Below are 57,671 nucleotides of genomic sequence, written 5' to 3'. Positions count from 1 at the left end.
TCTGCGCTAAAATATTGATATGCGCTTCAGCAAACAGACGGTTGATCTGTGACAATACGCCTGGGACGTTTTTGTGGATATGCAGCAGACGATGCGTGCCTTCTTTAAACGGTACAGAAACCTCTGGGAAGTTCACCGCAGTTGCGGTATCACCTTGGTCAGAGTAACGAACAAACTTATCGGCAACTTCAAGACCGATATTTGCTTGCGCTTCTTGGGTTGAACCACCGATATGCGGCGTCAAGATAACGTTATCGAATTTACGTAGTGGTGATTCAAACTCTTCATCAGCAGATTTTGGCTCTTTCGGGAACACGTCAATCGCTGCGCCCAAGATTTTACCTGACTCAAGGGCTGCTGCCAAATCATCAATCTCAACACAGGTGCCGCGAGCGGCGTTGATAAAGTAGCTACCATCTTTCATATGCGCAAACTGCTCAGCTTTCATCATGTAGCGCGTGCTTGGCACATCAGGTACATGCAAAGTGACGATATCAGCGGTTGATAATAGCTCTTCTAAGCTACCAACTTGTACAGCGTTACCCAGTGGCAATTTGGTCACAACATCGTGATAGATGACTTTCATACCAAAGCTTTCCGCCAATACCGACAATTGCGAGCCGATAGAGCCGTAACCCACGATACCGATGGTTTTGCCACGCACTTCATGCGAGTTGGTCGCAGACTTGCCCCAACCACCGCGATGGACGGTGGCATTTTTTTCAGGGATACCGCGATATAGCATGATGGCTTCGGCAAGTACCAGCTCAGCGACCGAGCGGGTGTTCGAATATGGCGCGTTAAAGACAGGAATACCCAAATCACGAGCGGCGTCCAAGTCGACTTGGTTGGTACCGATACAAAAACAGCCAATACCGATCAGCTTGTGGGCGTGCTCAAGCACTTCACGCGTCAGCTGCGTGCGCGAGCGAATACCGATAAAGTGAGCATCTTTAATCTTTTCGATCAGCTCATCTTGATCTAGGGCGTGACTGATATTCTCGATGTTATGGTAACCAGCCCCTTCCAATACTTTTAACGCATTGTCATGTAGACCTTCAAGCAATAAAAACCGGATCTTGTCTTTTTGTAGTGATAACGCCATGTGAGAACTGTCCTATAATTGTCTTATAAAAATCATCAGTGGGATAAGTCTGATGGATGAAACGAAAACAGTCTGGATATCTTACACAAAATTTGGCAGCGATGTTAGCAGATTAGATGAATTATTGCTTATCAAGCCTGAAAACTTTTTATGCTATAGTGAATCATGGTATATAAAACTTATAACCAAACCTTATTAAACTGTTTTTTAACGATTTAAGCGAGACAGATGGGCGTATGACAGCATCTCTATCTATCATTGCGCTACGCGCTCGCTTATACTTATCTAAACCTACTTATTTATATAAACACAGTTAGCACCGCTGGGTTATATCCATTTAGCGATATAATAATCCCTTTTATGCATAGCGCTTGCGTTTCTACCGAGATTTGACCATGACTTCTTTAGCTAGCCAAAGCAATACTACCACTCAAAATGATTCTCAAACCACTACCACTGCTATCCAAAATATCTTAAGCAGCTTGCTCGATGTCCATCAGTTTGACCCCAGCCAAATCAAAACTGATAGCGAGAGCCTCGAGCATTGGGGCAAAGACTGGACCAAGCATTTTGCGCCTGCTGCTGCTGCTATCGTCTTTCCGAAGACTACTGAGCAAGTACAAGCGATTGTCCTCCTTGCCAATGAGCACAATGTGGTCTTAACCCCAAGTGGCGGTCGTACCGGTTTGTCAGCTGGTGCCGTCGCCGCCAATGGCGAGATTGTCGTCAGTATGGATAAGATGAATCATATTGGACAGTTTTATCCTGCTGACCGCATGGTTGAGATTGAAGCGGGGGTGGTCACTGAGCAGCTGCAACAATTCGCCGAATCAAAAGAGCTTTACTACCCTGTCGATTTTGCCTCAGCAGGTTCCAGTCAAATTGGCGGTAATATCGGCACCAATGCTGGCGGTATTAAAGTGATTCGTTATGGCATGACCCGTCAATGGATTATGGGATTGACTGTCGTCACTGGAAAAGGTGATATCTTGCAGCTTAATCGCGGTATGGTAAAAAACGCCACCGGTTATGATTTACGCCAATTATTTATCGGTAGCGAAGGTACGCTTGGTCTAGTCACTCATGCCCAAATCAAGCTTGAGCGTCAGCCCCAAGACTTAAACGTCATGGTCTTAGGCATGGACAGCTTTACTGATGTGATGAATGTGCTATCGGCTTTTCAAGCGAAAATTGATTTGACGGCGTTTGAGTTCTTTGACGATGTCGCCATTGATAAGCTTATGGCGCATGGTCAAGTACAAGAGCCTTTTGAATCGCGCACCAAATTTTATACCCTGCTAGAGTTTGAAGCGCCGTATGAGCCTATCATGGACAAAGCCATGGCAATATTCGAGGAGTGCATGGAACAAGGTTGGGTCGTCGATGGGGTGATGAGTCAGAGTCTGGCGCAAGCAGAAGAGCTGTGGAAGCTGCGCGAATATATCTCTGAAACCATCTCAGTATTCACGCCTTATAAGAATGATGTCTCGGTACTTATCAGCTATGTACCTGAATTTATCGCCGAGATTGATCATATCGTCAGTAGCAACTACCCTGACTTTGAGGTCTGTTGGTTCGGTCATATCGGTGATGGTAACTTGCATCTTAATATCTTAAAGCCTGAAAACATGAGTAAAGATGACTTTTTTAGCGAATGTCAAATCGTCAATAAATACGTGTTTGAAACGGTGCAAAAATACGGTGGTTCAGTTTCTGCAGAACATGGCGTTGGTATGACCAAAAAGCCCTATCTGAATTATAGCCGTAGCGAGACTGAGATTGAATATTTACGCGAAGTCAAAAAAGTATTTGATCCCAATAATATTATGAACCGTGGTAAGATTTTTGATATGTAATTGCTTCAATTTATTATTATTGCAATAAGTTTGATGACATAAAAAGTGACGCTAAATATCAAATTTTAGCGTCATTTTTATATTATTGTTTAGCACCATAGCCCAGCTTATAAATATAGCAGCGCCAAACCGATGACCAACAGTACACTTAAAAACCCTTGCACCACTAAAAAAGCTTGATGCGGGGCGGCGATGTGGCGCACCATATTACCAAGCGCGTTATAGGTAATGCCGGCTGCTTTAATATGAGGCGGAGTGTCAAAGGTTTTGATAATTTGCAAAAACTGTTCGGTACGCTCAGCTGACCAACCGTGCGGCGCAAAGGGTAGATACGGCGACAATTGCGCTGCTTGTTTTTTGGTGGCAGGTGACCAAAGCCAACGCTCCAAAAACAGCAAACGCATGCGCCAGTCTGAAAAATCACGCTGTGTAATCACTTGTAATACGAGCACTTGCACGTCTTTATGGCGCTTATCGGCAAAAATGCGCTGCGTCAGCGCCGCCACTTTGGCTTTTTCACCCTCCATACATTGCAAAAAATGCCCATTGCCATAACATAACGTACCTGTGATACCGTGCTGCTCGTTATAATCACGCGCATGAGCTTCTACCTCATCAAATATTGCTGCATTTAACCGTGAAGCAAGCGTCAAGCTACTGACATACACCAACTGTATCAATGCAGTATCTGCTATTTCATCTAATTTGCTAAAGGCATTAGCATGAGTTAGGGGCATAATAAAAATCCTAAAAGGTCACCATTGAAGGCAACCGAAAAAATACGCCATCTAAAATGACGTGTAAAAAAATAAAAATATTACGGATAGTAAAGATGGTGCCTCACGAAAACTGAGCAATAAAATATGGTAATAAGACCTAGTAATAAAATCGGGCAACAAAAACCTAGCAAATAATTACGCCGCTTGTCTGTGATTGTTTATGGGAGTTGCTATCATAACCAGCGCAAAGAGAAACGTGATAATAAGCGTCATTTGCGCCATAAAGGGCTAGGGCATGTCCTCAATTCAATCGATAGTCCTCTAAATGGGCTAAAAATTAAGTTACCCGCAGAGAGTATTTAAAATAAAGACAAAACACAGTGGTAAAATGCACCCTTGCAAACTTGCTAAATCGCCTCATTAAAACAAATAATGACAAAGGCAGAATTTATAACTTTTGCGTATAACTCATTGTAAATGCAAAGATAAATGATTGTAACGTTTAAATAAGCCTATTGATATGCTTTTCTCGACATTATGGTCTAAAAAGTCGTAGAAAAATCTGGGCGCTGGCGTTTATTTTTAGCAATTGCATCTATGCGAAAACACCTTTTACGTGCTTTTCTTACGATTTTTAATAGCCAGTTTTTTATAAAAACCTTATTTATAGCTGCCCTTTTTAGCAAGATTTTTAGCAAAAAAATATTAATATCGATTTATTAAGACCGATTTACAGAGACGACAGACAGGAACATTATGAGCAAAATTGAAAAATTAGATGACTTTCACCTAACCATCGCTGAGATTAAGAAAAAAGACTACCCGCAGCTTAAAGCCTTGATGGATCGCGTTTATGTCAACTTGGGCGGAGCATGGTCAAAAAACACCATTCATGCTTTGATTGATGCCTTTCCCGAAGGGCAGATTGCGCTATTTGACCACGATGAGCTGATTGGCATCGTGCTCTCTATGCGCGTCGATTACAACAAGTTCTCTAACCCGCATACTTATGATGACTTAATCGGTCATAAAGAAATCATCAGAGACAACCCTGAAGGCGACGCGATTTATGGGCTAGATGCATTAATCGACCCTGAATATCGTGGTTACCGCTTAGGTCGTAGGCTCTATGATGCGCGTAAAGAGCTGTGCCGTCAGTTAAACTTCCGCGCTATTTTAGCCGGTGGTCGTATTCCCAATTATCATAATCATCAGGATTTGACCCCGGGCGAGTATATTGAGGCTGTAGAAGCGCGTGAGATTCATGACCCAGCACTGTCGTTTCAGTTATCCAATGGCTTTATTGTTAAACGTATTTTGACCGCGTATTTGCCAGATGATGCGCAGTCAAAAGGCTTTGCGACGTTGCTTGAATGGGCAAATATCTATTATGAGCCGCAAGATTATAAGCCGAATACCCGTAAATCTGAGGTGCGTATCGGCGGTATTCAGTGGCAAATGCGTGAAGTTGAGTCACCTGAAGAGCTGTTGCAACAAGTTGAGTTTTTCGTCGATATCATGGCCGACTACAACTCTGACTTTGCTTGTTTGCCAGAATTCTTTAACGCGCCATTGATGGGACTGTGTGAATCGACTGATCAAAACGTCGCGATTCGCTTTTTGGCCGGTTATACCGAATGGTTTAAAAACGAGATTTCGCATTTGGCAGTCAGTTATAACGTCAATGTCATCACCGGTTCCATGCCGTTTTTGGACGACGATGATACTTTATATAACGTCAGTTATTTGTGCCGCCGTGACGGTACGGTCGAAGAGCAGCGTAAAATCCACATTACCCCGCATGAGCGTAGCGCGTGGGTGATTGAAGGGGGCGATGAGGTCAAAGTATTTGACACTGATGCTGGTCGTATCGGTATCTTGGTTTGCTATGATATTGAGTTCCCAGAGCTTGCGCGTTTGATGGCGCTTGATGACATGGATATTTTGTTCGTCCCATTTTGGACAGATACCCAAAACGGCTACCTGCGCGTACGCCACTGTGCCCAAGCACGGGCGATCGAAAACGAATGTTATGTGATGATTTGCGGTTCGGTCGGTAACTTGCCGCAGGTTGAAAGCTTGGACATTCAATATGCGCAGTCGTCTATTTTCTCACCTTCGGATTTTGCGTTCCCGCATGATGCGATTATGGCAGAAACAACGGCCAATACTGAGATGGTATTTTTCTCTGACGTGAACTTAGACAAGCTTATTCACGTTCGTAATGAAGGCTCGGTACATAATTTACTTGACCGCCGTGATGATTTGTTTAGCTTAAAGTGGAAAAGAAAAGCCAAAGTGCCAGCGAGTAAATTATCAGATGCTGAGCGCCGTGAAAACTCAGGTAGCGTGCTTATCGGTGACCCATTGCAAGACCGCGCGAAAAAACCTTAAGCGCTTATATTAAAAGACAAGCATTAAACATAACAATCTAAAAATTATAATAAGACGGCTGACCATTCAGCCGTTTATTTTTATCTATTAACATTTAAGCGCAAAAAAGCAGCCATTATGACCACTGATTCTAATCTCAATATTACAAAAACCCCTGAGACGCCAAAAAAAACGCCCAAGCAAAAGCTATTGTCTGTTGCTAAAAATTTGCTTATATATGGTTTGGCATTTACGATCATTTATATGGCGATTAACTGGTGGCGCCAACCGGTCATGCCAGCCAATCCGCAATTGCAACTAACCGACTATCAAGGGCAAAGCGTTGATTTGGCAGCGATGAGTCGGGATAAGCCAACGCTGGTATACTTTTGGGGAACGTGGTGTCCGGTTTGTCGGGTAACCTCGCCAACGATAGATAAGCTTGCGGCGGCGAATAATTATCCTGTGGTAACGATTGCGATTAAATCCGGTTCTGACCAAGAGTTGCATAGCTACCTTGCCGAACACAATTACCGCTTTACCACTATCAATGACCAAGAAGGTGAGATATTTGCTGATTGGCAAGGCCAAGTAACGCCGTCTTATGTGGTTTTGAAAGATGGCGAGATGACGCAAGGCTTGACCGGTATTCAGCCGCTTTGGTCGCTCAAATTGCGTTTGTGGTTATCAGAAGTTTTTTAACCCTTGGTCAATAGTATAAAATCTAATAAATGGTCAATTAAGGGGTCTAGACCTATGCTTTAATAGATGGCGCATTGCTGCTATAAGTCATTGCTTTTGGCTAAAAATAGGACGATACCGGCCAGCTCTTTTTACCCTACTCATTTTGTCATATAATAGCTGCCGTACTCCTATTCCCTTTTCTAAGTATTCTGCTAAAAATATTTTTTGTTGCAATCGTCTGATTAGTATTTATGATGGACGTGTCCATTTAAAATCAAGTGATAAGCAACCTATTTTGCGCCATGTTTTTTAAGCAAATTTTTTCAAGTAATAAGTAAAAGACTAGCATCGATCATCCAATATTTAACCCCATATATCTTTAATCTTACGCCTGAATTTAAACACAACCTTTAACCATCATCTTATAAGACACCTTCTATGACTGATAAAAGTACCGACACCCCAAGCCACGATTATAAAGACACCCTAAACCTTGCCGATACGCCATTTGCGATGCGTGCCAACCTTGCCAAACGTGAGCCAGACTGGCTGGCGGCTTGGGAAGCCGACGACGTGTACGGCAAAATTCGTCAGGCGCGGACGGGCGCAACCAAATATATTTTGCATGATGGTCCTCCATACGCCAACGGTCAGATTCACTTAGGTCATGCGGTCAATAAAGTGTTAAAAGACATTATCGTCAAGTCAAAAACCTTGTCAGGCTTTGATGCGCCTTACGTGCCAGGTTGGGACTGTCACGGTTTGCCTATCGAGCAAAAAGTCGAAGCTAAAGTCGGTAAGGTCGGTCAAAAAGTCTCAGCAACTGAATTTCGTGGCCTATGCCGCGAATATGCAAGTACCCAGATTGAGCTACAAAAGGCTGACTTTAAACGTCTGGGCGTGTTTGGTGATTGGGACAATCCTTATTTGACGATGAACTTCCATCAAGAAGCTAATATCGTACGTGCGCTTGCTAAAATTTATGACAACGGCCACGTCACCCGCGGCATGAAGCCAGTCAACTGGTGCTTGGATTGTAGCTCTGCGCTAGCAGAAGCTGAAGTGGAATACCAAGATAAAGTCTCTGATGCTATTTATGTGAGCTTTGACGTCTTAGATACCGACAAGGTTGCAGCATTAAGCGGCATTGAAGGTAACATCGCCGCAATTATCTGGACGACAACCCCTTGGACGTTACCAGCAAACCAAGCCATCTCGGTACACCCTGAGCATGACTATAGCGTGGTCGCAACTGCCAAAGGTAACTTCTTATTAGCCACTGACTTGGTTGAAAGTGCATTAAGCGAGTTTAAACTGACTAACGATGGTATCTTAGCTACCGTTTCAGGACGCGAGCTTGAAGGTCTGCGCGCCCAGCATCCATTGATTAGCGAGCGTCAAGTGCCGCTAATCCTAGGTGAGCACGTAACCACGGATAGCGGTACTGGCCTCGTCCATACCGCACCGGGGCATGGTCTTGACGATTATATCGTTGGCCTGAAATATAACTTGCCGGTTGAAAACCCAGTCAGTGGAACGGGCGTTTATCTAGACAGCGCGGCGGTATTTGCCGGTGAGCATATCTATAAAGCCAATCCGCAAATCATTGCAGCACTGCATGATAACGGCCATTTAATCAACCATACCAAAATCGAGCACAGCTATCCGCATTGCTGGCGTCATAAGTCGCCGATTATTTTCCGCGCCACCCCGCAGTGGTTTATCAGTATGGAAACCAAAGGTCTGCGTGAGCGTGCGCTTGCTGATATTCCTTCTGTCAATTGGACGCCAGCTTGGGGACAAAACCGCATTGAAGCGATGATGACCGGTCGCCCAGATTGGTGTATCTCACGCCAGCGTACGTGGGGCGTGCCGATTACCTTTTTTACTCATAAAGAAACCGGCGAGCTGCATCCTAATACGCTAGAGCTGATGGAAGTGGCCGCGCAAAAAATCGCTGCAGGCGGCGTTGAAGCTTGGTTCGATGCCAGCTGTGAAGACTTTTTAGGGGCGGAAGAGGCAGACTATGATAAAGCAACCGATACGCTAGACGTTTGGTTTGACTCAGGAACGACGCATTTTGCCGTCCTTGAGCAGCGCGATGAGCTGACCAATCCTGCCGATATGTATCTCGAAGGTTCGGATCAGCATCGCGGTTGGTTCCAGACCTCATTACTCACGTCTGAGGCGATGTACCAGCGTCCACCATTTAAACAAGTATTGACCCATGGTTTTGTCGTCGATGAAAACGGGCGCAAGATGAGTAAGTCACTTGGCAACATCATCACGCCGCAAGACGAGATCAATAAAACCGGTGCGGATATGCTACGTTTGTGGATTGCCTCGAGCGACTATCGTTATGAGATGAGCGCGGGTAAAACGGTATTTAAAGGCGCCATCGACATGTATCGCCGTATCCGTAATACCCTACGCTTCTTGCTGGCCAACACCGACGACTTTAATCCTGCGACCAACAGCGTTGATATCAATGAGCTGGTTAGCCTTGATAAATTTATTATTGAGCGTGCGCAAACGGTACAAGCGCAAATCATCAGTGCTTATGATGCGATGGACTTTCACCAAGTCACCCAGCATATCACCGCGTTTTGCTCGCAAGACTTGGGTAGCTTTTATCTCGATATTATCAAAGACCGTCAGTACACTACCCAAACTGATGGACAGCCGCGTCGCTCTGCGCAAACGGCGATTTATCATATCGCTCATGCCTTAATTCGCTGGATTACGCCGATTTTATCATTTACTGCGCAAGAAGCTTGGGAAGTATTGCAAGGTAAAAACGGCACTGACGCAGGCTACGTATTTACCGAAGCATGGTATGAGTTCCCAGCATTTGAGCTTAGCGCCATCAGTAGCGACGACTGGCAACGTATCATGCAAGCAAAAGATATGGTCAATAAACATATCGAAACCGCACGCGGTGAAAAAATCATCAATGCCAACTTGTCTGCGGGCGTTGATTTATATGCTGACGGTGCGATGTATGACAGCTTAGCCAAGCTTGGCGAAGAGCTGCGTTTTGTCCTGATTACCAGTAGCGCAACGTTAAAACCAATGAGCACCGCGCCTGCTGATAAAGCCAGCGCAAAAGCCGATAACAATGAAAATGAAGATGCATCGGGTGATTTAGTGGTTGACGTTAGCGCGGCGACGGGCACCAAATGCGTACGCTGCTGGCACATCCGTGATGATATCGGTACAGACGCGGCGCATCCTGAACTATGCGCACGCTGCGTGACCAACGTCGCAGGCGACGGCGAGGTGCGCCATTATGCCTAACTCACCTAAAAATAAGCAGCCGCAGGTTGAGGCCGATAACTCGCCTACGCCTGCGCATGCGACTACAGGTAGCTCAACCACGCCTAAAGGTCGTCTGAAGAAGACGCCAAAAATGGTCGCTAATGGCAGTCGCGCCTTTATATGGTACTTGCTGGCGCTTGCTGTGCTTATCGTTGACCAGTGGACGAAGTGGTTGGCTGAAACCAATCTCAATTTCCTTGAGCCTGTGCCCGTGATTGAGCCGTTTTTAAATTGGACGCTTGCTTATAACTATGGCGCGGCGTTTAGTTTTTTAGCAGACCAAGCAGGTTGGCAAAAATGGTTTTTTGCCGGACTGGCACTCGTAATGTCGCTATTTTTAATCGTCTATCTCGTCAAAGCACCGCGTAAAGCCAAGCTGTTATCGTTTGGTTTGGCTCTGGTGCTTGGTGGCGCTCTTGGCAACCTGATTGACCGCTTGCTCCATGGTCACGTGATTGATTTTATTCACGTGCATTACGCCGACGTTTGGCATTATCCAATCTTTAATATTGCCGATATTGGTATTTGTATTGGTGTGGCGCTGATTGTTATTGATATGCTGTTTTTAGAAAAGAAACGTGATGCTTAAATGATATAAATACAATGACTTTGCAAATAGGCTACCAAATCGGTAGCCTATTTTTTTGCGCCTTTTTTGAGAGATAGTATATTAAAGATTATTGATAACGTAAGCGATATAGTCGAGTGACGCTAAAAACGCTAAAGTATATTAAGTTCAATATAAAAAGGGTGCTGCCATGTCTAATAACCAAAGGTCTAATAATCAAATAAAACCTATTGCTCAAAAGCAAATTTCTGCTGCTAATGAAAATAATAAGCACACTGTTACTTTGTCAGTGCTGCAAGCCGATATCACCACCTTAAATGTTGATGCGATTGTCAATGCGGCCAATTCAAGCTTGCTTGGTGGCGGCGGTGTCGATGGTGCAATTCATCGGGCAGCGGGACGTGAATTATTGGCGTATTGTCGTACTTTGAATGGTTGCCAGACAGGTGATGCTAAAATCAGTCCAGCGTTTAAGCTACCTTGCCAGTATGTGATTCATACGGTCGGCCCTGTTTGGCATGGTGGCAATCGTCACGAGCCAGAGCTACTCACCAGCTGTTATCGAAACTCGCTGGACTTAGCAGTTCAAAATAATCTAAGCAGCATTGCTTTTCCATCTATCAGTACCGGCGTGTATGGCTATCCAATCGAAAAAGCAGCGCAAATTGCTATGGGTACGGTAAAAGATTATCTACAAAATAGTTTAGGCGAAATGTCTGAGCTTTCAATTCGTGAAGTCATTTTTTGCTGTTTTTCAGCCAGCGATGCAGCGATTTATAAGCAAATGTTAGAGCAGTCTTAAAAGTAAAACATGCTTAGAACAATGCTTTTAATCCCGTTAAGTCGCCACCGTTTACCATAATAAATAACAACCCTGCCAAATTAATAATGACGGTCAAATAATAAACGATACGAAATTCCGGCTTTTGTGACTTATGACGTAAATAGGTTTGAGCGACCAGCGCACCGACCCAACCGCCAAGCGTACTCAACAGATGCAGCGTTGACTCAGGCGTACGCCAGTCGCCATTTTGGGCAGCGGCTTTGTCTTTGGCATACATGCCATAGGTAATGACGCCTAATATCACGTACCAAGCAACCACTAGCCAGCTTAGCTTATTCATGACCGCCAATAAAATTAAAACCCCATAAAATCCAACACCAAGGAACAAGCGTTTCTTTTGCCCTGTTTCAAATTCTGCTTGGGCGCTGCGTTTGTGATTACGCTGCCGGATTTGGTTGTTCTTTTGCGCCATTTTTTGTTGTACAAAGCTGAGTTCTTGTACATCCTTTGCTTGCAGGCGTCCCTGATTGTCTTGCCCTACTGTAAAAACCACTTGCTCGCCAATTTCGGGACGGCGCGGGGCTTTAAACGCGCTAACATGAAAAAACACCGACTCGCCCGCCGCAGTTTCGATAAAACCAAAACCTTTATCGTCTTGCCATTTTTTGATATGACCTTGTTTTCTTATATTTATCTGCTTAGTTTTCATAACTGTATACTTTTTGATTTTAATGATTATTAACGACCATTATATAACCTTCCCGCGCTCATAAAAAAAGCTAAGAGCATTACTCTTAGCTTTTTATTGACCATAAAATATCCTAACAAGACATTAAGGTATTAACGGCATTTTTTCTGTTCATACAAGTTAGTCAAATTGTTGCGGCGCTCTTTTGCAGCATTGATAGCTTCTTCAGTATTAGAATAGGTACCAATTAAGGCTGGCCAAAATAAAATTGCTGCTGCTACGTTCTTACCAGTCGCTTTACGCTCAGCGCGTGCCTTTTGTTCAAAGTCATCAGCTTCTGCTATTTCATTAAGAATTTGCTGACAAGACAAATTAACGTCACTTACTTTTTTAGTTTGTACAACATGTGGAGTTGCACACCCTTGAGCCAATAACGCGAACATTCCAATTACCAAAATAGCTTTTTTCATAATCATCTCAGAAGTTATTTAAATTACAATTATTAATATATATTTACGTTCCTTATATTAACTTTACATTTATATACAATATGAAAAATAATGTCAACTTAATTTCATCAATTAATCATCCCATATGGCAATCAATCTTATATCAGTTTATTAAACTCCTGTATTTATTACTTTTGATGAGATGCATTTAACGATTAATGATGTATCTCCATTATGGAAGTATTGATAAAATAATTCATGTCATACAGGCGACATGAACATGTACAGCAGACGGTTATGCTAAACTCTCTTTTATAATTAATCTTCTAAACCTTACTCTATAAAAGACACTTTGCTATGACCGACTCCCAATTTATCACCCCTAATGAAGACATTCGCATCACCCACGGCAGCCTTGTGAAGCTGCATTTTGAAGTATCGCTCGAAAACGGTACGGTGATTGATTCAACCTTTAACCGCGACGAGCCAGTGACGCTGACCGTTGGCGATGAGAGCTTTTTACCGGGTTTTGAGCAAGTGCTGATGAACCTACGTGCTGGCGATACGCGCACCGCCCACCTTGAGCCTGAGCAAGCGTTTGGCGAGTGGAACCCTGATAACATTCAGCATTTTAGCCGCACCCAATTTGCCTTAGTCGCTGACAATCCTGAAATCGGAATGTTGGTCGAGTTTGAAGATAAAGGCAAAAACACCCTGCCCGGTACCATTAGCGCCATCGATGACGACGAAGTTGAAGTCGACTTTAACCATCCACTTGCTGGTCAATCGGTACTGTTTAAAGTAAAAATATTCCAAGTCACCCCGCCGGGCGTCACAGGTATCAAGATTATGTAGTATGAAAAACGGCTTGAACATAAAACCTTATTGAGAATAAAAACAGGGATAAACAGATGCAATATCAAACACTGCCGCAACTGAATGAAAAAGTCTCAAAAATCTGCTTAGGAACGATGACATGGGGGCAGCAGAATAGCGAAAGCGACGCGCATGCCCAGATGGACATGGCCCTTAGTGCAGGCGTGAATTTTTGGGATACCGCCGAAATGTATCCGTCGCCGCCTGATAAAGACAAGCAAGGCGATACCGAACGCTTTATGGGCACGTGGTTTAATAAAACCAAACAGCGCGACAAGGTCATTCTTGCTAGCAAAATCTCACCGATGGATTTTTTACGCGATGGTCAGACGCGCTTTAATGCGGCGCATATTAGTAGCGCCATCGATAGCAATCTTGAGCGTTTGCAAACCGATTATATTGATATTTATCAGTTGCATTGGCCTGAACGGCAAGCGAACTTTTTTAGCCAGCGCGGTTATAGTGAAGAGATGGCAGCGCAGTCGCTGGATGATTTGACGCCTTTTTTAGAGACCATCCAAGCACTAAATGACGAGATCAAGAAAGGTCGTATTCGTGCTTATGGCTTATCGAACGATACCGCCTGGGGGCTGATGCGTTATCTGTGGGAAGCGGACAAAAATGGTTTAATCGCGCCTATCACGGTGCAAAATCCTTATAGTTTGCTCAATCGTCTATATGAAGTTGGCATGGCAGAGATTGCCCATCGTGAAAATGTTGGTTTACTTGCTTACTCGCCGCTCGGCTTTGGGGTTTTATCTGGCAAATACCTTGATGGTAAACGTCCTGCAGGCGCGCGTCTGACGATGTATGACCGCTTTGCTCGCTATACCAATGACGAAGCAAAAGCCGCCACCGCTCAATACGCCAAAATCGCTGCCGAAGCCGGTTTGGATATGGCGCAAATGGCATTGGCCTTTGTCAATTCGCGCTCGTTTGTCACTAGTAATATCGTTGGCGCAACCACCACTGAGCAGCTGCAATCAAATATCGATAGTATCAATGTCACCTTAAGCGCAGATGTGCTAAAAGCGATTGAGGCGGTACATACCCAGCACCCTAATCCGTCGCCATAACATTACGTGGTCATAGATTGATATTGTTTAGCTTTTAATAAGCTGACGTTCAAGTATTTGCATAGCAAAGAAAAAGGCACCAATCATTAGTATTTATGACTAAGATTGGCGCCTTTTTTATGACTACTTTTCTGCTACTAATTTTTCTATTAAAGCGGTTATCTTTCAAGCAGTTTTGTACTTGCTTAAGGTTTGCCAGCTTTCGTTAAAACCCGCGAATGCAGTTCAGCCAAGCCTTCTTGCATATGCGCTTGTAACAAATCGGTTAGCTGACTTTTGCTCAACCCTTTAGGATCTATCGGCTCAAGCGGTAAGACAAAAGCCGTCACGTCTTTACTATCGAGCACCTTTTTTAGGCTATCTTTCATCGTCATTTTGCCATAATAAGGCAGCGCCTCACTTAACGTGCCATCTTTATTGACATATGCAATCACTAGCGGGCGTACTGGGACGTCAGCATCTATCGCCGCTTGCAGCAAAGTGCCGTGGATACGTTTGATTTTTTTACCATCGGTGGTGGTCGCTTCTGGGAAAAAGATAACCGAAAAACCTTTGGTTAAAAAATTGGCAATTTGGGTGGCAACCGTGCCCGCATCACCGGAACCACGCTCGATAAATACCGTCCCTGCGGCATGCGCAAGCTTACCAAAGATTGGCCAATCGCCAATTTCTGCCTTTGATAAGAAAAAAGCAGGGCTTAGCGTCCCCACTACCGGAATATCCATCCACGATACATGGTTAGCCACCCATAAACCGTGATGCTGCTCTACGCGCTCGACTGCCACCACCTGCACGCCAAACGAGCCTGCCATTTTACGGCAAAACGCTTGAATATAGCGCGGTAGCTTTTCGCGCGGTGGCTGTTTAAAGGCACCGATACGCTGGGCGGCGCGCAATCCACCAGCGATGGTGGTGGTCATGCCAGCGATTTGTTTGCCGCGACCTAATTGCTGTTTGAGTGAAAAGCCTGACTTAGATTGGCTCATCTGTATCCCTCGTGATTAAAAACTTATGGGTTAAAAATGCTTTATTACATCTTAGTGTTAAAAAAGCTTAATGCTTAAAAGAGTGCTGCCTAAAAAACGTATGATTATATCTCGTAAACAAGGGCAATGAGTATAACAAAATTTATTTACTCAGTGATGACTTGTACACTGAATTATGAGTGGCTTTTGTTAATAGTCTCAGCTTAAAATTTTTATAGATAAAAATATCTCCCTATAAACGCTGTAACATAAAGACGTAGCTAATTGCGTACATACGCTTTAATATCAAATGATAAGACCACATATAGAGGGTCATATGAACGCTATATCGATACTCATTGAAGCGGTCATAGCGATTTATCTACTTTAATAATAGGTGATACTCTTTGGAATATTTTGAAAGACATGAAGGTGGCGAGCGCGCCATTATCGTCCATTTAGACATCCGCCAAATTCAAGATCCCGATGATCTAAATGAATTTGAGCTACTTGCAGATTCGGCAGGCGCTGATCGCTTGGCACTGGTTACAGGCTCGCGTGCGCGTCCTGATGCCAAGTATTTCGTTGGTAGCGGTAAAGCACAAGAAATAGCCGAATTGGTGCGCGAATACGACGCTGATATTGTGCTTTTCAATCATAATTTATCGCCATCGCAAGAGCGTAATATCGAAGCTTTGGTACAATGCCGCGTGCTTGACCGCACCGGCTTAATTTTGGATATTTTTGCCCAGCGCGCCCGTACTTACGAAGGTAAGCTACAGGTTGAGCTTGCGCAGTTAAACCACCTATCAACGCGATTGGTGCGTGGTTGGACGCATTTGGAGCGCCAAAAAGGGGGTATTGGTCTACGTGGACCCGGTGAAACTCAGCTAGAAACGGATCGCCGCTTATTACAAGTGCGTGTCAATCAGTTGAAAAATAAACTGGAAAAAGTACGCCAAACCCGTGCCCAAGGTCGAGCGCGTCGGCAAAAATCAGACGTCCCGACCATCTCGCTCGTCGGTTATACTAACGCTGGTAAATCTACCCTATTTAATCGCTTGGTCGATGAAAATATTTATGCCGCCGACCAATTATTTGCCACCCTTGACCCGACCTTGCGCCGTCTTGACTGGCAAGGAGTTGGCCGCGTGGTTTTGGTCGATACCGTGGGATTTGTCCGTCATTTGCCACATGAGTTGGTCGAGTCGTTTCATGCAACCTTAGAAGAGACGCTAGAAGCCGACTTACTACTACATGTCATTGATTCATCGAGCGAAGACATGCACGAGCAAATTCAAGCGGTAAAAAACGTCCTTGCTGAGATTGACAACGATGTGCCCGTGCTGAATGTTTATAATAAAATCGACTTAACCGATGAGCCGGCGCACATTGGCTATGCAAAAGAAGGTCAGCCAAATCGGGTATATGTTTCTTCGCGCCAAAACCTAGGCATGGAAGAGTTGTCGCTTGCTGTACAGCAATTATTGACGGGCAACTTAACTACCTTTGATTTGACCCTACCGTATAACGCCGGTCAATTTAAAAACACCTTGTATGAGCTTGGCGTGATTTTGGAAGAAAGCTATGACGATAACGGTCATGAGCGCCTAACCATTCGCTTGCCAAGCGATAGGCTCAAACAGCTATTGGGACAAGCCAATCTAAAGCCGTTAGATGTATTGCCGTTAGCGCAAGCAACATTGCTAATGCCGATACTTGAAGAGTTTGAGCAAAAAGATGAGAGTATTGATGCAGCTGCCTCTTTAACGGCAGAGGAAGAAGATGCTTTTGCTGAATTTGAAGCGTTAAACTCTGCTACAGAAGCATCTGATTCGCAAAGTTAAATAACGTCGTCAAAAGTTATTTAATCGGAATGAAGTTAAAAAGGACGCTATCAAATGATGGCGTCCTTTTTTATATTTTTGGCATATAAGGGGTAATCGACATTTATTATATAGTCAAAATATCCTAAAAACGCGACGGTATTGCTGATATTAATTTTCTGTAGCCTCTGTCTGCGCAGCCACAGCAAGCAAGAAAAATTGATATCAGCAGTGCGTGATTTATTGATATGACTTTTCACTCACTATACGAGACATTTAACAACAGCTTAATAGCAGCAATTAGCGCTTAGGCTTTATTAGTATGGCTACTGCCTATATAATCAGCTTTTGCTAAAATGCTTTTATTGACATGCTTTTGTTAACACATTGGCATTAAACTCTCTTTTTTAGCATATTTCCCTTTTTATACCCGACTTGGCTAGGATTGCTTATGAGCTCTACCTCTACTTCTAACACGCCTTTGTGGATGGCGCTAATATTGACGCTGATTATGGTCGTGGTGGTTCGTGAGTTAGCAGTCGTTGTCTGCCAATGGGCGGGCATTGAAAAAGCAGCCAATATCGTCGGCCTGTTAACGATGTTTATTATTTTAATTGTTTGGCGAGTGATAAAAGGTTTACCGCATTGGTTAACCCAAGCAAGCAACACCTTACTGGTCGATAGTGGTTTTGCTTTTTTGCCCGTTTCTGCCGGTGCAGGTTTGCTGCTATTTGCGTTAGGTGATGAGTTTTGGGGCGTGATGCTGACTATGATTATCAGTACGCTTATCCCGCTTTGGGGATTGGCTATCCTTGCCAATCGCTCGCTTAATAATAGCGACAATACAGATGGCAGTCATGATGACAATATGAATATGACCAACAAGCACAAGGGACAGCATTAAGCTCTGTTAATAAGGCAACGTTATGAGTTTTGATAGTGTGTTTAGCGCAACCCTTGCTGCGATAGCATTAACCTTGGCCGCCCACGTTATTGCCCGTGTCCTTGCGCGCAAGCTGTCATGGTTGCCGATGGTTATCACCGCTTTGGTCTTAGTACTGCTGTTTTTGTTTATTTTACAATGGGATTACAATCATTATTACAGCGTGGCAAAACCGGTATTTGATCATTTATTAGGCTATGTGACAGTATTATTGGCCGTGCCATTGGCGGCGATGAACTTTAAAGGTTTACCAGTTAAAAAGCTAACCATGATTGTGGCACTGGCGAGCGTGGTTGGCGCCTTGCTCCCCATGTCATTGGCCTATTTATTTTCGCTTAGCCACGAGACCATTTTGGCATTTGCTACCCGCTCAGTGACCACACCAATTGGTCTGAGCGTCGCCGATTTGATTAAAGCACCGCTGGCATTAGCAAACTTAATAATTATCGTTTCAGGTCTAATCGGTGGAACCTTAGCGCGCTTTTTATTTCGCGGTATTGATGACGACCGCGCCAAAGGCCTCGCGCTAGGATTGGCAGCACATGCATTTGGCACCGTAGAAGCATGGCAAATCAGCCATACTGCCGGACGCTATGCCGCCTTTGGCTTAGCGGTCAATGGCTTAGTCACCGCTGTTTGGGTACCTATTTTTATCAGTGCCTTATCGGTTTAAAATGTTTTACCTTCTGTTCAAAACTCTTAAAGCCCATCCTACTTGCTGGGCTTTTTTCGCCTACATTAATTATATTTGCTAGCATTTTTAACGTTATCTATTAATCATTTTTATGACAAAAACAAAGTCTTAAACCTTGCTGCTATAAACTGCTTAACTACCCTCGCTTTATTACTATCTTGATTTTATTCAGCTTTTTTACAAAATAAATGGATTTTTGACGTCGCGTGCACACATTCAGATGTGGCAAAAACTTATTTTGTGTTATAGTAAGCAACTATTATTTTTTGTATCTATTGCAAGTGGTTTTGTTAGACGTGAATTCGTAGATAGCCTATTTGAGCGCTATAAGATCCTACAGACGCGATAACCGCTTTGATGCGCAACCTTACGCGCTTATAGGCAAAGCAATTTGCTCTTACTTAATAAAAAGTGATAAACCTATGATAACTATTGCCCCTTTACTGACGCGCTGCTTGTCACCCCTTTTACTCTCTGCCATTGCTTTATCTAGCTTGCCTATCGCCGCTCAAGCGGGAAACATGTATATTTATAAAGACAAGGGCGGACAAGTTCTGCTTACCAACGTCAATCCTAGCGGTAATTTTGATAAATTTAATAAAAAAGTAAAAACCACCTACTATAAAGACTCAAGCGCCTACAATGCGGGCAGCAGCTATAGCAATGATTACGGTAGCAGCACGGCGAGTAGTAGCGGCAGCCGTAACTCTTATGACAGTTATATCCGCGCCTCGGCTGCCCGTCATGGTATCGATCCTGGCCTTATGAAAGCCATGATGCATACGGAATCGGCGTTTAATCCCAATGCACGCTCACCTGTTGGCGCGCAAGGCTTGATGCAGCTGATGCCGGCAACGGCGCGCCGCTTTAATGTCAGTAATCCGTGGAATCCTGCTGATAATATCGAAGGCTCAGCGAAATATATCGCTTGGCTGATGAAACGTTTTAATAATAACGTTGAGTTTGCGGTGGCAGGTTATAATGCTGGTGAAGGGAACGTCGATAAATACAATGGCATACCCCCGTTTAAAGAAACGCGCAACTATGTCAAAAGCGTCATGAGCCGCTATCATAGCTTATATAAGAACGACTCAGCGCTAGCGGGTAATACCATGAATGCCAAGAACGCTACGGGCACTACCAATGGCGGCGTGCAAAACGTCAGTTACGGTACCAGTAGTAATAGCAACAGCGCCAGCTATGCCAATTCCGCTTATTTAGCACTACGTTAATATTAACCTTTAAAATGCACAGACACAAAAAAGCCCGTTAGATGAATAACGGGCTTTTTGATATCTATACGATGTGCTTTTATGATGTAAAGCTTACTTGTTCGCCGCTTGCGTGGCAGCAACTTCAGCAGCAAAGTCTTCTTGCTTCTTCTCGATGCCTTCACCAACTTCTAAACGTTTGAAACCAAGGACTTTTACGCCTTCAGATTTTAATACGTCACCAACTTTTTTCTCATTGTCCATAACGTATGGTTGACGTAGTAAGGTTACTTCGTCTAGGTATTTGCGCAAACCACCTTCGATCATTTTTTCAACGATATTGTCAGGCTTGCCAGATTCTTTCGCTTTGGCTTCGATGATGTCTTTTTCGCGTGCTAGTACATCAGCATCTACGCTTTCGTCATCTACTGCAACTGGGTTGAAAGCTGCAATGTGCATGGCAAGGTTTTTACCAGTTTCTTCGCTGCCGCCTTCATAAGATACGACCACACCGATACGTAGGCCGTGACGGTATGCAGCAATGTTTGCGCCTTCTAGGACTTCAACGCGGCGAATTTGAATGTTTTCACCGATTTTTTGTACCAAAGATACACGCGCTTCTTCAACGGTTTGCTCATCGCTATAAGACAATTCAGAGATAGCAGCAACGTCAGTGACATTGTTTTCTAGGGCAAGATTGGCCACTTTTTCTGCAAATGCAGTGAAATTTTCATCTTTTGCAACGAAGTCAGTTTGGCAGTTTACTTCTAGCAAGAATGCTTTGTTGTCACCTTGAGCGATGATGATAGCACCGTCAGCTGCGATGTTACCTGCTTTTTTAGCCGCTTTCGCTTGACCAGATTTACGTAGGTTATCAATGGCAACTTCGACATCGCCGTTTGCTTCTTCTAACGCTTTTTTACATTCCATCATGCCAAGACCAGTACGGTCACGCAATTCTTTTACCATTTTGGCAGATATTTTTACTTCTGACATAAGAGTTACCTTTTATGATGTAGGTGAGTATTGTTATGTAAGGGAGTGCACGATATCTAAACGCGCTGACATTCTGGCAATAAGTCAGTGATGCTCGACGCGTTAATAATAAGGCATGACGAGTAAAACTACATCATGCCTATTATAGATTTCCATAAACTTTATGTGATTAATAACCTTATATGACTGCTAATAGCTAAACTATCAAGGCATCCTTACAAAGTTAAACCTTATCGCTTAGCCATTACTCTGCTGGAGTCGCTGCTTCTTCAGTTTTCGCATCAGCTGCAGCTTCAGTAGCAGGAGCTTGCTCAGCGTCTTGTGCTTGGTCAGCTTTACCGCCTGCTTGAGTTTGCGCATATTCTTTACCAGCGATAATCGCATCAGCAATAGAAGTTACATACAAAGTCACAGCACGGATAGCATCATCGTTAGCTGGAATGATGTAATCAACGTTATCTGGGTTTGAGTTGGTATCAACGATACCGATAACTGGGATACCTAGATTTTTAGCTTCTTTGATAGCGATTGCTTCATGGTCAACGTCGACGACGAAGATTGCGTCAGGTAGGCCGCCCATGTCTTTGATACCGCCCAATGAACGCTCAAGTTTTTCCATATCACGAGTACGCTCTAATGCTTCACGCTTAGTCAGCTTAGCAAAAGTACCGTCTTCAGACTGTTTTTCAAGCTCTTTTAGGCGATTGATTGACTGACGTAGGGTTTTCCAGTTAGTCAACATACCACCTAACCAGCGATGGTCAACGTATGGCATGCCAGCACGTTGTGCTTGCTCGCGGATAACGCCGCTTGCTGCGCGTTTAGTACCGACGAATAATACTTTGTTTTTCTTAGCAGCTAGGCCGTTTACGTAAGTCAATGCTTCGTTAAACGCTTTTACGGTGTGCTCTAAGTTGATAATGTGAATCTTGTTACGGGCGCCAAAGATGTATGGACCCATTTTTGGATTCCAAAAACGTGTTTGGTGACCAAAGTGAGCGCCGGCTTGTAATAAGTCGCGCATTTCGATTTTGGTTGGATTGTTTGAAGCCATGTGAAATTCCTATTGGTTGGGTTATGCCTCCACATCACAAAAACTGCCTATCTAGCGACACGCATTTGCTAACGGTTAATGTTTAACGTTTATTGAAACGGCACTAACTTTTTTGCAAATTAATCAAGTCGCCAAACACCCAGCAATTTTTTGCCATGATGTGTGTGTCATTGTTTGATGGGTTGATTTAAAAATAGAGCTATGATTTGAAAGTTCAGAATAATACTGAATGATAAAAATAGCTGGGCTGTATTTTACCATATAACGCTTAGCGACTGCTAGCGCTATTATGCATCGCTACCCTTCAATCACTCCGCAGTGTCCAAATCCAAATCACGGTCTATCTGCCAAATTAAATACGCCCCCAAACTCATGAGTACAAAGAGTGCAATACCAATTTTTAACACAGGATTAAGAGGGAATAAGTTTAATAATAAACCACCAAAAATACCGACCGAAAACATCAACGAGCCTTGCAAAGCACTGGCCATACCCGCACGGCGTTTTTGAAAAGCAAGGGCAATCGCCGAGGCGTTTGGCTGTGTCAGGCCCAAGCCCGCAATACAAAAGAAAATACAAGCTAAAACCAGCGGCAACCATGCATCCGTACCAAAAATAATACCGGTTACAAATAGCGCGGCGGCTGAGGTGACCTGCATCATTGCCCCAAATCGTAGAATACTTAAAATACGAAAACGATTAGTCAGCCATTGATTCAGCTGGGTCAAACCTACGAACCCTGCCGCATTCATCCCAAATAGCCAACCAAAATGCGTGGCCGAGACGCCATAGGTATCCATGATTAATTCAGAAGCTGAGCTGATATAGACAAACATCGCGCCCATTAATAAACCACCGCCTATCGCTGGATAGTTAAAGGTCGGGTCTTTTAATAAATCCCAATATTGACTGAGCACTTCTTTGGCAGGACGCACATTACGGTTTTCTTCAGTCAAGGTTTCAAAGAAGAAAAACTTGGTCAGTAATAAATTTAACGCCCCAAAAGCCGCCAAAAACCAAAAAATAGAATGCCAACTAAAGAACTTTAAAAATAAAGCACCAAGCGATGGTGCTAATATCGGCGCTAAGCCCATGACCAATATCATAATAGAAAAAGCTTTGGCGGTTTGTTTGGCAGTCAGGCGGTCACGTATTGCCGCACGCGTCACAACCGCTCCCACGCACGCGCCGAGCGCCTGAAAGGTTCGACCGACAAACAATACGTATTCATTATCGGTCGTCGCACAGACAATCGAGGCAATCACATATAAAATCATGCCCATATATAACGGTTTGACGCGACCGACGCGATCACTAAAGGGGCCATAAAACAGCTGACCAAATACTAAACCAAGAAAATAGGCTGGCACAGAGTTGGCCATAAAGGCGGTCGATACGCCAAAATCCTCTGCCATAGATGGCAATGCTGGCAAATACATATCAATCGATAATGGCCCGACTGCCACGATAAGCCCAAGCATCATAATCCATGCAACGGGCAAATCAGCAGAGCGCACTCGGTCAGCAGCATTGGGTTTATTGGGCAGGGAGGGTTTTGGAGCAGACATAATGAGACCATATGATAGAGGAAGGATTATTTTATTATTGATACGTGGTTTGTTGGGTAATTTTAATCGACTTTTATTGCAAAACAAGCCTTTTAAAAATACCGTCTATAAACAAGCAGCAACGCAAACACAGCAACGTAAACAGATAAAAAAACAGATAGTGCTATATTGCACTATCTGCTTGTAATTCAATAGATGCTTGATGTGAATAAAATAGACCTATCTCACTCAAATACAGTGGCCAAATATGGCTGATTTTTTAACGAAATTGACGTTTGCCAAAAGCGGTACTGGCTTGTTTGGCTTTTCTAAGCGCCAGTTTACGGTTGCGACCAAACATCATTTTTAACTGCCAAAATTTTTCTTTATATAGCGTTGTAGCTGGCTGCTGGAACATCGCATTGATAACGCGCTTGCTTGCCAGCACTGCATCGGGTGAGCGCTCAGCAAACTCGGTGGCAAGCTTTTGCGCCTGCTCAAGCGGCGTCTCACTACAATGGCTGACCAAGCCAAGTGCTTGGGCTTCCTCGGCATTGACGGTACGCGCGGTCATTGCCAGCTCCTTTAAGACATCAGCGCGTACGACGCCAAACCCTGATTGCGTTAAGCCCATGTCAGGTACGAGCCCCCACTTAGCTTCCATAATAGACAATTTACACTCAGGATGGCTGATACGCACATCACAAGCTAGCGCCAGTTGTAAGCCCGCGCCAATACAATAGCCTTCTAAAACAGCAATCACTGGTACAGGCACTTCACGCCAAACCAAGCAGACGCGTTGAAAGAGACTTTGCCAAGGTTTAACCAGCTCCCATAGCGCAAACGCTTGGTTTTTAGGATGGTTTAAATCGCCCAAATCGATACCAGCACAAAAAGTGCCTTCCGCGCCGTCAAGAATCACCGCGCGTACCGCTTTATCTTTACTGATGCGCCCTGCGACCGCAATCAACTCTTGCACCACTTTAAAACTCATAGCGTTCTTTTTTTCCGGTCGATTAATAGTCACCGTTATTATATTGTCGGTGGCGCTGACTTGTAATGTCTCATACTGGTAAGTGGCAATAGCGTGCATAGTCATCCTTAATAATAAATAAAACAACTGGAATGTTGGTACTCAGATTAATATTAACAGCCTTGCACTCGCCCTTCCTTATCAATAACTGACTACTAGGGTATCGTTTATACTCAGTGGTTTTATGATTATCAGCTTTAAATCATTTTCCACGTCATATCATTTTCACTTAGACGATGATAATTAAGCTGCGGATACGCCGATAAATCCAGTGTTTGTAGATTGTTTAACGCCGTCAATAACGCTTCATAATAAGGCTCTAACATCGCAAACTGAGCCGGCGTGGTATGTTGAATATTTAATAAGCATTTATCTTCTAAGTCTTGGCTGGCTTGACGTAGCTGCGGCACGCCGGTATAACGACTGCCACCTAAGATACGATGGGCAATTTGCGCCAGCGCGCTACGGTTACGAGTGTCCCATGCCTGCATCAATGCTTGCTTTTCATCATTGATGGTATCGAGCATCATAATGATGAGCTTGGCAGCCAAATCGGGTTTATTGGCTGAGCGCGTCAACGCATCTTGCCAATTTAAAATCTCCGAGGTATCAAGGGCATTTGCGCCCAAGTCCGTACTACTTTGCCCGTGTGCAGTATTTACTGCTTGCTCATCTTTAGCACTCTCTGGCATTTGATAAGGCAGATAAGATAAGGGTGCTTGCCCCTGCCCTTGATAATGCAGATTCTCATAGTGTGGCTTTTCATAGCGTGGTTTCTCGTAACGTGACTGGGTTTCGCGTCTATAATCTTCACGAGGCTGACTGTCACGCAAATAGTTATCGCGGATTTTCTTCAGTGATAAAGGACGGGTAATTTTTGCCGGACTCTTCACTTTATTATCAGAACTTGTATTGGCGATATGATTATCCTCGTTATCTTTGAGCAAAGGATAGGTTGGCATTGTCAAATCTGCGTAAGACGTCAAGGCGTTTTGATTTACCCCATTTTGTAAGTCAGCGCTGTACAAGTTATCGCTATGAATAGTGGTTAATGGCGGCACTGAATCGGTACGACCAAGCCATTTTTGCAGCACTTGTAGTAACTGTGGCTGGCTAATAGGCTTGCCGACATAATCATTGATGCCGCTCGCAATCAGCTTATCGCGCTCATCGGCTAAGCCATGGGCCGTTAAGGCGATAATCGGAATGTGATGATCAGGGGTTTCGATATTACGGATTTGCCGCGCTGCTTCATGCCCTGACATACGCGGCATTTGAATATCCATAAATATCAAATCGATACTGTTTTTATGTGCCGCATTGCCTTTATCATCCGTCGTAGCATCGTCAAGATGTAACGAGTTAACCGCCGATTTACTAGCATCATCACGCGCTTCGGCTTTAGATATCTGGGTCTTTTTCGACAGACTTTGACTGTCAGCTTTAGCAGTTTTGATATGCTTAGTTTGCTGTTTACTGATGATTTCTATCGCATCAAAACCGCTGCTGGCGGTAATGACATGGATACCAAGTTCACTTAGCAGCGCATCAAGCACCAACAAGTTTGGCAGATGGTCGTCGACAGCCAAGACGGTCACGCCCTTCCAGCGCGGCTCTTGAACGCCACTCGGAGCGCTGCGTTTCTGCGTATCAAGCATCGCATAGAGCTGCCTTTTATCCAATGGCTCATACAAAATGTTGGCATGATAACGATTGAGCAGCGCTTGATCGGCGGCAACTTGATAGCCAAATACCGCCAGCTTGCCTTGATAATGCAGGCGAATCTGTTTGAGTAGCGCCATCATATCGTCTTGGGTATCGTCATCTACGATGACCCAATCCCAATAATTACCGCGCTCTTTAAGCGACTCAAGTACACCCGGTAAAGAATTGGCTTGAGTCAGGGTGATCGGTAAGTGTTGTAAGCTGGCTTTGAGTACCTGTATCGACGCGGTATGATTGATCCAAACCAGCACATTAAACTCGTCCGTATCGCTGGCAAGTGGCGCAAGGACAGGCAATTCAATCGTTTGCCCAGTTGCCGCCTCTAAGACATCGACATGCGCTGGCATTCGAAACCAAAACGTCGCTCCTTGATTAGAGATGTTTTCTTGCACATTGTCATAAAAGCCAATGTCGCCGCCCATCAGCCGCGTTAATTGCTTGGAGATGACCAAACCCAAACCGGTACCGCCGTATTGCCGCGTAATCGACGGATCGCCTTGGCTAAAGCTTTGAAAGAGCATTTTTTGATCTGATAATGAAATGCCTTTACCGCTATCTTGTACGCTAATCATCAAATAATTGTCGCGATGATCGTCTAAGCTCACGCGCACGACCACATCGCCACTATCGGTAAACTTAATGGCATTACCGACGATATTGGTCAGTACTTGCTTAAGGCGTAAAGCATCGCCGTTGATGCGCATTGGCACATCGTTATAAAACAACACCGCCATGCGCAGACCTTTTTCGGCAGCAACCGGCGATAGCATATCGACCACGTCATAAATGGTGTCATAAAGGTCAAACTCATGACGATCAAGGACCAATTTACCCGCTTCAATCTTAGAAAAATCCAAGACATCATTCACGAGCGCCAACAGATGCGCTGACGATTTACGGATGGTTTGCACATATAAGTCTTGTTCAGGATTGAGCTCGCCGTGCCGCGCCAGCAAATTGATAAAACCATCAATACTGTTTAACGGTGTACGTAATTCATGGCTGATATTGGCCAAAAACGCCGATTTTGCTTGGCTGGTTGAGATTGCCGCATCGCGGGCATTACGGATAGAAATGTTTTGCATTTCCATTTCATCAAATGCCAAGCGCAAATCATCTTCGGTCTGCTCGGCATGATCTTTTAAATCTTGGAAGCTGGCATGGAGACGACGTAACGTCCTGACCAGATCTTGCTGCAATAAATTCAGCTCGCCATTTGATTCGACAGGAATAGGCTGATAAAGATTGTCGACATGGGTACGTTGTAATTGCAAACGCAGCTCGTAAATCGGCGCAATCCAACGTTTTGAATAAATATTTAAGCTCAATAACAAAATTAAAATCGTAAATAAACCCGTAATCGCGAGCGCCATAGCGATACGATAACGAGCGATATAAAGTGGCTCATTATCCATATCGATCATAAGCCATAATTGCTGCCCGTCAAACTCTCCCAAGCTACTGCCGTAAGCGGTGCCAATGGGCGTTGGTTGTTGCGATAAAAAACGCTCTGCTGATTCTATCAGCGGCCAAGCTTCCTCAGTGCCATAACCGACGCTTGCCAGCACTTCATTGTTTTGATTGATAATTGCAATACGCTGGACATGCTGCTCGGACTGCATACGCCCGAGCCTATCTTGAATACCTGCTAAGGCCGCTAACGCCGCTTGCGGGTTGTCCGCTGCCTTATTTTTATCATCGCTATTCTCTACCTGTTCTTGCTCTAATAACTCAGGAACCAACTCCGCAATCGTTGGCGTATAACGAATCAGCACCGCCTCTGCTAACGCCTCTTGTTCTGAATTACTGGCGCGCATGGTTTCGTAAAATACCAAAATGCCACCGACCGCTGCCAATAAACAAATCGGTAAAAACACCAATATAATCAGCTGACCATAAGCACTACTGGTATCAAAACGTTTTTTGTAAGCCATGCTGGGTTTATTCTCCACTGATTTTGGCGCTAAATGCTATTGCTGATGAATGCTATTACTGACAAATCTTGTACGGTGCGCTTAGGTATTCATTATTGATTAAGCATTAAAGATGAGCCATCAAGAATGACTTGCGATTATCTTAGCAGGATTCTAACGAAGGCGGTTAACCATTCCTTGGCAAACTTTTCTCGCTTCACTTACTCATCTACTTTCATTGCTCAAAGGCGATTATTAAACGGTCAGCTTTTCGTATTTTGTTTATGCCTATTTGTTTATGCAGATAAGTACACTGCTTATCCTCAATAAAAATTTATGCATTAAGCGCAGGCGAAAACAAAATGATATAATGACGCAACTTTTTATTGACCACAATCAATCCCTAACGGTCATCAAGTACTGACCTGCTATTTAAACAGCGCCTATTAAAAAACTAATAATCGATAAGGATACCTTATGTCCGCTACGGCCCAGTCAAACGCCAATTTTATTACGCAAATCACTGACCTTGCCGATTGCGTGGGTAAGACGCCTTTGGTCAAATTGAATCGCCTGCCTGAGCAAGAGCAGATTACCAATGGCGCGGTATTGCTCGCCAAACTCGAAGGCAATAATCCTGCTGGCTCGGTAAAAGACCGTCCCGCCTTTAATATGATTTATCAAGCGGAGCAGCGCGGTGATATTAAACCTGGCGATATGCTCATTGAAGCGACCAGCGGCAATACCGGTATTGCTTTGGCGATGGTGGCGGCGATGCGTGGCTATCCAATCACCCTATTTATGCCAACCAACTCGACCCAAGAGCGTAAAGATGCGATGGCCGCTTATGGTGCGACGCTTATCGAAGTGGACGAAGGCATAGAAGCCTCGCGTGATATGGCGCTGCAAATGCAAGCCGACGGTAAAGGTATTGTACTCGATCAGTTTAATAATCCTGATAATAAACAAGCGCACTATTTGACCACCGGCCCTGAGCTGTGGGCGCAAACGGACGGTAAAATCACCCATTTTATCAGCTCGATGGGCACCACAGGTACTATCACTGGCGTTGCGCAATATCTTAAAGAGCAAAACCCTGACATTAAAGTCATCGGTCTACAACCTGACGAAGAAGCATCTATCGCTGGCATCCGCCGCTGGCCTGCCGCTTATATGCCTGGTATTTTTGAAGCAGATTTGGTTGATGACATCATGGATGTTGATCAGCGGGTCGCCGAAGTTTATATGCGTAAATTGGCGAAAACTGAAGGCATTTTTGCTGGTGTGTCATCAGGTGCAGCGGCATGGGCCGCTACCGAAGTCGCAAAAGCAAATCCTGATGCCGTGATTGCTTTTATCGTTTGCGACCGCGGTGATCGTTATTTATCGACGGGTTTATATAATGTGAATGACGCTGACGATAGCACGGATAACGCCACCCCATAAGCTTATAAATAGGCAGAATTATTTATGTCAAACGCCCTCTCGTCCAAACCTATCTTGGTCTTTGATATTGAAACGGTTGCCGATACCGAGGCTGCCCGCCGTATCTATCCGCAGTTGGCTGAGCTAAACGATGCCGATGCTTTGAGCGCATTGACAGCGCTGCGACTCCAAGAAGCAGGTCACGATTTTATGCGTTTGCCCTTGCAGCGTATTGTCTGTATTTCTGCCCTTTATATTAAAGACGGCAAATTTTCCCTGTTTTCTTTGACCGCCGATAAGTTTAGCGAAAAAGACATACTGAGCAAGTTTTTTCGCGCGTTCAGTGACCTTGAAAAGCTGCCACAGCTGATTAGTTGGAACGGCTCAGGCTTTGATATTCCGGTGCTTATTTATCGTGCCATGCAGTATGACTTATCAGCGTCGTGGTTATTTGAAGAAGGCGAGCGCATCAAAAACATGCGCTTTGATAATTACGTTAATCGCTTCCACAGTCGCCATCTTGATTTGATGGACAGATTTAGCCAATACGGTGCCAGCCGCCGCGAAGCCATGGATATCGTCGCCAGTCTTTATGGTTTGCCCGGTAAAACCGATGTCGATGGCAGTATGGTTGGCGAGTTGGTCAGCAATGATGATTGGCAAACGTTGTCAATATATTGCGAATCTGATGTGATGAATACTTGGCTGATTTATTTGCGCTGGCTGCGATTGACAGGGCAATTGTCCTCACCAGATTTTGAGCGGTGGCAGCAGCAAAGCCGTGACTATTTGGCCCAATATACCCAAGCAGATGGCAGTCCTCGCCATCATGAGTTTATTGCTGATTGGTCGTCTGCCCCATAGCCACACTAGACATCTTAACGACAACGGCTTCCTTATTCTTAGTTATTTATCCTTTATTGCTTATTATTTATTATTAAGGCAGGTTTATGCAGCCCACCGACTCAAAAGACTTTACTACTCTAAACGTCAACCAACAGCCTAACGAGGCTCAGACCATTACTATGCCGCCAAGTAAGAAAAAATCTAAGCCTTCGTCAAAAACACGTCGCCGTTTAAAAGATGCTGAGCCATTACCCTTTAAAATAGATGGCTTGTCGCATGACGGTCGCGGCGTTGCTATTTATGGCAATGGTTTCGGTGAAGCCGACGGTCATATCGAAGACAAACATGGCAAAAAGATTTTTGTCAGCTTTGCATTGCCGGGCGAAAGCGCCTTAGTCAAAATCACCAATAGCCGTAGCAGTTTTGAAGAAGGCGATGCAGTGAGCGTTACTGCCAATCCAAACCCTGAGCGCGCTGTAGCACCTTGCCCGCATTTCGGTGTTTGCGGTGGCTGTAGCTTGCAACATTGGCAGCCCGATGGTCAGATCAACTTTAAGCAATCGGTGCTTGCTGAATTGCTTATGCATCAAGCCAATGTTGAACCAGAGCATTGGCTCGCGCCCGTGGTTGGCGATCGCTTAGGTTACCGTACCAAAGCGCGACTCGGCGTGCGTTATGTCGCCAAAAAAGAAACCGCCTTGGTTGGTTTCCGTGAGCGCTCAAGTAACTTCTTAGCGGAATTAAATGAGTGTCATATCTTAGACCCGCGTATTGGCTTTGAGATTGAAAATCTAAAAGCGCTTATCAGCACGCTTGAGAGTCGTGACAAGATTGCTCAGCTTGAATTAGCCATGGGCGAAGCGCTACCAGAGCTACCTGATGGTAATCAGCCGGTTGCACTGATTGTACGTAACTTGGCACCATTATCAGATGCGGATATTGAAAAATTAAAAACCTTCTTTGCAGCGCGTAATTGGCAGCTCTATTTACAATCAAAAGGCGCCGATAGCATTCAGCGTATTGCCTTAACTGAGCATGACGATATGACTGAGCAGTTTGGGCGCTTATATTATCAATTACCTGAGTATGATTTGACCTTTGAATTTATCCCAACCGACTTTACTCAAGTTAATTTATCGGTCAATCGTCAAATGACCAAGCTTGCTTGTGATTTGTTAGACTTAAAAGCGGGTGAGCGGGTGCTCGATTTATTCAGTGGTTTGGGTAACTTTAGCTTACCACTCGCGCGTTTGGTCGGCGAAACTGGTGCGGTGGTCGGCGTTGAAGGCAGTGAAGCCATGACCGCTCGCGCGGCCGATAACGCACGCCGCAATGGCATTACTAATACGGAATTTTATAGCCAAGACTTAACACAAGATTGCACCGATAAACCTTGGGCCAATCAAGGCTTTGATGCATTACTCATCGACCCACCGCGTTCGGGCGCGTGGGAGATTATGCAGTATCTGCCAAAGTTCAATGCCGAGCGTATTGTCTATGTCTCTTGTAACCCTGCTACCCTTGCCCGCGATACCAAAGCTTTGTTAGAGCAAGGCTATCGTTTGACGCATGCAGGCGTGATGGATATGTTCTGTCATACCGGCCACGTCGAATCAATCGCACGCTTTGAGAAAGTGTCCGCTTAGCATCAATTTTAATGATGTTTAAAGTAAGGTGTTTCAAAAGACTTTATTTTAGGGCAGCGTGTTTTAATACACGCTGTTCTAAAACACCAAAATAACGTATGACAGATATAAATAAAGACGACCTTTTTTAACCTATTAATTTAAGCAAAAATGGCCTGAACGATAGGGATAAAAAGGCGTTATGTTATCGAAAGCGACATTATCATTACAGAGCCTTGCTTGATTTGTCATTGTGACATGAGATAATAACAGCCAATGTATTTAGGCTTTCTTCAACAAGATATCGTGAGTATCCTTTATCCTTACTCAGCGCTTTATATATTATTTATGTCTGTCATTTTATAGCTGCTAAAAATGGATTTTTTAGCGGCTGAATTGATTTATAGCTGACACTTTACCTATGGAAACCTAAAAGTGTGGTTGGTAAATGGGCTTTTAATCAATTTAGAATAGCTAAGAGGAGTGGGCTATGGTAAAAATTCGTGAAGGGCTACCGCTGGTAGATGGACAAACCACGCAAGCCGATAGCGCAACATTGGCCGCACAACTGGTCGCGAGCCAACGCTCTCATCAGTCTGCCAATAGCTATGCCCAAATTCCACACGACATCAAATATCAGCTGTCTACTCATAAACTGCATACTACCTTTGATCGCTCTGCTCAGTATGCTTACCACAGCCATGACCCTAACCTTGAAGATGAATATTTAAACAATCAATTGCTTAATGATGCCAATGCGCTTTCGGCACAAGAACTAGAAGCCATTGATTTAGATCAGATAAATATCGACGTCCCTACTTGGCTGGATAATGTTGCCAAGCGTATCGGGCAAGAGTCTGTGCCCAATCTTGCTAGCGCTTGCGAATTTATCCGCAGTCATATGAATACCAGTGAATCTGAACGTTCAGGCGCTTACGTCACCGGTATTGCCATGACCGATATCTTGACTTACCTTTATCAAGATGAAAATGCGCTTGTCGCCGCGATGCTTTATCGTAGCGCCCGCAAATCGATTATTAGCCTCGCGGAAATTGAAAAAAAATTCGGTGCCGATATCTCAACTTTGGTTAAAGATACCTTGGCGATGGGAAAACTGTCGGAAATCATCGAAAGCAATAAGCGCTTAGAAGACCATTTCGTCAATAATCAGCGTGATCAGCTCTCCAACATTTATAGCATGCTCATCTCCGTGACCAACGATGTACGCGTGGTGCTGATTAAATTGGCTGAGCGTACCTTTGCCATGCGCGAACTGACTTTTTCTGGTGAAGAACGACAATATCGGGTCGCGCGTGAGGTCATGACCATTTATGCGCCACTGGCACACAGGCTAGGCATTGCCCAATTAAAATGGGAGCTTGAAGACTTAGCCTTTCGCTATTTGGCGCCTGAGCGTTATAAAGAAATCGCCAAACTGTTATCAGAAAAACGCAGCGAACGTGAGTCTTATATTCAGCGCGTACAAGATAAGCTCAATGAAGCGTTGGCGGAAGCGGGTATCGAAGGCGAGGTTTCAGGTCGCGTTAAGCACATCTACTCTATTTACCGAAAAATGAAGCTCAAAGGTTTATCCTTTGATCAGCTATATGACATTCGCGCGTTACGGGTCTTGGTCAATAATCCTTCAGACTGCTATCACGTTTTGGGCTTGGTACACGGTTTATGGCGCTATATCCCTGAACAGTTTGACGATTATATTACCAATCCAAAATCCAACGGTTATCGCTCGCTTCATACCGCCGTCATTGCCGAAAATAAATCGCTAGAAGTGCAAATTCGTACTCAAGAAATGCACTTTGAAGCCGAGCTTGGCATGTGCGCACACGTCAATTACAAAGAAGGCCTGAAAAATAAAAAGGACAATTACCTTAACCAAAGAATCAGCTCATTACGTCAGCTCTTATCGATTAATAACGAAACGCGCAATCAGCCGCGCTCAGCATTACTGACTGGCGAAGAATTAGAAGAAATCGAGTTCGACGATGATGAGCAGTTGGTTGATTTTGATGAGCTCGAGCGTATTTATATCTTTAGTCGTGATGGCGATATTACTGAGCTGCCCAAAGGCGCCACTGTACTGGACTTCGCTTATTATGTGCACACGCAAGTCGGTAATCGGGCGCAAGCGGCGCGCGTCAATCAGCGCTATGTGCCGCTGACTTACCAGTTAAAAACGGGCGAACAAGTTGAGATTATTACCAAAGCCTCGCGTGAACCCAATCGCGATTGGCTAGTCGCCTCGCTCGGTTATATTCATACCAATCGCGCGCGCTCAAAACTGCGTCAATGGTTTAATAAGCAAGACCGCGATAAAAATATCGAGATAGGTCGCCAAATGCTCAGTAAAGAGCTTGAGCGCTTGTCGGTGCACCCAAACAGTATTGATTTAAACGATTATATCCAGCATTTTAACGTCAATAATACCGATGATATCGTGGTTGGTTTGGTCACGGGTGATATCAGTCTCAATCAATTGACCAGTCATATTTCACGCCAGTTAGATTTAGAGCCTGAAAAACCTGAAGAAGATTTCACCCCAAGTATCGATACGAGAAACGCGGGGAAACTTGATGCTTATAAAATCCGTATCGATGGTTTGGATAATATCGAGATTAACCTAGCCGGCTGCTGCCATCCTGTCCACGGTGAACCTATCGCAGGCTACATTACCTTATCGCGCGGCGTCAGCGTACATAACCGTGGCTGCCCCGAATATCTACGCTTGATTGAACGGGATCCTGAGCGTGAAATTGAGGCGGCTTGGACGGTTAAAGCTGGTCGTTATCAGCCGGTAGACATTCACGTTGAAGCCTATGACAGGCGCGGATTACTACGTGATTTGACCCAAATTATTGATAAAGAAAACGTCAATATTCGTCAGGTTGAGACGCTCAGTAACGATGACAATATCGCCTTTTTAAAGTTTCATATTGAAGTTTCAGGGCTCGCGCATTTGTCTAAGTTACTTGCCAAGCTTGAGCAGCAGCATGGTATTTTGCATGCTCGCCGTGCTGTTGTTTGATAGCTTAAACTTTAAAATCTTTGAAAATAACCTTTATATATAATAGAGTCTGATAAGAAATACTATGCCTGAGTTGCCGGAAGTAGAAACCACCAAAACCAGCCTGACACCTTTATTAGGTCAACAAGTGGTCGATGTCAAAGTTTTTCAACCAAAATTACGCTGGTCGATGCCTGATAACTTGAGTGAACTGGTTGATTATATTTTGGACAGTGTCGAGCGCCGAGCGAAGTATTTAATCCTAAATTTTATACCGCTCACTTCTTTTAATACCAACGCTTCTATTCAGCCAAATAGCTTAGCACCGCGTCAACTTTTGATTCACCTTGGTATGTCGGGTAGTTTACAGCAACATAGCCATGGCACCGATAAGCGTAAACATGACCATTTAGTAGTAACATTTAGCGCCGCTGATAATAGCCAAACACAGCTACATTATTATGATCCGAGGCGATTTGGCTCAGTGCTATGGTTTAAAGATTACGGTCCTAAGCTTTTAGATCATTTGGGTCCGGAGCCATTATCAGCAGACTTTACCGCTGATTATTTATATCATTTAATACAGCGCTCGGACAATCCAAATCAAACCTTGAATAACAACATAGCTAACAAAACCAATAGCAAGCAGCCTATCAAGCGCGCGATTAAATCAGTAATTATGGAGCAGCAAGTCGTTGTTGGCGTTGGTAATATTTATGCAACTGAAAGCCTTTATTTATCAGGTATTCATCCGGCAACACCAGCCAATGAAGTATCTTATGAGCAAATAGTTATCTTGGTTGAGCATATCAAAGCCATTTTAAAAAAGGCCATCACGCTAGGTGGTTCCACATTACGCGATTTTACCGTTGCCAGCGGTCAAACCGGCTACTTCCAGCAAACTTTAAATGTTTATGGTAGACAGGGCGAAACCTGTCCGCATTGCGATACGCTATTAGGAAATATTAAGCTAAATGGCCGTGCCAGTGTCTTCTGTCCTAACTGTCAGCCTACTAAATAATCCATTTCTAAACTCCCTCACAGCTGAAGATTTAAAAAGTCTGCAAAGCTATAAAGCACTGAATTGCCACAATGAATACTTTTTATGGAAATCTGATTTAACGCTATTAAAAACTCCATTCAAACTTATTCGTTTTAAGAAACATCTTTCATATAAATATATCCTGCGCATTTTTGTTGCTTATTGACTTAAATCTTGCTTTAATAGTGCCAATATTTACATAAATAGTGCAAAGCGTTTATTTATCTGTAATATTAAAACTATTTATCAATGCCTATCGTTGTCGCATTATTTCTATAGGGAAGTTGTCTCTGTATGGAAATAGCAGCAGCTATGAATCATACTTCTTATGAGTTTTAGGATATCATTATGAGCGCTCCAGCTAAAATGAAACGCACAGCTAAATATAAACTACTGACCATGATGGCAAGCATAAGCTTGATTTTTGCTAGCATGCAGCCCGTTCTAGCAGCGATAGAAATCGATGAAACGGATTTTGGCCCCTCTTATGAGACCATGGCAGTTGATACTATTGTTGGTAAACCATTACAGTTAGTGACCGCTGTGGCAGGCACCGCCGCTTATCTTGTTAGTCTGCCCTTCTCGCTTATCGGCGGTAACGCCGACTAAGCACAGCAGAAATTATTCGTTGAACCTTGGGATGCCATGGGACGCTGCCTAGGCTGTACGGTTGCCGAAGACAATTATTATAAGTCACAAGTCGTTGATAATAACGTCGTCCGTATTGTCGTCGATCAACCCTCAGAAATTCTGATTAATACCAATGACTATGTGGTAGTTAAACCTTAATTAAAAAACTTCGAGCTTATCAATCGACAATAAAAAAGGCTAACTTATTGTTAGCCTTTTTTGATTTTGGTAAGCGAATTATATGATTTTATTTTGTAAGGTGAGTATTACTCAGCTTAGCGCTAATCTCACGCAGTAATTGCACCTCTTCTGACGGCTCTGCAACCGCTTCTTCTACCTCATCTGCACGGCGTAATCTATTAACCATTTTTACCATCATAAATATGATAAACGCCAAAATTAGGAAGTTAATCAACACTGTGATAAAGCTACCATAAGCCAACACCGGTACGCCTGCTGCCTTAAGTGCATCATAAGTCATTGCCACACCTTCAGGCGCATCTCCTAGTATAAAAAACATGTTTTTGAAATTAATTTCGCCGCCGGCAATAAAAGCGACTATAGGCATGATAATGTCTTCAACTAAAGAAGTCGTAATAGTCGCAAAAGCGCCACCAATGATGACACCGACTGCTAGGTCCATTACGTTACCTTTTAAAGCAAATTCCTTAAACTCAGATACCATACTCATGATGTCACTCCTTGAAAGTTCAATTAATTATTATATAGATGATGAACTAGATTCTCTAATATTGAGTTTTTAAACCCTTTTAAAGAGATAGCACTTATTGATTAGATCATTTTTATTATATATGAAAACCAAGCACACAAAAAAGCAATATAAAGTGAAATTTATTTTGCTCACCTTATACTGCTAATTTTCGATGTCAAAGCTAATCATGAAAAATTAGCTTTGAGTACTTTTCTAAAATTGAAAATATAAATTACCAAGTAATTTACGTATCGATATTAAGCATTTTTCTTGCGTCCATGACGCTTACGCTCATTTTCAGTCAAATAACGCTTACGCAGACGTATGGCTTTTGGCGTTACTTCTACTAATTCGTCATCTTGAATGAATTCAAGCGCTTGCTCAAGGGTAAATTTAACCGCTGGAGTCAGCGTCAACGCCTCATCAGTACCACTGGCACGGACGTTGGTTAACTGTTTAGCAGTCGTTGGGTTCACAACCATATCATCATTACGAGAGTTCAAACCAACAATCATACCTTCGTAAACTTCAAGCTGTGGCTCAGCGAACAATTTACCACGTTTTTGTAGGTTAAATAGGGCGAAACCTAAGCAAACACCATTGGCCATAGAAACCAATACACCGTTTGAGCGACCACCAACATCACCGATCTTTTGTGGACCGTAATGTGAGAAGCTTGAAGTCATGATACCGGTGCCCGAGGTCAGGGTTAAAAACTCTGAACGGAAACCAATCAAACCACGCGCAGGCATAGTCGCTTCAATACGCATACGACCTTTACCATCAAGCTCCATATTGGTCATCTCGCCTTTACGCAAGCCGACTTGTTCCATAATTGGACCTTGATGCGCGTCTTCAATATCAAAGACAACATTTTCATACGGTTCTTGTAGCTTGCCATCTACTTCTTTAACAATAACTTCTGGACCTGATACGCCAAGCTCAAAACCTTCGCGGCGCATGTTTTCGATCAATACTGATAAATGTAGCTCACCACGACCTGATACTTTAAATTTATCTGGAGACTCGGTGTCTTCTACACGTAGCGCCACGTTGTGAATCAATTCACGCTCAAGACGCTCACGAATATTACGTGATGTCACAAATTTACCTTCACGACCGGCAAATGGTGAATTGTTTACTTGGAAGTTCATCGATACCGTTGGTTCATCAACAGTCAATGCTGGCAACGCTTCAACATGGTTAGGGTCACAAATGGTGTCTGAAATATTTAGCGCATCAATACCGGTAATACAAACGATATCGCCCGCTTGCGCATCGTCTACTTCAATACGCTCAAGACCGTGATAACCCATGATTTTTAGGATACGACCGTTACGCGTTTTACCATTCTTATCAATGACAGTCACAGGCGTATTGGTTTTAACTTTACCGCGTTGAATACGGCCAATACCGATAACGCCAACGAAGCTGTTATAGTCAAGGCTAGAAATTTGCATGCGGAAAGGTGCATCTGCATCGACTTGCGGTGGCTGTACCACATCAACGATGGTTTTAAACAACGGCGTCATGTCATCCGCCAAGTTATCTGCTTCCAAACCAGCAATACCGTTTAAGGCAGATGCATAAACCACTGGGAAATCTAATTGCTCGTCAGTAGCACCCAAATTATCAAATAGATCAAAGATTTGATCCATTACCCAATCAGGACGTGAACCAGGACGGTCAATTTTATTGATAACCACAATCGGCTTTAGGCCTTGCTCGAACGCCTTTTGAGTTACGAAACGGGTTTGCGGCATTGGGCCATCAACACCGTCAACAACCAACAATACGCAGTCAACCATTGACATAACGCGTTCGACTTCGCCACCAAAGTCGGCGTGACCTGGGGTGTCGACAATATTAATACGGTATTCAGTGCCATCAGTGTCATCTGTCCAGCGGATGGCCGTATTTTTCGCCAAAATAGTAATGCCACGCTCTTGCTCAATATCACCTGAATCCATTGCGCGTTCCGCAATGTTTGCACGGTCGCCAAAAGTACCAGATTGATGTAATAACTTATCAACCAAAGTGGTTTTACCGTGGTCAACGTGGGCAATAATTGCAATGTTACGCAGGTGTTTGATATCGTTCGCCATATAAAATGCTCGTTTCGTCTTAAAAAATGCAGTAGCAGTAAGCACCGCTGGATAAACTGTTGCCACCAATCAGGTAGACATGATTACTTTATGATTGAATGATTGCGCGGTAGGCAGATTATTTAATATTAGTAAAATCAATTACCTACACTGATAAATCCATCGTACAGATAGCTATGCTAATGTACACTCTGTCAATTTACAAAGTGTTTGGGTCGCTAGTATAACATTATTGCGCTATCAATTTATGCAATAACTTACTTTTCTGAGTGTATAAATAAAAAAAAGCCACCCAAAGGATGACTTTTTTTGTAACTAATTAAGTTAATACATAATTAGTAGCGTCTACTTACTGAACAACCATATCTTTAGTTTGTTCAACAGTCATGGTTTTGTCACCAGTAATGATGGCATATACACGACGGTTCATAGCGCGACCTTCTTCAGTGTTGTTATCAGCGATTGGTTGGTCATAACCATAGCCAACTGTTGATAGACGGTTTGGCTCGATACCAAATTCGTTGGTCAACATAGATTTCACAGCAACTGCACGGGCTTCAGATAAACGTTGGTTATAACGTGCTGAAGGACCTGTTTTAGAAGCGTGACCTTCAACGCGAGCGGTAGAGTTAGGATACTCACGCATCTTCTCTGCTACTTTAGCGATTTCAGGTTTGTATTGGTTTTTGATAGTTGATTTGTCGTTATCAAAGAACACACGTAGTTCCATTTTTAGCTCATCAGTAATATCTACTGGTACTGGGCAACCGCGTTCATCAACTACTACGTTCATTGGAGTGCCTGGGCATGCATCGATGCTATCAGGTACGCCATCACCGTCAGAGTCAAGATCCGACTCAACGACTACTACTGGAGCAGTATCAACTAGTGGCTCTTGCATTGGCGGTACAGCAACAGTAGGCGCTAAGTGGCCACCTAATACAACTTCTAGACCAGCTAGAGCCATACCTTCCCACCAGTTTTGATCAAAGTTATGGATCGCACGGGCTTCACCACGTAGACTTAACGCATCGTTGATACGATACATAGCACCTAGGCCTAAGTTACCGATAGTATCTACAGTACCAGAAACCATTTCACCGCTTGCATCTTCGATTTCAATTTTAGAACGGCCAGCCCCAACTAGAGCATATGGTTTGAACGCATTGTCAGTGTAACCGCTGAACTCTTCAAAACCGATTAGGAAGTTACCAGAAATCATTTCTTGTTCTGCGTCGAATGCATCACTACCGTCTTGACGGATTGCATCAGTATTAGATACGCCATATTCTACTTGGAACTGAGTAGAAGGAGTCAATTCGATACCTAATGCTGCGCCAGTATATAAGCCATTTTCTTTATAATAGCTATCACCATTGCCTCTATAGTCTTTCAATAGATCTGCTTGCTCATCATCAGCGCCTTCGCTGTAGTGATAACCAAGTAATAATGGGCTAATAGTAACACCAGCGTTTGCTGCTAGTGGAGCCGCTGTAATGGCAAATAATGCCAAAGCAATTTTATTTAATTTCATGAACTTCCTCCAAAGGATAATTTTAGTAATGCGTCAAGCAAAACCGCATCTTAAGATGCCCAAAAGCAGACATCATTTACGAATTTGAAATTACAAAGCAAAACCAATTAAGAAGTAGCTTAGCGATTATCAATTCAGTTTACAACTTTTTTCGTTAACCAGCTACACATTATTACACGATAATGTCATAACTAAAACACATTAGCCAGCTTAACTTACTGACGACTAACACACTTTACACTCTTTATCTTTTGTGTGTGAGGTCGCAATAGATGATGAAACCAATTCTATCTATTGTTTCAAGATATTTTAATACAAATCGTTAATTTTCTCTATCGTTAAAACTCCTTATTCACGAATTGAAACATTCTTTGACAGTAGACATATATTTGGTTTATATTCGGATAATTGAACTTTTTTTTACTAATAGCTAATAGTATAAAACTTACGCAAATTTTATAGTTACTTGAAATTCGGGCGCAATATTCAGGTTAGTCGATTATTAATGTATAGCCGTACCTCTTGTATAGGTAGCAGTCTCTCATGATTGAATTATATAAAGTATCGTCAAGAAAGCAGACTCATTTTCAAGCACATAATAAATATGGCTTTACCTTGATAGAGCTGATTGTTACTGTCGCTGTGCTGACTATTATAACCCCAGTTCGGGATAAGTGATTCATTAAGCTGCTGATAGTATTGATATTTTCTATTACTCTTGAAGACCAGCTAAGTCTTTGAAGACAGGCTTCTCTATAAACTACTGTCAAAAGCATGACTTTATAAGGTCAGATAATAATTATACAAATAGTATCAACAACTTAAGCACTGGCTTATCCCGAACTGGGGTTATTATAGTAATGATTGCGACGCCCTATATTCTAGAGCAATTAGCAAGCATAGAAGCAAAACGTATCGAGAGCCAAATTAAAAATACGCTAAAGTTAGCGAAAGCTGAAAGCCACATTAGAAGACAAAACTTGTTGGTTTGTCTTTCTAATGACGGCGCTACATGTCATAGAGACAGCTATAAGAAGCTATTATTATTTTTAGATGCAAATAATAATAAAAACTTCGACTTAGGAGTTGATGACCTGCTAGAAGAACAGGCTTTAGAACCTAAATACAGCACCTTGTATTTACGGGTAGGAAATAATCGCCATTACACTAAATTCTGGGGCGATAGCGGTAAACCTCGCGGCCATTTCGGACATATTAAGTACTGTCCAACCTCAACCTATAATCATGCCATGTATCAAATCTCATTCAACCAAGGCGGAGGCATTACTTATAAGCCTAATGCAAGCCACCCTACTGATTGTGGACAATAGAAATTACGACATTAGGTGTTTAAATATTTTGACGCATAGCGGATTTCATCATAATAACCGCTTGCTCTAACCCCACAAAAACAGCATCAGCAATAAGAGCGTGTCCGATATTTAGCTCATATATACCATCAATTTGCGCAATAGCGTGGACATTATCACGCGTCAAACCATGACCAGCATTAACCAAAAGCTTGGGATCAGCATGTTGCGCGGTTTGCACAGCTTGCTTAATTCGAGTAAGCTCATCATTCATTTTAGCGATATTACCTGCTAAACCCGCTTCCGCATAAGCACCAGTATGCAATTCAATTGCATCTGCCCCACAGCTTACCGCTGCCGCAATCTGCTTGTCTTCTGGATCAATAAATAAAGAAACCTTGATACCTACTGCTTGTAATTTACTAACATAATCTGTTAGCCAAGCTACCTGCCCTGCAACGTCAAGTCCGCCTTCGGTAGTCAATTCGGCACGTTTTTCAGGTACTAGACATACCCAATACGGCTTAACTTGACGAGCAATCTCTAGCATCTCAGCCGTTGCTGCTATCTCCAAGTTCATTCTGGTGGTTAGCTGCTCAGCTATCTCATAAACGTCAGTGTCTTGAATGTGTCGGCGGTCTTCACGCAAATGAATGGTGATACCATCAGCTCCAGCTTGCTCACATAGCAGAGCAGCCGCCAAGGGGCTAGGGTAACTGACACCGCGAGCCTGACGTAAGGTCGCTACATGGTCAATATTTACCCCTAACAGAGGCTTTTTTAAGGCATTTTCTGAAGTTTGTGCTAAGTTGGAAGTCTTTACTGTTGCATTAGTCATAAAAAAATCCTTTTATACATATTGAAGTAATTTACTAAAAAATAGTTTATAGAATATTGGTATTTTACGCTTAAGTTAAGATTGATAGCGCTGTTGCTGCTGCCAAAGTAAGCGACTTTGTAAAGGCTGATAATCGAGCAAATGATCAATCAATTGTCGATGCAAACGCGACCATGCATTGAGATTTGAGGTAGATAAACCTTGCTCTGCCATCGATAAAATCTCATTACCTTTAAAAATGTTTTGTGTAACAGCTATCTCATCGTCATCATGAACAATAGGCACTAAGCCCACATCAGGTAGGAAACGGTACCAGGTGTCGAGCTCGATAGCTTGATCTAAACTGTCATATTTTAAGGTTAGAGCAAAGCCCAATTCGTTGAATAAATACGCTTCAAACTGACGCAAACACAGACGCAGCTCATCGGCAGTTAAAGGCTGCTTAAGCTGCTGTAGGCTATTTTGGTAGTGTTGCCATAATATTGGCATGGGATCTTCGGTGGGTAATAGTCGCCACAGTATTTCATTTAAATACAAGGCTGCATACTGATGTTGTCCGCTGATATTTTCATGATGCAGCGTCTGGGCTAGATTTACGTTACTGTCTTTTAGTGCTAAAGAATTTTGGGCTATTTGTGCTACTGAATCTTGAATCAAGCTTAATGGCGCGATATTAATCTGCGTGAATGTTTTTAAATCGCGTTTACCACTGGCAAAAAGTTGCAGGAGCATAAAAAGCGGCGCGCCTTTTTTGCCAACGCCATGGATGACACCATGTTGCTGAGAAAACAGATAGTATAAGGCGCGCTTTTCTTGGTAGGGGCGCTGATGTAATAAATAACCGATTAACGCTTCATTACGCATGGATTATTACCTCAGCCGTGGTGATATAGATACATGGCGGTAAACATCTACCCACCATGCTTTTTTAATCGTGCTTAATATCCTAAACTGGTCAAAGCGCGCTCATCATCAGACCAGCCGCGTTTCACTTTCACCCACAGTGTTAACATGATTTTTTTATCAAACAGCTGTTCCATGTCTTTACGTGCATCCATGCCTACTTGTTTGATACGCTGACCCTTATCACCAATGACAATCGCTTTTTGTCCGCTACGCTCAACATAAATGGTCGCATCGATAAAAGTGACCGCTTTACGCGGACGGCCAGTTTTGGGGTCAATATGCGCCGCTTCGTCTTTAAAGCCATCAATCTGTACTGTCAAATCGTAAGGTACTTCATCACCGGCACTACGCATGATTTTTTCGCGAATAATTTCACTGGCTAAAAAACGCTCTGAGCGATCGGTAATCTGCTCGCTATCATAGATAGGGTCGGCGATTGGCAAATGCGAGGCTATCACTTCTTGCAAGCGGTCTAGGTTTTGATTTTTTAAAGCAGAAACAGGAACGATATCAGCGAAATCAAAACTTTCATTAAACGTTTCGATCAGTGGTAACACGCTACCTTTATCTTTTAGCGTATCGGCTTTATTAATCACCAATACTACGGTCAGATTGGTATCGCCAAGCTTTTGTAGGGTCAACAAATCGTCATCACGCCACTGATCTGAATCAACCACAAATAACACCAAATCAACATCAACCAATGCAGAGACGGCTGCTTTATTCATACGCTCATTGATAGCGCGTACCTCATTGCGATGAATACCTGGGGTATCAACAAACACCGCTTGCATCTCGTCATTAGACAAAATGCCATGGATACGGTGGCGGGTAGTTTGCGGTTTACGCGAGGTAATAGACAGCTTTTGACCCAATAAATGGTTCATCAAAGTTGATTTACCCACATTTGGGCGACCAACAATCGCCACATAACCGGCTTTAAAACCTTCAGCGACATGGGCATTGTTATTTGATGAAAAGAATTCTTCTATCGTCGTATCATTATCTAACGTCGTATCTTCGGTGTTATCAACTTTTAGATTGGTATCGTTTAATCTGACGTTGTTTTTCTGCCCGTCATCTTGTACAACGCCATTTGCTGCAGTCGCATTTTGGCTTGAACTCATATCTGGGTTTTCGGTCATATTTTTGGCATTATCTTCATTATTTAATGGCAAGTCATGCTGATTGCTCATGGATTAATCCTTGGAGGTTGTCATCAGTTATGCCACTTATTAATTGTTTAAAGAAAGGCGACATAAAACTGATCATGTTAAAAGTTATTTCAAAAAACGACTCATTGAAATCATTTATTAAAACCATCGAATTTAGCATTAGAGAAAATGGTTTTTAAAAAATTAGCTTTAAAAAACTAGGTACGTCTTTTTGGCTGTCCTGGCAGTTTATGTAGCTGATTAATCATTAATTCTGCTGCTTTTTGCTCAGCGATACGGCGGCTTTCACCAGACTCGGTAATATCAGGGCAATTATTTATATTAACCTGACAGCGCACCACAAAGATTTGGTGCGGAGCGTTACCACGGGTTTCCATCAGCTCATAATGTGGCAAGTCAAACTGCTTAGATTGCAGCCATTCTTGTAATCGGCTTTTAGCGTCTTTTAGCGCTTTTTGGTCACTGACATTGTCTATGAGATCACCATACCACGATAGCACGCACGCTCGGGTAATATCCATATCTTGACTGTCTAAATAAATAGCGCCTATCAATGACTCTACCGCATCTGCCAAGATGGAAGCACGATTGCGCCCGCCCCCTTTTCGCTCACCAACGCCCAATATCAAATGATTAGACAGCTCTAAGTTTTGCGCAATAATCACAAGCGATTCCTGCCGTACCAATGTTGCCCGCATGCGCGTCAGACGGCCTTCATTTTGCGTCGGATAGCGGTGATACAATGCTTCACCGACGATCATCCCTAATAAAGCGTCGCCCAAAAACTCCAAGCGCTCATAGTTTTTCTTACTATCAAAGGAACGATGGGTAAGCGCCAGTTTAGGCAAGCTTAAATCATTAAACACATAGCCCAACTTGCGCGACAAGATCGCTAACCGTTGAATAAATTCTGCGCTAATAATAAGCGTGTCATCAGACACGCTATTTTTATGGGGATTGGGAACCGCCTGAGGAGACTGCGAAGTTGGTTTCATGCGTGGTCTGTGTGTATCCCTTTTTTTCAGTGGTAAATATAATGAAATACCAGTGTTTTAGAAATTGGTTAGAAAATTAAAAATAACAAAGTACTTTATTACTTTGATTTTAACGCTTTAAGTTCTGATATATAAGCTTTAATAGTTAAGTTATTCAGCAGTAGTAGCATCAATGTCGCCTTCAAAGCGATTAACGATATCGATATTACCAAAAAAATTATTGGTGGTTTCATACTTTTTATGAATAGCCAGCTGACCTGGTTTTTTATCGGTAAAAGTAAACACTTCTTCTGCTTTGGTATCATAATCGGCGTTAATAGACAGCTGCTTATTCACGCGCTCTACAAACTGCTTGGCCGTTTCTTTATTGGCATTGGACTCTTTAAGCTGCGCACTTAAGGTTTTTGTCAATTGGTAATCGCCAATTTGCGCTGGTGCAATAGCGACGAGCAATTTAGCCGCCACGCCCAAAACGATAATGATAAAAACGACACTCGTTACACTAGCGCCGCGCTGCGAAGACAAACCAGATAACTGCTGCACCATAAGACCTCTCAAGGGGTAAGTTGCTATAGGTAAACTGCCATATTTAGAAAACTGTCTTGTTAACCACCTTTAATATGATGGTTTTTATCAAACAACCATCATATTAGCACAAACTATTATCGGTACATTATTCTTTAGCACAGCATTATTCTTTAGCGAGCGTTACTCTTTAACGCAGCAATAATATCAATCAATACTACCATTGCGCTTAAAGGTTGGTAAGTTAAGACCGGGCGGTTTATGCATCCAAATATAGACCGCTTTACCCGCTAAATTATCATCGGGCACAAAACCCCAAAAACGTCCATCAGCACTACGGTCGCGGTTGTCACCCATTACAAAGTAATGACCTTCTGGCACTTTGATACGCCACTCTGTGCCTTCAGAGCTGACCACTTCCGGCGATTCTTGCTGTAAAAACGGCGCGTACTGCGAGCTATTCATATCCGCTAAATAGCGAACCAAGTGTTTGTTGTCGCCTTGAATCTCTTCAAAGTACTTTGCCTCACTTTCTTCTTGCTGCCCCATTCGTATGGCATTGTCTTCACTCAAGACCTGTCCGGGTGCCACTTGGCCGGCTGGATATAGCTGTGAGGTCAGCTCAGCATCGGCGTCAAAATTGACCGCTTTGGTAGGAACTGGCGTGTCATTAATTGCAAGTGTCCCTTGATTATAACTGACGGTATCGCCCGGCAAGCCAATCACGCGCTTAATATAGTAAATACTTGGATTTTCTGGGTAGCGGAAAACGGCCACATCGCCATGCTCAGGCGCGCCTGTATCAAGCACTTTATTATAAGTCAGCGGCAGACGTACGCCATACGCGTATTTATTGACCGCGATAAAATCACCCGTGTACAAGGTTGGCACCATCGACGATGAAGGAATATTAAACGGCTCAATCAAGAACGAGCGCACTATTAACACCACCGCCAACACTGGGAAAAAATCATACGCCCAACGTACCAGTAAGCTTTCTTTGCCGCGACCGCGGGTTTTACGCTGTTTGAGCGTCAGCTTCTCTAATAGCCAAATAATACCTAAGCCGAGGGTTAATGGCACTAAAATTAAATTAAAATCAAAATCCATACGAATTTGCCTATTAACGAGCTGAAAATCAAACCACGGTTGCAGTAAAGCTGTCTATGCCGAATATTGCTGTGTTTTTATCTTTTAAAAGATAATGAACGTTTAATTATCAACCTGCAAGACGGCCAAGAAGGCTTCTTGTGGAATCTCGACGTTACCCACTTGCTTCATACGTTTTTTACCAGCCTTCTGTTTTGAGAGCAGCTTTTTCTTACGTGAGACGTCACCGCCATAACACTTCGCTAGGACGTCTTTACGCATGGCTTTGACGGTACTACGACCGATAATTTGACTGCCAATTGCCGCTTGAATCGCCACATCAAACATCTGACGTGGAATCAATTCTTTCATTTTAGTAACCAGCTGATTGCCACGGAAACGCGCTTGATCTTGGTGTACTATCATCGCTAAGGCATCGACTTTATCGCCATTGATGAGGACGTCAACTTTGACTAATTTATCAGCTTGATAGCGCTCGAAATTATAATCGAGCGACGCAAATCCGCGTGACACTGATTTTAGGCGGTCAAAGAAGTCCATGACCACCTCGCCCATCGGAATATCAAAAATCAACTGCACTTGACGACCCATAAAACGCATATCGACTTGGACGCCGCGGCGCTCAATACATAGTGTCATAACGTTACCCAAGTAATCTTGCGGCACTAAAATCTGACAGCGGGCAATTGGCTCACGGAACTCTTCGATATTATTTGGTTCAGGCAATCTTGACGGGTTATCTACGTAAATGACTTCGCCGTTCTTCTTTTCAATCTCATAAATAACCGACGGCGCGGTGGTGATTAAATCCAAGTCATATTCACGCTCTAAACGCTCTTGGATAATCTCCATGTGCAGCATGCCTAAGAAGCCACAGCGAAAACCAAAGCCGAGCGCGTCGGAGGTATCAGGCTCAAAGTATAGCGACGCATCATTAATCTGTAGTTTTTGCAGCGCTTCACGGAATTTTTCAAAATCACTAGAATCTACTGGGAACATACCAGAATAAACTTGCGGCGTGATTTGCTTAAATCCAGGAATGCGCTCAACATCAGGCGTACTGGCATGGGTAATCGTATCACCAACAGGTGCACCAGCAATATCTTTGATTCCTGCGATAACAAAGCCTACTTCGCCCGCTTGTAAAATACCTGTGTCTACAGGTTTCGGGGTAAAGACACCAATTGAGCCCACTAAGTGCGCCTCTTTGGTCGACTTAATATACAGCTTATCGCCTTTTTTAATCGTTCCTTCACGCACACGTACTAAAGACACCACGCCCAGATAGTTATCAAACCATGAGTCGATAATCAATGCCTGTAGCGGTGCATCACGGTCGCCCGTTGGCGCAGGAATAAATTCAACCAAGGCTTCTAGCAGTTTATCGACACCAAGACCGGATTTTGCTGAGACGCGCGGCGCATCAACAGCATCAATACCGATAATGTCTTCAATCTCTTGAATCACGCGCTCAGGCTCAACTTGCGGCAAGTCAATTTTATTTAAAACCGCCATCACCTCTAAGCCTTGGTCAACAGCGGTATAACAGTTGGCAACCGACTGTGCTTCAACGCCTTGTGCGGCATCAACGACCAATAGCGCGCCTTCGCAAGCCGCTAATGAGCGTGAGACCTCATAAGAGAAATCGACGTGACCGGGCGTATCAATGAAGTTTAGCTGATAACGCTCACCGTTAGGATGATCATAAAACAAGGTCACAGACTGAGCTTTAATAGTGATGCCGCGCTCACGCTCAATGTCCATAGAATCAAGAACTTGCGCCTGCATCTCACGATCTTGCAAGGCACCACACATTTGAATAAAACGGTCAGCAAGGGTCGACTTGCCGTGATCAATGTGGGCAATAATAGAAAAGTTACGAATATTGGCTAATGCAGTCACAAAGCGCCTACTAAATAATGGAGGATTGAATAACGGATATACATAGTGTCAGATGGCAACCGTCGAATACATACTTATAGCTCATACTGGCCAATACGCCAAAAGAGACAGATTAAGTACCTACTGTATTGCCGCAATTGATATGCCCACAGCGCAAATGACTAACTTTTATGACGCGCAGGCATACGAAGGTATTCTAGCAGTTTTCCGCTATAAAGTAAGTTGATTTTGTCAGCAAGCAAAAATCAGGCAAAAAAAAACCAATCATAAGATGATTGGCATTTTATTACTGCTGGTCTTACTAAATATGGTGGCGATGAAGAGACTTGAACTCTTGACCTCACGATTATGAGTCGTGCGCTCTAACCAGCTGAGCTACATCGCCATTTAAGGCTCGGTATAATACCGATAGAGAGGACTTGCGTCAACCCCTAATTAGCATTTTTTGCGAAAAATACGCATTTCATCCAAATTAACGGTAAATATGCATAATACTAACGATAAAAACGAACCGCAAAACAAAAAAGTTGGTAGACCGATAAGCCGGGTTCTGTCGTGGACGATCATTCCTCTAGGCGTATCATCGCTGATACGCTCAAGCAACCTACCCGCATCGAACGCGGGCCGCGCCATATCGATGCCTATTTGGTCTTGCTACGCGTGGAGTTTACCCTGCCGTGAGATGTTGCCATTCACGCGGTGCGCTCTTACCGCACCCTTTCACCCTTACCGATAATGTCTTGCGACACCAAAGGCGGTCTGCTCTCTGCTGCACTTGTCGTCAAGTTACCCTGCCCAGCCGTTAGCTGGCACGCTGCCCTATGTAGCCCGGACTTTCCTCCCCTGCGCATCTGTTGCCAGTGTGCAGCGGCGATCGCCTAGTCTACCAAGCGCGCTAGTATAGCAAAATTAGTATCAGGTGTGGAAAGTGTTTTGCGCTTATTTATTTGTTGTTATAAAACCATTTAAATAAAAGCGTTTAAATAAAATCTAGCGGTAAAGCTAAACTATCATTACCTATAGTGCTATTTGTTTGTTGCGCCATTTGTAACCAATAGCTGTTTGGATAATGGCGCGCTAAGTAGTTTTTTAAATAATCAATCGTACTATTGGCAATCTCATCATCTGTCTGAGCGGCATTATCATGAATATGGTTATAAATCACGCTATGCAGCGTTAAGCCGCGCGCTTTAATCGCCTCTAAACTCAGTAAAGTATGATTTATACTACCAAGCCGCCCTGAGGTTACCAACACAACTGGATAGTCTTGCTCAGCAATATAATCCAAGGTTAATAGTTGTTCAGTGATTGGTACCAGTAACCCGCCAGCGCCTTCTAATAGTACCGCGTCGTAGCTTTGTTGCAATTGCTGCGTAGTTTTAGTGATGACTTTGGGGTCTAGAACGTCGTTAGCAAGCTTGACAGATAAATGCGGCGACGCGGGTTTTTCATAACGATACAGACAAGTGGTAAAGTCTAAATCACAAGGCTGCAATGGAATTCCCATTAATTGACGATGAGTGACAATATCATCTGCAATATTCATTTTACCACTAGCTGAATCGATACTAACGCCTGTTTGTACCAGCTTTTGAGTGATGACGCTAATGCCTTGCTGCATCAGCGCTTTCGCCATCATACCTGTGGCATAAGTCTTGCCAATATCGGTATCAATGCCGGAGATAAATAGCACACTCATAGCGAAACTCTGTTGGTCGTAGACATTTGACCCAAATAAATAGTGACGACAGTTAGGAGCGCTTGGCACAACGTCACCAGTTCGTCATCGCTAATGACATAAGGCGGCATAATATAGACCAATTTGCCAAAGGGTCTGACCCAAATGCCATTGTCAATCAGCAAAGATTGAAAAACTGGCATATCAACCGCCTCATCTAGCTCAATCACAGCGACCGCGCCTAAACAACGAACATCCGCAACGCCATTTAAATTTGCCGCTGTGGCTAGCTGCTCATCCATGATAGTTTGCATATTTGCCGTACGCGATTCGATATCATAAGACAAGATTAAATCAATCGATGCACAAGCGACTGCGCAGGCCAACGGATTACCCATAAAGGTCGGACCATGCATCAGGGCTGGATAGTCGCTTTGGCTAATGGTTTCGGCAACCTCACGGGTACAGAGGGTCGCTGCAAAGGTCATATAGCCGCCTGTTAGCGCCTTGCCAATGGTCATAATATCAGGACTAATATTGGCATGTTCGCAAGCAAATAGCTTGCCGCTACGCCCAAACCCAGTGGCGATTTCATCAGCAATGAGCAGTACGTCATTTTCATCACACAATCGGCGTAATAGTTGTAGATATTCTGGACTATAAAAGCGCATACCACCTGCGCCTTGAATAATAGGCTCAATAATAAATCCGGCAAGCTGAGCGCTATGTTTAGCAAAAAACGTGGTTAATTCATCACGCTCATTTTGAGCCAGCTCACGCTCAAATCCTAATGGCGGTGCAGGGACAAAATGCTGCAAAGGCAATTGTTTACCATACAGGCTATGCATGCCGCCGACTGGGTCACAGACACTCATTGCATGCCAGGTATCGCCATAATAGCCAGAATGGGTCGAGGCAAATTGGTTTTTATTAGTACATCCGGCTGCAATTTGATACTGCAGCGCCATTTTTAGCGCCACTTCGACTGCAATGCTGCCGCTATCAGCATAAAATATCGCATCAAGACCATCAGGGACAATGGATAATAATTTTTTGCCTAAATCTATGGCTGGCTGATGGGTCAAGCCGCCAAACATCACATGCGCCATTTTGCCTAATTGTGCAATCATCGCTGTATTGAGCACTGGATGATTATAGCCATGGATACTCGCCCACCATGACGACATGCCGTCAATCAGGCGTATGCCATCGTTAGTAACGATATAAATACCTTCGGCATGGTCGATGACGATATTAGGATAGGTGGGCGGCAAGCTGGCATAAGGATGCCAAAGGTGCTGTTGGTCGAAATCGCTGGTTGAAAGGCTACTCGTTGAGCGGTCAGATCTCTTCATTTTTTATTTGCCAGTAATGCGTTTGTATTTTGCCAATAAATCGCTTTGGGTTTCGACGTGGTCTGGGTCATGCGGGATACAGTCGACAGGACAGATGACCACGCATTGCGGCTCATCAAAATGACCGACACACTCTGTACATAAATCAGGGTCGATGACATAAATATCATCGCCCTCTGAGATGGCTTCATTTGGGCAAGCAGGCTCGCAGACATCACAATTGATGCATTCATCGGTAATTAATAACGCCATAAACTGCTCCTTATTTGCTAGCAGTTGATAAAAAATGATTACGTCCGTGGCTTACGATTATGCTTAATATTAAACCACCAACTCATCATTAAAGCTTAACTTAGTAATCGTTTCACTAAATGTTAGCTGCTGAGTTTTTCTATAAAAGCTTCTGAGACGCAAGGTGGCACAAATTTCGTCACATCGCCGCCAAGTTTGGCAATTTCACGAATCATAGTCGATGAGATAAACGAGTAATTTTGCGACGGCGTTAAAAATACCGCTTCAAAATTCTCATCAAGCTCGCGGTTCATATTGGCCAGCTGAAACTCATATTCAAAGTCTGACATCGCGCGCAGACCCCGTAATACGGCGGTGGCATTTTTTTCGCGCATAAAATCGACCAGCAAGCCTTCAAAACCAATCACCGACACTTGCGGCAAATCCGTAAATACCGTCTCGACCAAATGCACGCGCTCTTCAAAGTCGAATAAAGGTTTTTTGTGATGACCAGAGGCCACGGCGATGACGACCTCATCGAACAATTTAGCCGCGCGTTTAACCAAGTCGACATGACCGTTGGTAATCGGGTCAAAGGTACCAGGGTATAAAATTTTGGTATGCAATTTTGATGAAGTAGCAGGAAGGCTCATAACAGGGCTAATATGGTTAATGATAATGACCCATATGCTAGCAAATTTTGCTCAAACTTCCTACTTATCTGCTACATTTGTCCTAACAGCCGATTTACCTTTTCGCTGTGCGCTTTGCTACAATAGTCGGTTCGACTCATCGCTCTTAATAGGTAAAAAAAATATCTACATTTAAGGGCTAGAATGAGGAACAGTTAGACAGGGACAATTTATACAAACCATGTATATAAAAGTCCTTATGGAGAAATTATGTCAAAAAAATCAAAAAAACCTGACAATCAAATCTGTGCCAATAAAAAAGCTCGTCACGAGTATTTTATTGAAGAAACCTTTGAAGCAGGTCTATCGTTACAAGGCTGGGAAGTGAAGGCCATTCGCGCTGGTAAAATGACCATTACCGAAGCATATATTATCTTTCGTAATAATGAGGCGTTCTTGTTTGGCGCCCATATTCAGCCGCTGCTTTCAAGCTCAACGCATGTCAGCCCTGATAGCATCCGTACCCGTAAGCTGCTGCTCAATCGCCGCGAAATTGAGAAACTCATGGGCGCGGTCAATCAAAAAGGCTATGCCTGCGTACCCTTATCTTGCTATTGGAAAAACTCCTTAGTGAAATGCCAAATTGCGCTTGCCGTCGGTAAAAAGCAGCATGATAAACGTAAAACGCTAAAAGACCGCGACTGGGAGCGTGATAAGCAGCGCGGCTTTAAGCAGCATTTGGATTAAAAAACGTTGTAAGTGATACGTTTTAATCTAACGCAAAAAGGACGATTCAGCATATTGTTGAGTCGTCCTTTTTTATGACATTGCTATGGTAAACTTATTAATTTAACGGAGCAAATTTTAGACCGTTTGGGCTATTTTGCTCACTTTTGACTCTTTATGCGCACGGCATAATTGACGGATACCGTGCGCGATTAAGCAAGCGATTCCGAGCCAAATTAAGCCATAACTATAAATCATCGCTGATTCAAAAGGATTGCCCAAGACAGTGATTGCTAAGATAAATAATAACGCCGGCTCTATATAGCTCATCATACCGTAGACGTTGACAGGGAGCATTTGACTGGCATCAACATTGGTCTTCATCGCGAGCACGCTAAGCATACCAAGTCCTGCCAACATCATGATAAAAAAGCTAGAGCTGCCAACCAATCCTAAACTGCTCGGCGCAACAAATAATAAATAGGCGACGGCAAACGGTGCAAAGATGGTCAAATCCACCAGCAAACCTGTAATCGCGCCGATACCTTGTAGGCGGCGTAAGATATAATAAACAGGATACGTGCCGCACACCCATAATGTCGCCCATGACACGCTTTGGGTACGCACAATCTCACTACCGACGCCGACTGCGGCAAAGCCAACGGCCAACCATTGCAGACGGCTTAACTTTTCGCCAAATAGGACGCAACCAAACACCACCATCATCAGTGGAAAGAGAAAATAACCCATCGCGGTTTGCACACCTTGACCATTAACTGGTGCCCACATAAACAGCCAAAACTGACTGAGAAATATCGGCGTTGGTAATAATAACCATACCCACTGCTTTACCGTGCGCAGCGCCTTTAATTTATCAACATGCAAACCTAAACGCCCGCTAATGAGCAAATACCCTATTAGCGCCGCCCACATCGCTAGCATACGCCAGATAAAAACTTGCGTACCTGACAATGGCGCCAAAAAACTGCTATAGGCATAAAGCACACCAAATAACAGGTTTGATAATATCGCCAGCGCCACGCCCATTATCAATGTACGTTGCTGTTTGCTACCTGCCGTCCAAACAGCAGGCAACGGCAAGCGTGAAACGGTAGCTGTGAGCATATTAGTAGAGACATTAGAGGGCGTTAGGTTCGACATGATAAGCACCGTAAATATAAATAGACGTTAGAAGGCTTAGCGATTGTTTTTATTTTTGCAAACGGAGTTATTAATAAGCTTTGTTTAATAACGTCTATTTTACTAAGGTGCTATGAGATATTATTTCTATATAAGTATTTATTCGAATAAATTTACTTCAATTACTACCAAAATCCAGTTATTTTCTTGCATTTAGATTAATAGCAATAATATTTATAATAAAAACCTTAATATTTGTGATTTTCTAGGGAAGAGATACTGTGAGCCATATTTTAGACGATACCGATAAAGCGATTTTAAATTTGCTACAGGACGATGCGACTTTGCCGTTAAAAACGGTCGCAGAACGTGTACACGTTTCTATCGCTACCGCTCAGCGCCGTATTCAAGCATTAATAGATAGCGGTGTGATTACCAAACAAGTCGCTATCGTTGACCCAAATAAGGTCGGTTACGGACTTACGGCGGTGGTTATGATAGAGATGTCGCGCTCCAATACCTCGATGCAGCATCGATTTGAGCGCTTGATGCATGACCAACCGCGAGTAATGAGCTGCTACGAAGTGTCAGGAGATGCGGATTTTATGTTGATGGTCAATGCCAAGAACATGAACGATTATCATGAATTTACCCGTAATTTGCTGACTTACGAGAACAATGTGCGCAGCTTTAAAAGCCAGTTTGTGATGAACTTTACCAAGAGCGGCACCAAGATTTTGCTTGATTAATAACAGCTAAAAATCCCGTGCAATTTTTATCATGAATAAGAGTGGATAAGCCATCGCTAAAAAAGGTACGATAGCAACGAATGTTTGGCATTAAATGCTAGATAAATTATCAACCGTATAGCAGACAAGGAAGCCTGATGATGAGTAAAAAGATACCGCCTATCGATCCCAATAATAATGCTCAGACCCTATCGAAGTTATTAAACCCAAAAACCTTATTAACAGGCGCATCACTTGCGGCATTGCTTGCTAGCTCAGGCTGCGCCACCAGCTCTTTATTAGAAAGTGACAATCACGTCAGCAGCAAAACTAGCAAGCAAATCTTGTCTGAAGACCAAATTGTCGCTTTTGGTCGTCCTGCAAAGGCATTACCAAAAACGCCCAACGCCACCATGGTCATCGTCGGTGAAAAAAATAGCTATGTGCTGACCCAAGGCGGGACGGAAATGATTGGCTTATTAAGCAATATGACGCCAAAAAATATCCACGTCGATAACGACATGAGTTTTTATGTGCCCAACAATGATGGCTATTTTCAGGGTGAAATGAAGCTGTCGTATGCCAAGTTAAAAGATGAATTCCAGCGCTCAGACTATCAATTCTTTTTGCAAAATAATGGCCGCGACTGTACTTCAGTCAGCGACCAACGCATCAATGCTCAGCGCTTTTGCTTTAGTGTGCCTGTTAAAGGCGCTATCTATCCGCAAGTGAGTAATTTAAGCTTAATTCAATCTAATTACCGCGCTTTAAGCAAACCTTATACGGTCAGTTTTTATACCCAAAGTCAGCAACAACAAGTCTCTCGCAGTGGTGCTAATACCGCGCAAAAGCTGGTGTTATTGCCCTTTGCCCTTGCTTTTGATGTCGTTACCTTTCCCTTCCAGCTTTTAGATCAATAAATTTTTCAGTTTAACTCATACATAAACAAAGAAGGGTTGCAAACAGTTAAATAAAACATATACAAACCTACCTATTTATTACTATAATAGATAGATTATATCTATAATATAGAGAGCAAGTTATGGGGAAACTGGTTAGTATTGGGGAGGCTGCCA

At 43.5% G+C, this 57,671-nt stretch carries 49 protein-coding genes, 1 tRNA gene and 1 other RNA gene (1 of these 51 running past the window's edge); 24 read left to right on the top strand and 27 right to left on the bottom strand.

Annotated features, from left to right (window positions below; genetic code table 11):
- On the bottom strand, positions 1 to 1,105 hold the 5' portion of the coding sequence (serA, locus tag JFC07_RS05450) for a phosphoglycerate dehydrogenase (RefSeq protein WP_068404003.1). 122 nt of this gene lie to the left of the window's left edge; the window shows 1,105 of its 1,227 coding nt (coding positions 1-1,105); its start codon is at positions 1,103 to 1,105; the stop codon falls past the left edge of the window.
- 395 nt (positions 1,106 to 1,500) lie between these two features.
- Here serA and JFC07_RS05445 point away from each other — a divergent pair, with 395 nt between their 5' ends.
- A complete protein-coding gene (locus JFC07_RS05445) occupies positions 1,501 to 2,961 on the top strand; it encodes a D-2-hydroxyglutarate dehydrogenase (protein WP_068404001.1) in 1,461 nt (486 codons plus the stop codon).
- Between the two features lie 107 nt (positions 2,962 to 3,068).
- Here JFC07_RS05445 and JFC07_RS05440 read toward each other — a convergent pair whose 3' ends face one another.
- The gene (locus JFC07_RS05440) at positions 3,069 to 3,698 is read right to left on the bottom strand and encodes a BLUF domain-containing protein (protein ID WP_068404000.1); all 630 of its coding nucleotides are present in this window, start codon (positions 3,696 to 3,698) and stop codon (positions 3,069 to 3,071) included.
- Positions 3,699 to 4,436: 738 nt separating this feature from the next.
- On the opposite strand from JFC07_RS05440, the gene JFC07_RS05435 reads away from it, so the two are divergent.
- The 5 genes from JFC07_RS05435 (at position 4,437) to JFC07_RS05415 (ending at position 11,425) form a co-directional block, all read left to right on the top strand.
- A complete protein-coding gene (locus JFC07_RS05435) occupies positions 4,437 to 6,074 on the top strand; it encodes a carbon-nitrogen hydrolase family protein (protein ID WP_068403999.1) in 1,638 nt (545 codons plus the stop codon).
- 117 nt (positions 6,075 to 6,191) lie between these two features.
- Positions 6,192 to 6,755, top strand: a complete 564-nt coding sequence (locus JFC07_RS05430; RefSeq protein WP_068403998.1) for a protein disulfide oxidoreductase — start codon at positions 6,192 to 6,194, stop codon at positions 6,753 to 6,755.
- Between the two features lie 420 nt (positions 6,756 to 7,175).
- A complete protein-coding gene (gene ileS, locus JFC07_RS05425) occupies positions 7,176 to 10,034 on the top strand; it encodes an isoleucine--tRNA ligase (RefSeq protein ID WP_068403996.1) in 2,859 nt (952 codons plus the stop codon).
- Positions 10,027 to 10,644 carry a signal peptidase II gene (gene lspA, locus JFC07_RS05420; protein WP_082894243.1) on the top strand — a complete coding sequence of 206 codons (618 nt, stop codon included), beginning with the start codon at positions 10,027 to 10,029 and terminating at the stop codon, positions 10,642 to 10,644. Before ileS ends, lspA begins: the two co-directional genes overlap by 8 nt.
- A 169-nt stretch (positions 10,645 to 10,813) precedes the next feature.
- Entirely contained in the window at positions 10,814 to 11,425 is a 612-nt protein-coding gene (locus JFC07_RS05415) for an O-acetyl-ADP-ribose deacetylase (protein WP_082894242.1), read from the top strand.
- 13 nt (positions 11,426 to 11,438) lie between these two features.
- On the opposite strand, the gene JFC07_RS05410 is transcribed toward JFC07_RS05415, so the two are convergent.
- Entirely contained in the window at positions 11,439 to 12,116 is a 678-nt protein-coding gene (locus JFC07_RS05410) for a DUF1294 domain-containing protein (RefSeq protein ID WP_068403995.1), read from the bottom strand.
- 131 nt (positions 12,117 to 12,247) lie between these two features.
- Positions 12,248 to 12,565, bottom strand: a complete 318-nt coding sequence (locus JFC07_RS05405) for a hypothetical protein (protein WP_068403993.1) — start codon at positions 12,563 to 12,565, stop codon at positions 12,248 to 12,250.
- A 336-nt stretch (positions 12,566 to 12,901) separates the two neighbouring features.
- Here JFC07_RS05405 and JFC07_RS05400 point away from each other — a divergent pair, with 336 nt between their 5' ends.
- Positions 12,902 to 13,399 carry an FKBP-type peptidyl-prolyl cis-trans isomerase gene (locus JFC07_RS05400; RefSeq protein WP_068403991.1) on the top strand — a complete coding sequence of 166 codons (498 nt, stop codon included), beginning with the start codon at positions 12,902 to 12,904 and terminating at the stop codon, positions 13,397 to 13,399.
- Between the two features lie 56 nt (positions 13,400 to 13,455).
- Complete coding sequence (locus tag JFC07_RS05395; protein ID WP_068403990.1) at positions 13,456 to 14,496, top strand: aldo/keto reductase; 1,041 nt, start codon at positions 13,456 to 13,458, stop codon at positions 14,494 to 14,496.
- Positions 14,497 to 14,681: 185 nt separating this feature from the next.
- Here JFC07_RS05395 and JFC07_RS05390 read toward each other — a convergent pair whose 3' ends face one another.
- Positions 14,682 to 15,482: a lysophospholipid acyltransferase family protein gene (locus tag JFC07_RS05390; RefSeq protein WP_068403989.1), complete on the bottom strand. Its 801-nt coding sequence runs from the start codon at positions 15,480 to 15,482 to the stop codon at positions 14,682 to 14,684.
- A 386-nt stretch (positions 15,483 to 15,868) separates the two neighbouring features.
- On the opposite strand from JFC07_RS05390, the gene hflX reads away from it, so the two are divergent.
- The 4 genes from hflX (at position 15,869) to JFC07_RS05370 (ending at position 20,156) form a co-directional block, all read left to right on the top strand.
- Positions 15,869 to 17,308: a ribosome rescue GTPase HflX gene (gene hflX / locus JFC07_RS05385; RefSeq protein ID WP_068403987.1), complete on the top strand. Its 1,440-nt coding sequence runs from the start codon at positions 15,869 to 15,871 to the stop codon at positions 17,306 to 17,308.
- A gap of 430 nt (positions 17,309 to 17,738) precedes the next feature.
- Positions 17,739 to 18,191, top strand: coding sequence for a CidA/LrgA family protein (locus JFC07_RS05380; protein WP_068403985.1), 453 nt, complete (start codon positions 17,739 to 17,741; stop codon positions 18,189 to 18,191).
- Positions 18,192 to 18,213: 22 nt separating this feature from the next.
- Positions 18,214 to 18,903 (top strand): LrgB family protein, encoded by a 690-nt coding sequence (locus JFC07_RS05375; RefSeq protein ID WP_068403983.1) that lies wholly within the window; start codon positions 18,214 to 18,216, stop codon positions 18,901 to 18,903.
- A gap of 443 nt (positions 18,904 to 19,346) precedes the next feature.
- The gene (locus JFC07_RS05370; RefSeq protein WP_198328512.1) at positions 19,347 to 20,156 is read left to right on the top strand and encodes a lytic transglycosylase domain-containing protein; all 810 of its coding nucleotides are present in this window, start codon (positions 19,347 to 19,349) and stop codon (positions 20,154 to 20,156) included.
- A gap of 93 nt (positions 20,157 to 20,249) precedes the next feature.
- Here JFC07_RS05370 and tsf read toward each other — a convergent pair whose 3' ends face one another.
- The 5 genes from tsf to JFC07_RS05345 all read right to left on the bottom strand — a co-directional run bounded on the left by tsf (position 20,250) and on the right by JFC07_RS05345 (position 28,424).
- Positions 20,250 to 21,131, bottom strand: coding sequence for a translation elongation factor Ts (tsf, locus tag JFC07_RS05365; RefSeq protein ID WP_068403979.1), 882 nt, complete (start codon positions 21,129 to 21,131; stop codon positions 20,250 to 20,252).
- Positions 21,132 to 21,375: 244 nt separating this feature from the next.
- The gene (gene rpsB / locus JFC07_RS05360; protein WP_068403976.1) at positions 21,376 to 22,185 is read right to left on the bottom strand and encodes a 30S ribosomal protein S2; all 810 of its coding nucleotides are present in this window, start codon (positions 22,183 to 22,185) and stop codon (positions 21,376 to 21,378) included.
- A 308-nt stretch (positions 22,186 to 22,493) separates the two neighbouring features.
- Entirely contained in the window at positions 22,494 to 23,753 is a 1,260-nt protein-coding gene (locus tag JFC07_RS05355; protein ID WP_198328511.1) for a multidrug effflux MFS transporter, read from the bottom strand.
- 259 nt (positions 23,754 to 24,012) lie between these two features.
- The gene (locus tag JFC07_RS05350) at positions 24,013 to 24,825 is read right to left on the bottom strand and encodes a crotonase/enoyl-CoA hydratase family protein (protein WP_068403970.1); all 813 of its coding nucleotides are present in this window, start codon (positions 24,823 to 24,825) and stop codon (positions 24,013 to 24,015) included.
- 137 nt (positions 24,826 to 24,962) lie between these two features.
- Positions 24,963 to 28,424: an ATP-binding protein gene (locus JFC07_RS05345; protein WP_198328509.1), complete on the bottom strand. Its 3,462-nt coding sequence runs from the start codon at positions 28,422 to 28,424 to the stop codon at positions 24,963 to 24,965.
- A 456-nt stretch (positions 28,425 to 28,880) separates the two neighbouring features.
- Between JFC07_RS05345 and cysM the strand changes: the two genes are divergently transcribed.
- From cysM to JFC07_RS13165, 7 genes are all read left to right on the top strand, one after another.
- On the top strand, positions 28,881 to 29,849 hold the full coding sequence (cysM, locus tag JFC07_RS05340; protein WP_198328507.1) for a cysteine synthase CysM: 969 nt from the start codon (positions 28,881 to 28,883) through the stop codon (positions 29,847 to 29,849).
- A gap of 24 nt (positions 29,850 to 29,873) precedes the next feature.
- A complete protein-coding gene (locus tag JFC07_RS05335; protein WP_198328505.1) occupies positions 29,874 to 30,692 on the top strand; it encodes a 3'-5' exonuclease in 819 nt (272 codons plus the stop codon).
- 86 nt (positions 30,693 to 30,778) lie between these two features.
- Positions 30,779 to 32,320 (top strand): 23S rRNA (uracil(1939)-C(5))-methyltransferase RlmD, encoded by a 1,542-nt coding sequence (gene rlmD / locus JFC07_RS05330; protein WP_198328503.1) that lies wholly within the window; start codon positions 30,779 to 30,781, stop codon positions 32,318 to 32,320.
- Positions 32,321 to 32,789: 469 nt separating this feature from the next.
- Complete coding sequence (locus JFC07_RS05325; protein ID WP_198328495.1) at positions 32,790 to 35,342, top strand: RelA/SpoT family protein; 2,553 nt, start codon at positions 32,790 to 32,792, stop codon at positions 35,340 to 35,342.
- A gap of 64 nt (positions 35,343 to 35,406) precedes the next feature.
- Positions 35,407 to 36,342, top strand: a complete 936-nt coding sequence (gene mutM, locus JFC07_RS05320; protein ID WP_198328493.1) for a bifunctional DNA-formamidopyrimidine glycosylase/DNA-(apurinic or apyrimidinic site) lyase — start codon at positions 35,407 to 35,409, stop codon at positions 36,340 to 36,342.
- 369 nt (positions 36,343 to 36,711) lie between these two features.
- Positions 36,712 to 36,972: a hypothetical protein gene (locus tag JFC07_RS13170; protein ID WP_227678262.1), complete on the top strand. Its 261-nt coding sequence runs from the start codon at positions 36,712 to 36,714 to the stop codon at positions 36,970 to 36,972.
- A gap of 36 nt (positions 36,973 to 37,008) precedes the next feature.
- Complete coding sequence (locus JFC07_RS13165; protein WP_227678263.1) at positions 37,009 to 37,152, top strand: hypothetical protein; 144 nt, start codon at positions 37,009 to 37,011, stop codon at positions 37,150 to 37,152.
- Between the two features lie 88 nt (positions 37,153 to 37,240).
- On the opposite strand, the gene mscL is transcribed toward JFC07_RS13165, so the two are convergent.
- The 3 genes from mscL to JFC07_RS05300 all read right to left on the bottom strand — a co-directional run bounded on the left by mscL (position 37,241) and on the right by JFC07_RS05300 (position 41,344).
- Positions 37,241 to 37,684: a large conductance mechanosensitive channel protein MscL gene (gene mscL, locus JFC07_RS05310; RefSeq protein WP_144297554.1), complete on the bottom strand. Its 444-nt coding sequence runs from the start codon at positions 37,682 to 37,684 to the stop codon at positions 37,241 to 37,243.
- 278 nt (positions 37,685 to 37,962) lie between these two features.
- Positions 37,963 to 39,810, bottom strand: coding sequence for a translational GTPase TypA (gene typA, locus JFC07_RS05305; RefSeq protein ID WP_068403956.1), 1,848 nt, complete (start codon positions 39,808 to 39,810; stop codon positions 37,963 to 37,965).
- A 349-nt stretch (positions 39,811 to 40,159) separates the two neighbouring features.
- On the bottom strand, positions 40,160 to 41,344 hold the full coding sequence (locus JFC07_RS05300) for an OmpA family protein (protein ID WP_198328488.1): 1,185 nt from the start codon (positions 41,342 to 41,344) through the stop codon (positions 40,160 to 40,162).
- A gap of 543 nt (positions 41,345 to 41,887) precedes the next feature.
- Between JFC07_RS05300 and JFC07_RS13365 the strand changes: the two genes are divergently transcribed.
- Both JFC07_RS13365 and JFC07_RS05290 read left to right on the top strand, forming a co-directional pair.
- Positions 41,888 to 42,022: a pilus assembly FimT family protein gene (locus tag JFC07_RS13365; RefSeq protein ID WP_198328487.1), complete on the top strand. Its 135-nt coding sequence runs from the start codon at positions 41,888 to 41,890 to the stop codon at positions 42,020 to 42,022.
- A gap of 182 nt (positions 42,023 to 42,204) precedes the next feature.
- Positions 42,205 to 42,675: a GspH/FimT family pseudopilin gene (locus JFC07_RS05290; RefSeq protein WP_198328486.1), complete on the top strand. Its 471-nt coding sequence runs from the start codon at positions 42,205 to 42,207 to the stop codon at positions 42,673 to 42,675.
- 19 nt (positions 42,676 to 42,694) lie between these two features.
- Here the strand turns inward: JFC07_RS05290 and JFC07_RS05285 are convergent, their stop codons facing one another.
- The 13 genes from JFC07_RS05285 to coaD form a co-directional block, all read right to left on the bottom strand.
- Complete coding sequence (locus tag JFC07_RS05285) at positions 42,695 to 43,492, bottom strand: pyridoxine 5'-phosphate synthase (protein ID WP_198328485.1); 798 nt, start codon at positions 43,490 to 43,492, stop codon at positions 42,695 to 42,697.
- A gap of 75 nt (positions 43,493 to 43,567) precedes the next feature.
- The gene (gene recO / locus JFC07_RS05280) at positions 43,568 to 44,356 is read right to left on the bottom strand and encodes a DNA repair protein RecO (protein WP_198328484.1); all 789 of its coding nucleotides are present in this window, start codon (positions 44,354 to 44,356) and stop codon (positions 43,568 to 43,570) included.
- A 74-nt stretch (positions 44,357 to 44,430) separates the two neighbouring features.
- A complete protein-coding gene (gene era / locus JFC07_RS05275; protein WP_227678264.1) occupies positions 44,431 to 45,594 on the bottom strand; it encodes a GTPase Era in 1,164 nt (387 codons plus the stop codon).
- Between the two features lie 176 nt (positions 45,595 to 45,770).
- Complete coding sequence (rnc, locus tag JFC07_RS05270) at positions 45,771 to 46,568, bottom strand: ribonuclease III (RefSeq protein ID WP_068405869.1); 798 nt, start codon at positions 46,566 to 46,568, stop codon at positions 45,771 to 45,773.
- A gap of 150 nt (positions 46,569 to 46,718) precedes the next feature.
- The gene (locus tag JFC07_RS05265; protein ID WP_191691159.1) at positions 46,719 to 47,114 is read right to left on the bottom strand and encodes a DUF4845 domain-containing protein; all 396 of its coding nucleotides are present in this window, start codon (positions 47,112 to 47,114) and stop codon (positions 46,719 to 46,721) included.
- A gap of 186 nt (positions 47,115 to 47,300) precedes the next feature.
- A complete protein-coding gene (gene lepB, locus JFC07_RS05260) occupies positions 47,301 to 48,203 on the bottom strand; it encodes a signal peptidase I (RefSeq protein WP_144297547.1) in 903 nt (300 codons plus the stop codon).
- A gap of 102 nt (positions 48,204 to 48,305) precedes the next feature.
- The gene (gene lepA / locus JFC07_RS05255) at positions 48,306 to 50,105 is read right to left on the bottom strand and encodes a translation elongation factor 4 (protein ID WP_068405877.1); all 1,800 of its coding nucleotides are present in this window, start codon (positions 50,103 to 50,105) and stop codon (positions 48,306 to 48,308) included.
- A 308-nt stretch (positions 50,106 to 50,413) separates the two neighbouring features.
- A tRNA-Met gene (locus tag JFC07_RS05250) sits at positions 50,414 to 50,490 on the bottom strand.
- 138 nt (positions 50,491 to 50,628) lie between these two features.
- Positions 50,629 to 50,995, bottom strand: an RNA gene (gene rnpB, locus JFC07_RS05245) — RNase P RNA component class A.
- An 89-nt stretch (positions 50,996 to 51,084) separates the two neighbouring features.
- Positions 51,085 to 51,804: a dethiobiotin synthase gene (bioD, locus tag JFC07_RS05240; RefSeq protein ID WP_191691162.1), complete on the bottom strand. Its 720-nt coding sequence runs from the start codon at positions 51,802 to 51,804 to the stop codon at positions 51,085 to 51,087.
- Positions 51,801 to 53,138, bottom strand: a complete 1,338-nt coding sequence (gene bioA, locus JFC07_RS05235) for an adenosylmethionine--8-amino-7-oxononanoate transaminase (RefSeq protein WP_191691163.1) — start codon at positions 53,136 to 53,138, stop codon at positions 51,801 to 51,803. The genes bioD and bioA overlap by 4 nt, the downstream gene beginning before the upstream one ends.
- A gap of 3 nt (positions 53,139 to 53,141) precedes the next feature.
- Positions 53,142 to 53,390 carry a YfhL family 4Fe-4S dicluster ferredoxin gene (locus JFC07_RS05230; RefSeq protein ID WP_191691164.1) on the bottom strand — a complete coding sequence of 83 codons (249 nt, stop codon included), beginning with the start codon at positions 53,388 to 53,390 and terminating at the stop codon, positions 53,142 to 53,144.
- A gap of 122 nt (positions 53,391 to 53,512) precedes the next feature.
- Positions 53,513 to 54,022, bottom strand: a complete 510-nt coding sequence (gene coaD / locus JFC07_RS05225; RefSeq protein WP_191691165.1) for a pantetheine-phosphate adenylyltransferase — start codon at positions 54,020 to 54,022, stop codon at positions 53,513 to 53,515.
- A gap of 249 nt (positions 54,023 to 54,271) precedes the next feature.
- Between coaD and smpB the strand changes: the two genes are divergently transcribed.
- Complete coding sequence (smpB, locus tag JFC07_RS05220; protein WP_068405891.1) at positions 54,272 to 54,748, top strand: SsrA-binding protein SmpB; 477 nt, start codon at positions 54,272 to 54,274, stop codon at positions 54,746 to 54,748.
- A 117-nt stretch (positions 54,749 to 54,865) separates the two neighbouring features.
- Here the strand turns inward: smpB and rarD are convergent, their stop codons facing one another.
- Complete coding sequence (gene rarD, locus JFC07_RS05215) at positions 54,866 to 55,888, bottom strand: EamA family transporter RarD (protein WP_225211631.1); 1,023 nt, start codon at positions 55,886 to 55,888, stop codon at positions 54,866 to 54,868.
- Positions 55,889 to 56,148: 260 nt separating this feature from the next.
- Between rarD and JFC07_RS13340 the strand changes: the two genes are divergently transcribed.
- Complete coding sequence (locus tag JFC07_RS13340; protein ID WP_191691167.1) at positions 56,149 to 56,616, top strand: Lrp/AsnC family transcriptional regulator; 468 nt, start codon at positions 56,149 to 56,151, stop codon at positions 56,614 to 56,616.
- A 137-nt stretch (positions 56,617 to 56,753) separates the two neighbouring features.
- The gene (locus JFC07_RS05205; RefSeq protein WP_227678265.1) at positions 56,754 to 57,515 is read left to right on the top strand and encodes a YidX family protein; all 762 of its coding nucleotides are present in this window, start codon (positions 56,754 to 56,756) and stop codon (positions 57,513 to 57,515) included.
- Positions 57,516 to 57,671 lie beyond the last annotated feature (156 nt).

The sequence above is a fragment of the Psychrobacter faecalis genome, assembly GCF_016107575.1.
Classification (GTDB): domain Bacteria; phylum Pseudomonadota; class Gammaproteobacteria; order Pseudomonadales; family Moraxellaceae; genus Psychrobacter; species Psychrobacter faecalis.
Note: the sequence above shows the minus strand (reverse complement) of the source record. Positions and strands in the feature narration are given on the sequence as shown.

What these genes read in the sequence shown, in the direction of transcription:
- JFC07_RS05350 (WP_068403970.1), bottom strand. Translation starts at nt 24,825, where the DNA reads ATGCACGCTATTGCCACTTACCAGTATGAGACATTACAAGTCAGCGCC.
- JFC07_RS13165 (WP_227678263.1), top strand. Translation starts at nt 37,009, where the DNA reads ATGGGACGCTGCCTAGGCTGTACGGTTGCCGAAGACAATTATTATAAG.
- lspA (WP_082894243.1), top strand. Translation starts at nt 10,027, where the DNA reads ATGCCTAACTCACCTAAAAATAAGCAGCCGCAGGTTGAGGCCGATAAC.
- bioD (WP_191691162.1), bottom strand. Translation starts at nt 51,804, where the DNA reads ATGAGTGTGCTATTTATCTCCGGCATTGATACCGATATTGGCAAGACT.
- JFC07_RS05445 (WP_068404001.1), top strand. Translation starts at nt 1,501, where the DNA reads ATGACTTCTTTAGCTAGCCAAAGCAATACTACCACTCAAAATGATTCT.
- tsf (WP_068403979.1), bottom strand. Translation starts at nt 21,131, where the DNA reads ATGTCAGAAGTAAAAATATCTGCCAAAATGGTAAAAGAATTGCGTGAC.
- mutM (WP_198328493.1), top strand. Translation starts at nt 35,407, where the DNA reads ATGCCTGAGTTGCCGGAAGTAGAAACCACCAAAACCAGCCTGACACCT.
- recO (WP_198328484.1), bottom strand. Translation starts at nt 44,356, where the DNA reads ATGCGTAATGAAGCGTTAATCGGTTATTTATTACATCAGCGCCCCTAC.
- JFC07_RS05355 (WP_198328511.1), bottom strand. Translation starts at nt 23,753, where the DNA reads ATGTCTGCTCCAAAACCCTCCCTGCCCAATAAACCCAATGCTGCTGAC.
- JFC07_RS05290 (WP_198328486.1), top strand. Translation starts at nt 42,205, where the DNA reads ATGATTGCGACGCCCTATATTCTAGAGCAATTAGCAAGCATAGAAGCA.
- typA (WP_068403956.1), bottom strand. Translation starts at nt 39,810, where the DNA reads ATGGCGAACGATATCAAACACCTGCGTAACATTGCAATTATTGCCCAC.
- ileS (WP_068403996.1), top strand. Translation starts at nt 7,176, where the DNA reads ATGACTGATAAAAGTACCGACACCCCAAGCCACGATTATAAAGACACC.
- JFC07_RS05230 (WP_191691164.1), bottom strand. Translation starts at nt 53,390, where the DNA reads ATGGCGTTATTAATTACCGATGAATGCATCAATTGTGATGTCTGCGAG.
- JFC07_RS05345 (WP_198328509.1), bottom strand. Translation starts at nt 28,424, where the DNA reads ATGGCTTACAAAAAACGTTTTGATACCAGTAGTGCTTATGGTCAGCTG.
- rpsB (WP_068403976.1), bottom strand. Translation starts at nt 22,185, where the DNA reads ATGGCTTCAAACAATCCAACCAAAATCGAAATGCGCGACTTATTACAA.
- JFC07_RS05335 (WP_198328505.1), top strand. Translation starts at nt 29,874, where the DNA reads ATGTCAAACGCCCTCTCGTCCAAACCTATCTTGGTCTTTGATATTGAA.
- JFC07_RS05205 (WP_227678265.1), top strand. Translation starts at nt 56,754, where the DNA reads ATGATGAGTAAAAAGATACCGCCTATCGATCCCAATAATAATGCTCAG.
- JFC07_RS05390 (WP_068403989.1), bottom strand. Translation starts at nt 15,482, where the DNA reads ATGAGCCAATCTAAGTCAGGCTTTTCACTCAAACAGCAATTAGGTCGC.
- JFC07_RS05285 (WP_198328485.1), bottom strand. Translation starts at nt 43,492, where the DNA reads ATGACTAATGCAACAGTAAAGACTTCCAACTTAGCACAAACTTCAGAA.
- JFC07_RS05415 (WP_082894242.1), top strand. Translation starts at nt 10,814, where the DNA reads ATGTCTAATAACCAAAGGTCTAATAATCAAATAAAACCTATTGCTCAA.
- rarD (WP_225211631.1), bottom strand. Translation starts at nt 55,888, where the DNA reads ATGTCGAACCTAACGCCCTCTAATGTCTCTACTAATATGCTCACAGCT.
- JFC07_RS13170 (WP_227678262.1), top strand. Translation starts at nt 36,712, where the DNA reads ATGAGCGCTCCAGCTAAAATGAAACGCACAGCTAAATATAAACTACTG.
- era (WP_227678264.1), bottom strand. Translation starts at nt 45,594, where the DNA reads ATGAGCAATCAGCATGACTTGCCATTAAATAATGAAGATAATGCCAAA.
- rlmD (WP_198328503.1), top strand. Translation starts at nt 30,779, where the DNA reads ATGCAGCCCACCGACTCAAAAGACTTTACTACTCTAAACGTCAACCAA.
- rnc (WP_068405869.1), bottom strand. Translation starts at nt 46,568, where the DNA reads ATGAAACCAACTTCGCAGTCTCCTCAGGCGGTTCCCAATCCCCATAAA.
- mscL (WP_144297554.1), bottom strand. Translation starts at nt 37,684, where the DNA reads ATGAGTATGGTATCTGAGTTTAAGGAATTTGCTTTAAAAGGTAACGTA.
- lepB (WP_144297547.1), bottom strand. Translation starts at nt 48,203, where the DNA reads ATGGATTTTGATTTTAATTTAATTTTAGTGCCATTAACCCTCGGCTTA.
- JFC07_RS05380 (WP_068403985.1), top strand. Translation starts at nt 17,739, where the DNA reads ATGAGCTCTACCTCTACTTCTAACACGCCTTTGTGGATGGCGCTAATA.
- JFC07_RS13365 (WP_198328487.1), top strand. Translation starts at nt 41,888, where the DNA reads ATGATTGAATTATATAAAGTATCGTCAAGAAAGCAGACTCATTTTCAA.
- JFC07_RS05430 (WP_068403998.1), top strand. Translation starts at nt 6,192, where the DNA reads ATGACCACTGATTCTAATCTCAATATTACAAAAACCCCTGAGACGCCA.
- JFC07_RS05435 (WP_068403999.1), top strand. Translation starts at nt 4,437, where the DNA reads ATGAGCAAAATTGAAAAATTAGATGACTTTCACCTAACCATCGCTGAG.
- JFC07_RS05440 (WP_068404000.1), bottom strand. Translation starts at nt 3,698, where the DNA reads ATGCCCCTAACTCATGCTAATGCCTTTAGCAAATTAGATGAAATAGCA.
- coaD (WP_191691165.1), bottom strand. Translation starts at nt 54,022, where the DNA reads ATGAGCCTTCCTGCTACTTCATCAAAATTGCATACCAAAATTTTATAC.
- cysM (WP_198328507.1), top strand. Translation starts at nt 28,881, where the DNA reads ATGTCCGCTACGGCCCAGTCAAACGCCAATTTTATTACGCAAATCACT.
- JFC07_RS05375 (WP_068403983.1), top strand. Translation starts at nt 18,214, where the DNA reads ATGAGTTTTGATAGTGTGTTTAGCGCAACCCTTGCTGCGATAGCATTA.
- JFC07_RS05395 (WP_068403990.1), top strand. Translation starts at nt 13,456, where the DNA reads ATGCAATATCAAACACTGCCGCAACTGAATGAAAAAGTCTCAAAAATC.
- JFC07_RS05300 (WP_198328488.1), bottom strand. Translation starts at nt 41,344, where the DNA reads ATGAAATTAAATAAAATTGCTTTGGCATTATTTGCCATTACAGCGGCT.
- JFC07_RS05400 (WP_068403991.1), top strand. Translation starts at nt 12,902, where the DNA reads ATGACCGACTCCCAATTTATCACCCCTAATGAAGACATTCGCATCACC.
- JFC07_RS05325 (WP_198328495.1), top strand. Translation starts at nt 32,790, where the DNA reads ATGGTAAAAATTCGTGAAGGGCTACCGCTGGTAGATGGACAAACCACG.
- bioA (WP_191691163.1), bottom strand. Translation starts at nt 53,138, where the DNA reads ATGAAGAGATCTGACCGCTCAACGAGTAGCCTTTCAACCAGCGATTTC.
- JFC07_RS05265 (WP_191691159.1), bottom strand. Translation starts at nt 47,114, where the DNA reads ATGGTGCAGCAGTTATCTGGTTTGTCTTCGCAGCGCGGCGCTAGTGTA.
- JFC07_RS05410 (WP_068403995.1), bottom strand. Translation starts at nt 12,116, where the DNA reads ATGAAAACTAAGCAGATAAATATAAGAAAACAAGGTCATATCAAAAAA.
- JFC07_RS05405 (WP_068403993.1), bottom strand. Translation starts at nt 12,565, where the DNA reads ATGAAAAAAGCTATTTTGGTAATTGGAATGTTCGCGTTATTGGCTCAA.
- smpB (WP_068405891.1), top strand. Translation starts at nt 54,272, where the DNA reads ATGTCAAAAAAATCAAAAAAACCTGACAATCAAATCTGTGCCAATAAA.
- JFC07_RS05370 (WP_198328512.1), top strand. Translation starts at nt 19,347, where the DNA reads ATGATAACTATTGCCCCTTTACTGACGCGCTGCTTGTCACCCCTTTTA.